We start from the raw sequence: 56,554 nt of genomic DNA on the forward strand, positions 1-56,554 counted from the left end.
GCAGCTGGACTGCGGCTGCCACTCGTTTTACGATGACGGTAAGGGGAAATATTTACACATTTACGTTGACCCCGACCCCACAGCCCCCATTGACCATCGGGAGTATCACCGCAGGGACCGGAACCTTTAGCACTTGGTAACGCCATAAGGACTGGGGTTTGGTAAATCGGTCCTCGTTTTTTAAAGGTAGAATCGACCCAACTGATTTCGTGGCTGGTCTGCTCCTTTTGGCCACGGCGATTCTTTTTTTTTGTGATCTGCTGGTTGAGAGATCCCTCCTCACGGAAAGGGATCTGGCTGCCTATTTTATTCCTCCCAGGTTTTTCTGGGTGGAAAGTCTGAAACGATTCGATTTCCCTCTCTGGAATCCTCATCAATTTACCGGCCACCCTTTCCTGGCCAATCCCCAACACGGCTTGTTATATCCCCTGAATATCCTCCTTTTGATCCTCCCTTTCGACATAGGCTTCAACACCGTCATCGTCCTTCATTTCTTTTTAGCCGGGTGGTTCACCTACTTCCTCATGAAGGAATGGGGGGGGAGTTTCACCGCCTCTCTGATATCAGGGTTCACGTTCATGCTCGGGGGCTATCTCCTCTCTGTCCATAGCCTTCTCAATATTCTTCTTTCCGTGACCTGGACGCCTTTGATCCTCCTTTTCTTTAGAAGAACGATGAGGAGTTTCGGGTTCAAGAACGTCCTCTTCACCGCCGCCCTCATGACCGTTTCCTTTCTGGGCGGAGGCCTGGAGGTGGTGTACGGGAATTTTTTCGTTCTCTTCCTGGTGATGATCCTGCTTCCTCCGGTTTCTTCCCATCCCTTTGGAAAAAAGGGGAAAGCCCTTTTTTCCCTTTATCTCCATCGCCTCAAATTTTTTTCGGCCCTGACCTTGGCCTTCCTCTTCTTTTCCGCGATTCAGCTCATTCCTTTTCTGGAGCTCTGGATGCACTCCATCAGGGGGCAGGGGATCACCTATCAAGAGGCGACAATCTGGAGTTTTGCACCGAAGGACATCCTTCTCTTCTTCCTGCCCGACGCCTATGGTTATTTCCTGGACATGCAGAAGTACTGGTCGGTCCAATGCTGGCTCAAGACGATGTATACCGGAGGGCTCCCTTTTATCCTGACCGGTCTCTTCTTTGTTTTCGGCTCTCAACGCAAGCTCTTCCTTGCCCTGATGATCTTCTCCCTTTTTCTGGCCCTCGGCCAATTCAATCCCCTATACCCTTGGGTCTATGGATACCTTCCGTTCTTCAACGGGATCCGTTATCCAGTAAAGTTCCTTTACATCTTTATCCTTTGTCTTTCCCTCACGACAGGTCTGGGTTTCGATAGGATCCGGCAGTTCTCCCCAGTGGGGGGCCATCCGGTGCTGAAACATCTTCTGATCGCCTTCTCTCTTGTTTCCGGTCTGGGACTTCTGGGCCTTGTGGTGGGTCACGAGGAGGTCGAGGCTTTTCTCAGGGCCAAAGGGGTGGACCTTCCTGAGTTCAATCATCTTTCCATCAATCTTCACCATGCCAAGCGATTCCTCTTCTACCTGACCCTTTTCTTCCTCCTGCTGAGGGTGGGTTACGAAACGGGTTGGAAAGGGTGGGTCCAAGGGCTGCTCCTCCTGTTTCTGGTCGGCGACCTCTTCGGGAACATGGGCTTTTATGGGAAGGAGAAGACGTCGGACTATTTCAAAACAACGAAGGTCACCGAAATCATCGCCTCGGATTCTCCCTCCTTAAGGGTCTTCTCCACGGCCAAGACCACCCAGATGGAGACGCCCGTGCTCTTCGTCAGCGAGACTCCCTTCGATGTTATTAAGGAGACGAACCTTCCTTCGTTCAGTCTCCTTTATCGGTTTCACGATATCTGGGGTACCGATGTCATTCGATTGAAAAGGAACGACGATCTCTACAGAGCGTTCATTGGGCTTCCTTCCATCTCGGCCAGCAACCTGCCGCTCCTTTATGGGATCCGATATATCGTCTCGGTGACTTTTATTGAGGATCCCGATTATGAACTTGTCTATGCGAGGCTCGAAGGTCTGGAGGGGAGGCGGGAAGACCTCCTGAAACAAAATACCATCAAGCTTTACCGCTACAAGCCCCCGGTCCAGAGGGCCTGGTTCGTCAAGGAGTTCGAGGTGATGGACCCCCAAGGTCTTCTGGCGACCTTGTTGACAAAAGAATTTTCTCCCCTCCGAAAGGTTCTGCTCGAAGACCCTCTCCTTTGGGAGAAGGTTCCGCCTGGCCCCGGGGCAGGGGGAGGGAAGGTCGAGATCCTCCAAGAGACCAATAACCGGCTGTCCCTGAGGGCTGAGACGAAAGAAGAGGTTTTTTTGGTTTTAAGTGACACCTATTTTCCGGGTTGGAAGGTCTATGTAAATGGACGAGAGGAAAGGATCCTTCGGGCTAACTACCACTTTCGAGCGGTTCCTCTCACCAAAGGGACCCACCGAATCGATTTTCTATACGATCCCCTCAGCTTCAAGCTGGGCATCACCCTCACTTTCTTGGGAATCATGGGGGCTTTAAACCTGGCCTTTTATTTCAAGCAGAGAAGATGTCCTCAGGAAGGGGGAGGAAGGGATGAAACTCTCGATCATCATCCCGGTATATAACGAGGCGAGGACCATCCTCGAAGTCCTACGAAGGGTGAGGGAATCTCCTCTCGAAAAAGAGATCATCGTCGTTGACGACGGTTCTACGGACGGGACAGCCACGCTCCTCTTGGAACAGGGCAGGGGGCTCAAGGTCCTTCACCACGAAAAGAACCGCGGGAAAGGGGCGGCCATCCGCACAGCACTGCCTCACGTCACCGGAGACATCGTGATCATCCAGGATGCGGACCTGGAATATCATCCCTCCGAATACCCAAAGCTCATCGGGCCGATTTTAGAGGGGATGGCCGATGTGGTCTATGGCTCCCGTTTTCTGGGAGGACCCCACCGGGTTCTCTATTTTTGGCATTACGTAGGGAATAAGGTGGTCACCACCTTCTCCAACATGCTTACCGATCTCAATCTCTCGGATATGGAAACAGGTTATAAAGTCTTTCGTTCCGAAGTGTTAAAGAAGATCAAGATTGAAAGTAATCGGTTCGGGTTTGAACCTGAAATCACAGCCAAGATCGCGAAGATGGGATGTCGGGTTTACGAGGTCCCCATCTCCTACTGGGGAAGGGACTATTCCGAGGGAAAGAAGATCAACTGGAAGGACGGGCTCGCCGCCCTTTACTGGATCGTCAAGTTTAATCTTTTCCGCTAATACGCCACTCGATCCACTTCCTCCCGAGTGGTGATTCCCTTGACCACTTTTAACAATCCGTCCTCTCGAAGCGATTTCAACCCGGCCGTCTCACGGGCCTTTAAGCGAATGAGCTCGGCGGAGGCCCTTTCCGAGATGAGGCGCTTAATCCTTTCGTCCACCGAAAGAAGTTCATAGATTCCTGTCCGGCCTAAGTAACCGGACTGCTTGCACTGCTTGCACCCTTTGCCCCGGTACAAAGAAAGGGAGCCCTCTGGTTTGGGGATGACCCCTCTTAGTTCCTTAAGGGTCGCCTCGTCGGGAGGATAGGAGGTTTTACACTGGGAGCAGATGGTCCGGACCAGCCGCTGGGCCAGGACCCCGATCACCGAGGAGGAGATGAGGTAAGGCTCGACGCCGATATCGAGAAGGCGGGTGATGGCCTCCGGGGCATCGTTGGTATGGAGGGTGCTGAGGACCAGATGCCCGGTGAGAGCGGCCTGAATGGCAATCTGAGCGGTTTCGAGATCTCGGATCTCTCCCACCATGATCACATCCGGATCCTGCCGGAGGATGGAACGGAGGCCGGTGGCAAAGGTGATCCCGGCCTTCGGGTTGATCTGGGTCTGACGAATTAAAGGAAGGCGATATTCGACCGGATCTTCGACGGTGATGATGTTTTTGTCCACGGAGTTGATCAGGTTGAGGGAGGCGTAAAGGGTGGTCGTCTTCCCGCTTCCCGTAGGCCCTGTCACCAGAATCATGCCCGCCGTCCTTCTGAGGAGCCGTTTAAATTGACCCAACATCTCTTCCGAGAACCCCAGCTCCTCGAGGGTGAGAAGGGGGCTGGTTTGGTCGAGGAGACGGAGGACCACATTCTCTCCATAAATGGTGGGAAAGGTGGAGACCCTGATTTCGAACCCCCTCTGGTCCATTCGGACGTTGAAGTTCCCATCTTGGGGAAGCCGGGTCTCCGCGATGTCCATCTCGGCCAGGATTTTGATGCGTGCCGTGATCGAAGGATGGACCGCTTTGGGCAGGGTCATGGTTTCATAGAGGAGGCCATCGATCCGGAAACGAATCCGCAAGGACTTCTCGTCCGGCTCGATGTGGATGTCGCTGGCCCGGTCTGAAATGGCCTGCATCATCACGAGATCTAAAATCCTGGCTGCGGGCGCACCCTCCACCGGCCCCGCGATCGGTTCCTTTCCTTGGAGGTCGTAGGTTTTCCGATATTCCGCAGGCTCCCTTACGGGCTCGGTGAGGGGTTGCGAAAGACTTTGCCGGACGGTGCTATCCAACGAGGTTCCCCTCATTCCATAATATTGTTCAATCGCTTTCTTGATCTTTTTCTCCGTGCTGATCGCGATTTCGACGTCGGTCTTGATCCGATTTCGCAGCTCGTCCAGGGCGGCGATGTTGAGAGGATTGTCGATGGCCACCGTGAGGGTCGTCCCTATTTTAAAAAGGGGGATGAGGGTGTGTCGCCTGGCCAGCTCCTCCGGTATGCTCTGCACGATTCCCTCGTCAATTAAATAGGTGTCGAGGTCCACGTAGGGGAGATCGAAATAGTCCGCAAGGCATTGGTAGAGAGGTTCCTCCTTCACATAGCCTTTTCGGATGAGGGTCTGTTCGAGTCTTTCGCCTCCCTGTCTCTGTTCCTGGATCGCTTTTTTTAACTGGTCTGCCGTGATTACCCCACAATCCACCAGAAATTCCCCAAAACTCTTCTTCTGAGCCATAACTCCTCCGGATCCTCACCCCAAAACAACCTCAGCCCATCTCCGAGCCTCTCCCTCATCTTTTTGGTTTGATCTGTTGAAGATGTCCTCTCACCCTCGAGGCCAGTTCGGGATAGGTGCCCGAGGCAAGGAGAATAAATTGTTCATAGTGATGGGCGGCTTGATCCCGGTTTCCCATCTGTTCGTAAAGGAGCGCCAAATTGTAATGGGTTTCCCCATGGCGGGGATTGAGGGAGAGGGCTTTCTGATAAGATTCGAGGGCTTTCTCCAAGAACCCTTTCTTTTTATAGAGGGTTCCGAGATTGATCAGGCTTTCGATGTGCTTTGGATTGAGGGCAAGGACCTTTTGGAAGGCCTCGATCGCCTGATCCGTTTCACCCCGAAGATGGAGAAGGATTCCGACGTTGTTGAAGGCTTTATCGTATTTTGGATTGATTTCGATCGCTTTCTGGTAATTCTGAAGGGCCTTTTCAAAATCCCCGATTTCCTGGTAGAGGATCCCAAGATTATTATAGGCCTCCACGAAGGAGGGATCGAGTTCAAGGGCCCTCTGGTAGGCCAGGATGGCCTCGGTCATCTCCCTCTGTTTATGAGAGGTGACCCCCATATTGAATAATCGGATCACCTCGAGGGAGAGAGGGTTCTCCTTGCCCGAGATTTCCACAACCGACAGGGGTTTGGAAGGGGGTTCGGGTTTGGGAATAGGGGGAGGGGGAGGAATCATATCCCAACCTTCTTTTAACCCCATACCCGCCTCTTCTCCCTTTTTAGCCAGTTGAGTTTTTTCTTTCACCGGAAGGGAGGTTACCGAAACGCCCTCCCTCCCCCCCTGATTCTGAATTGCCATCATTTCGTATAGAGAGAGCCTGAAAGAGGGTGGGACCTCAGAGGGAAGGGATTTCGGTTCCTCTATGGCCGTGGGTTTCTCGGCATCTCGGTGACTCTCTGGAGTCATCGGAAAAGATCGGACCAGAACGGATTCTTTCCCTTCAGACCCTCCGGTTTGAGAAGGAGGGGATGGGGAAGAGGGAAAGAAAAGCCACCCGAGGGCCAGTAAAAGGATCCCGAGACTTACGCCTGCCCCCGCCATGAGGAACCCTCGCCTTTTTTTTTCCTTCCGCTTCGACCCCTTTTTAAAGAAAGGCCCTCCTGCGACCTCCTGGCTTCGTTGTTGCTGGACCTTCTTGAGGGCCTCCATGATCAAGCTCATCTTAATTCCTCCGAGAAAGCCCAAATCGTTTCCCTTTGGGCGTCCCCATGAGGGGTCGAAGGATTGAAGAGGGAGGGTTTTTCTTCTGCCCCTTTCCTGTAGAGTTTTCCGAACCGATCATGGATGAACTCTTGGGCCTCCCGAAGAGAGGAAGGCGGTCCAAAGTTCAGAATCAACATCCCTGTCAGGAGGAGACAGAGGATCGTGAGGAGAACGATGCGGAGGGGCGGGAAAAACCTTTTCCAGGTCGAAGGGGAGGAGAATCGGGAGTCTTTGCCATTGCCCCCGAGATCTTCGATCGCCCTCTTCACCAGGCGGCGATCGAAATGGAAGACCTCCTCCACGAACCCTCCGAGGAGGATGCGATCGCAGAGAAGATTGATCAACCTCGGGATCCCCTTCGAATAACGGTAGATCTGGTCCAGAGCAGCCTTGGAGAAGGTGATCCCTCCATGCGAGCCGGCGACCGCAAGGCGTTGATAGATATAGGCCTCGGTCTCCTTCCGGTCGAGGGGGAGGAGGTGTTGCCGGAGGGCGATCCTCTGGTTCAGTTGTTTCAATTTGGGAGACCGGAGTTTCTGGTCGAGTTCGAGCTGCCCGAACAGGATGACCTGGAGCAATTTCTCCTTGGTCGTTTCAAGATTGGAAAGCATCCGGATCTGTTCCAGAACCGGGACGGAGAGATTCTGGGCTTCGTCGATGATGAGAAGGACCTGGTGGCCTTGGGAGAGCTGATCGAGGAGATAGCGGTTAAGGGCATCGATCCTTTCGGCCTTCGTCCTCCCGATGGCCTTGAATCCAAGGTCCTGGAGGATCGCCCGTAACAACTCTCCCTCCGTGAGAAAGGAGTTGAAGATCACGGCCGTTTTGACCCTGCCATCCAGTTTTTCGATGAGGGCCCGACAGAGGGTCGTTTTTCCCGTCCCGACATCGCCGGTCACGACCATAAAGCCTTCCCTCTGCCGGATGCCGTAAAGCAGGGATTCGATGGCCGTCCGGTGGTTTTCGCTCAAATAGAGAAACTGGGGGTCGGGCGTAAGGGAGAAGGGCTTCTCTTTCAAACCATAAAAGTCAAGGTACATCGCTTCCCCATCCGATTCGAAAGTCCGAATGCGAAATCCGTGACGAATTCAACCTCTCATCTTTTTGGAATCTCTTCGATCTTCTTACCTACCTGAAGGGTAGGGGTGATCATGATGACCAGCTCGGCCGTTTTCTTTTTCTCCGTTTTGTGGCGGAACAACCCGCCTAGGATCGGAATCGATTGCAGGACGGGAACGCCCACATAGGCCTCCTCCTTCTTCTCCTGCATCAGGCCGGCGATGATGATGGTCTGTCCATCCTTGACCCTTACCGTGGTATCGGTCTCCCTGATGCTCAAGAGGGGAAAGGTAGTTTTCCCGTCCGGCGTCACCTTCTCCCCGGTCTTTTCGGTGATGCTGGGATGGATGTTCATGATGATCGTCCCATCCTCGGCGATCTGGGGGGTGACATCCAGAATGATGCCCACATCGATCGTCACGGGATGATAGGTCTGGATCACCGTATCCCCACCTGCCGCCACCACTCCGGAGATGAAGAAGACGTCCTGGTTTCCCACCCGGATGATGGCCTTCTGGTTGTTCAGGGTGGAGATGGTGGGGCTGGAGAGGACTTTGACATCTCCTTGCTCGGCGATGGCCGACATGATATCGGAGAGGGCTACGTCCGTTCCGATGGCAAGGGTCCCACCAAAAGGTCTGATCTTGAAAGTTCCTGGGGTATCGATGGTGGTGCCGCTGGTGGTATCGCCGAGGGTAAATCCCCCTACGATCCCTGGAAATCCAGTGGTCCCCGCCTTGTTGACCAACCCCCAGGAGAGGTTCGAGATCCGCGGAAGCCCCTCGATCACCTTCCAGTTGATGCCTTCTTTGTTTTCATCCGAAAGGATGACTTCGAAAATCTTGGCCTGAATGGTGACCTGCCTCTGAGAACTTCCTTCGACCGTTTCGAGATAGGAGGCGATCTTATTGAGGTTGATCGGATAATCCGTCACTAGGATGAGGCCGGTCGATTTATTGATGATCAGTTTTTTGCCCGTCTTGTCGGCCCGCGTCCAAGAGGTTTTTTCGGGTTCCGAAGGGGATCGCTCTTCCGCCGAGCCGAAGACGATTGTCTCCAGCCCCCTCTGGATCTCTTTCCAGAGGTCCATCTCATCCACGCTCACGAGATCGCTGAAACCCGTCCTCCCCCCCGGTGAAAGGGGCATGATTCCGGCCCCTGGTTGCGATCCGGGGAGAACGATGTTTTGCTGTCCTCCACCCGTGCTGGCATAGATCTCCCTTTTCCCGCTCCGTCGGGTAGCGAGGTAGTTGAGCGTAAAGAGGCGGGTTTCCATCTGGGGCCTCAGGATCCGGATAAATTTGTCTTCTATTCGATAGGTCCAACCTAAGGGGGTGAGGAGGGCATCCAGAGCCTCTGTCAAGGTGACCCGTTTAAGATCGATGGTGATCTTGCCCGTCAATTCCGGATCGATGACAATATTGAAGTCGCTTTCTTTGGAGAAGGCCAAGAGGATCTCCTGAATATTGGCATCCCGGGCGAAGAAAGAATAGAGCTTTTCTGGAGCCTTCCGGGCCTCTTCTTTTTGGGGAATCATCAATTCCTTCAATTTCGTCTCAGAGGGAGGCTGGGGTTTGGCGAGTTCCAACTTTTGAGAGGGCAGGGGGGTCCGCTCCTTTTTGGGAGGGGAAGCGCAACTTGCCATTCCTATCTGAATTATCAGGCAGATTAAAAAAATCTTCGTTCTCATGCCTTTCTCCTTTCAGGGCGTTACCTGTCCTCCACCTTGATTTGGATCGGACTCTGGTCCAGATAGAGGGTCCTCTTTTTCCCTTCCTTTTCAAGAATCACCCGGTCGGGTCGAATCTCCACCACTTTCTCGCCTTCCACCGTGTCCCCGATGGTGACGAGAGAGCGTCCAATAGAGGCAAGGCGCACATGGTCTCGGATCAGAATGGCTTTCAGTTTGAAAGTGGGCTCCGGGGACTGGGTTTCGGCCGGTTTTATCTCCGCGGGAGGTTGGGAGGGGCTCCCCACCGGGATGGAAGGGGTCTCCTGGGAGTGATGACGGATGCCCGGAGGGAGGGCAAAAGGATCCCTTCGCGGTGGCCCAGGGTCTCTCTTCTTGGGCTGGGTAAAACCGACCTCTTGGGTTAAAAGGGCGATCCATCCCGCCATCATCACCCCTGCTAACATAGCAATCGATAGGACTCTTATACGTTTCATGTCGGCCTCTGTCCTTGTATATACATCTTCAGAGCCAGGGTCACTTTTAGGAGAGGTTGGACCTCTTCAGCCCTTTCGATCTGGAGCCTCTCTACATGAACGGGGAAAGGAAGCTCTTCCACCCCTTTTAAATAAGATTCGATCTTGGAAAAAGTGGCGTGAAGAACCAATTGGACGGTCACCTTCCGTAATCTCGAGGAGGAGGGGGTTTCCTTTTTTTCTTCGGGGAGGGCGATTTTCTCTTCGAAAGGAGTGATCGAAATCACCTTCATCTGAAAAGGGTCGCTCTCCCGGGCAAGGTGTTTCAGGAACGTTCTGAACTCTTCCCCCCTGTGTGTCCGTGCTGAAAGCCTCTCCAGTTCCTCTTCCCGTTTGAGGAGTTCCGCCTCTGCCGTTTCGGCTTCTTTGGCCAGAAGGGCAAGTTCGCTCAATTTGGCCTCCGCCGATTGAATTTCCCCCCTCAGGGCCGAAATCTTCCGGTTCGCAGGGGTATCGAAAATCCGGTCGAAGAGGAAGATCGCCACCGCGATCGACAAACCCAGCAACAAGATCTTTTCTCGCCTTTTCAACGCCATGATTTACGGTTTCTCCTGTGAGATTTGAGTATCCTCGATTTCACAAAGGATTTCGAATTCAACCGCTGAATGGTTAAATACCCTATTCTCATTGGTCGAGTTCAGTTTCACGTGGTGGAAGAAAGGGGACCTTTCAAGTCCTTCGATGATTTGAGCAATGGCCGTGAGGCCGTGTTGGACAGGACCGAAGGCAAGGGCCTTAAGGTGGAGAATCCTCTTTCCAGGAACGGTCTCCTGGATTTTTGGGTCTTGGCCCGTCTTGGTCAAAGGGGGTGAGGTCGTTTGTACTTCCAGGCTCGTTAAGGTCACGTTTTCCGGGATGAGGCTGGTGATTTCTCGGAGCAATCTCCTGTAGGGAAAGGGGGGGGCGATGGCAGAAGGGTAAAGGGAAAGGTCCTGGGCGATTTTGGCCTCTTTTTCCTTTAAAAGGGCGAGCTTGGTTCTGAGGGCCTCCAGCTTCTCCACCTTGGCCATTTTTTCATCTCGCTCTCTCTGAAGCATGGCCACTTGATCGGTTTTGTATAGGTGGGTCCCCAAAAAGATAAGGCCTGTCAGGATAGGGACGGCCACATAGAGGCTTTTTTCATTGGCCACTTTTAACCAGAGCGGTTCTTTCTCCGGTAGAAACTCGATTTGTTTCGGCCCCGAGAGGGCTACTCCGGCCGCAGAGGCAAACATTGAACCCCTCTGCTCCACACCTCCTGGATCGATGGATTTGGCCTCGAAAGGCATCCCCTTGAGGGGATTAAAAATCTCAACCGGAAGCCCCAGTTCTCCTTCGAGGTAGGGGGAGAGGTTTTTCAGATGGGCCCCGCCGCCGGTCAGAAGGACCCGATCGATCCGCTCTCCATAGAACTGAGTTTGGTAAAAGTCAAAGGAACGGCCGATCTCTGAAACCCATCTCTCCAGAACGGGTCGCATCAGAAAAGCGATCTTTGAGAGATCGATCTCCTCTCGCTCAGGAGTTCCCGCCCCCTGGACTTCGGATGGGATCCCCACTTCCTCTTTGATCTTCTCCGCTTTTTCAAAGAGAAAGGCGAGGTCTCTTTCGAAGGGGATTCCGTCGGTGATCGCCCGGGTGAGGTCGGCTCCGGCAGGGGTGATCTCGCGGCTGAACTGGAGGGTCAAGTCCTTAAAAAGATAGAGGCTGATTTTCTCGGAGCCGAGGTCAATTAAAGCGGTCGTCTCCCCGATTTTTAACCGGTCTCCCAACAACAACAGGTTCCAAAGAGCAAAGGCATTCACATCGAGATGGGATACCCGCAACCCCGCGCCGGTAGCGATGGAAAGGGTTCGGTCGATCAAGGAATTCGGGCAAGCCACGACGAGCAGGTCAAGCCTTTTCGTCCCTTCCTCGACGAATTCTCCGAGGAGGTGTGATCGAATCTGGGCGGTTTCAGGGGGATAGGGGAGATGGCTTTTCATCTCCCAGGGGAGGGCCTTGGCGAGTTCCCTTTTGGGCATGGCAGGCAGGGTCAAACGTCGAATCTGGATTCCTGAACCGGAGACCGTCAGTCTGACCTTCTTCGTTTGGAGGCCTGTTTCCTCCATAAGATCTCTGAGGAGGATGGCCAGAGCCTGGGTGTCCTCCCTATCGATCCCCTGGGGGATCCTCTTCAACCCCAGGCAGGAAAGAAAGGGCCCCCTTGAGGTCTTCTTTAACCCCACTAATTTAATGGAATGAGAACCAATGTCTAATCCGATCGTTTCTGGCATATTTACCACCTAAATTTTAAAAGGGCGCTGAACTCTAAAATCATATTACTACCGCCCTAAAAGCAATGATCAAATAAACTCCAGGATCTCCTCCAAGTGTCGCCTGATTTTTGCTGACGCTGCCGGTAGCGCCTGGGGGCGCCATGACCCTAAAAGCATGGGATTGAGATAGATCTGCGCCCGAAGTGGTCCGGTATTGAGCCAAGCCCGGAGTAGTCCACCCGGCTGTCAGTGATCCCCAGGTATTGTTATCCGAGGAGGCCCATGTTGCAAAGACAAGAGCTCCGTCCGTGACTGTGGTAATCCCTGGGATTGTGACGGTAAACGGTGAAGAGGGAGCCGAATAGTTACCGGAGGCCTGCAACACATCTCGTTGCCACACCATATTGGTGCTGGGGGGACGGAAGACGTGCATGACGACTATATGAGGATTGTTGTTACCGAAAGAGACGCTTGGATTGGCAGTCCATGTGCCATTAAAGGTACACCAAAATAACCTTATCCGGCAGTTGGCAGTAGGATGGTTTACCTGATCCTCCGATGTCCAGCTTTGGCCTCCCAAGTTAGACATGGCGATTGATGCCGAAGTGTCGCGAGATGCACCGATCATCAGGACAAGATCGCCTGCCCGCATATTTCCGGGAGGAGTAACCTCAGTTGGATTGCTGGTATTTGGACCATTATCGGGGGGATTAGAGGCTGAACCAAAATAAGTGATCAAGAAACTGGTAAAATTAGAGACAACAATTCGCCTTTTTTCAGTACCGATAGGGACTTCTCCTATAGAAGTTAGGATATCAGGAGTGTAGGAGATGGTGAACCGTCCAGCCCCCAAGTTTCTCTGCCTGTTTGCCGCGGCATTCAGATTAGCGTTGAGATCAGTAGCTGTCAACCAATTTTGAACCGTTGCCATACGAATAGCGTACTCCACTCCAGATTGTGCCAGGAAATAGGCTTGCGTTGATTGTATAGAAAAGATCACGGATTTCTGCTTTGTAGGGATCAAATAAGAAAAGACATAACCGATGGTCACCATCAAAAACATGGCAATGACTAGAAAGAGAACAGAGAGGCCTTTAGAATTAAATAAAATCCATCCCTGCCTCCCCTTGTTTCCCAATTTTGTCATTCCCGTGAAGACGGGAATCCAGTTTTGTTTTCTATAAAAAGATATGGATTCCTGCTTTCGCAGGAATGACAACCTATCTGAAAAAATACTTCCTTTATTTTTAAAATCACTTCTCAACTGCTTGGTACCTCACGCCAGTTTTGTTTAAAATTTTTATTTGTTAAACTGGTTGGGAGATTCTTCGGATAAACCCTGGTCTGTAAAATGACTTCTTCACCGCTTGTCCTTTGTAGTTTTAATCGAAGTTGTATCTCGTTTGCCGTATTTGTCACAGCAAATTCAGTGACATTATTGGCCATTGTGGCGGTGGTTGCAGGAGAAGTCTTAACCTTTTGCAGAATGGTGTTATTCATGGGGTCCAGCCTAAAAATGATGGTTTCATCTGCACTGTCCTGAGCTGTTGGATTGGTTCTTACAAAAGTGATCGAACTGGCTGTGACCGACGTGATGCTCCTTGCATCCCTGATGTCTCTCACCATTCTCTCCAATGCCAGTTTTCCTTCATCGTAGAGCATTTTCTGATTGACGGTCATTGTATAGATTTTCAGGCTGTCAATCAAGAACTTTATGGTGATTGCCGAGACGACGGATAGGATGACGATTACCACAATGATTTCGATGAGGGTGAACCCCTTATCGAATGTGGAATGCAGATTGCGGATTGCAGAATTTCGAATCCGAAATCCGAAATCTGAAATCCGAAATAGGGGGGACGTATTCTGCCCCTGTTTACGGAAACCTTGTGACCACCGAATAGATTTCATAAATGTCATTCTGAGGGTCTCTCACCTGAACCCGGATTCTCTTGTACCCCCTGTCATTGCCGGGCTGGATCCCGTCCCCGACCACTTGGAAGTCGCTATTCACATATAAGATTTCCCATCGCCATTGGTATGAGGGGAAATTGATTGGATCGATATCCGAGAAGGACGGAGGAAGGGAAGCGGGGTTGAGAGCAGCATTGGTATAATGAAATTTCATCAACTCTTCCATTTTCTGATGGGCAAGATAGATGGCCGTCGTCGCCATTTCCGGCTTTTGGCTTCCCTTAATGCCTGTGGCAAAAGGAACGACAATAACCGGTAAAAGAATCGCCGCCATCACAATCAGGATGATGATTTCGATGAGAGTAAACCCCCTGTTCTTGACGGGGAAGGGTAGGGTCGAGATGATAGAGGTCAAGGTTTTCATGCTCAATTTACGCTCACCTTCCCGGTATATTGGGCCACACTGATCGTTTTGCTTCCTCCGCTTCCGGAGACGATCACTGAGGCCCCTCCTCCTGCGATCGGTTCCCCGAGAGAATTGAAGGTGAAGGTGATGGTCGTCCCCACCGTCACTCCCGAAGGTAATCGGCCCGAAGGATCGAGGGAGTGGGAGGGGGTGAAGGTATAGAGGGCCGAGCCCGAAGTGAAATTGACGCTTTTCGAAACCCGATGGGCCATCGCAAATTCTTGGGCGTATCGGATATCGGAGGCCACCATTTGGGCTGCGCCTTCCAAGGAAGTCCTCGAAGGGGAATCGAAACCGAGGCGAGGGATGGCCACAGCGGCAAGGATGGCCAGGAGGAAAATGACGGCCACGGTCTCGATCAATGTCATTCCTCTTAAACCCATTAGGTTTACCCTCTGAACAACGAAGCCATGTTCCACCATGGAAGGAAAACAGCCAAAGCAAGAAAGAGGACCACCCCTCCCAAAACCAATGTAAGTAAAGGTTCGATATAGGTCGGAAGTTTTTTGAGGGCGTGGTCGACCTCCAGGTCATAATAATCGGTGACCCGCCCCAACATCTCATCCAGGGTTCCTGAAGATTCCCCTACGTTGACCATCTGAATCACCAGGGGGGTGAATTGTTTGGTCTCCTTTAAGGCTTCGGTAAGACTGCTTCCTTCGGTCACGCTTTGCTGAATTCGGTGGATCGATTGGGAAAGGATGACGTTATCCACCGTGGTCGCAGTGATTTCGAGGGCCTGCAGGATGGGGATGCCTGTCCGGTTTAACATGCCGAAGGTGTTTGTGAATCGGGAAAGACCGATCTTCAGAAAGATAGGGCCCAAGATGGGAATCCTGAGCTTTATTTTGTCCCAGAGGTATCGTCCCCGTTCGGTTCCGAGGGCGCGCTTCAACACCAGAAGGCCACCAAGGAGGACGCCTAATATGAGGTACCAGAAGGACTGGAAGAGATCGTTGACCCTTATCATGATCCGGGTGGGGAGGGGCAAGGGCATGTTAAACTGGGCGAAGGTAGCGGCGAACCGTGGAATGACAAAGGCGATCAAGATGGCGAAGGCGATCAAGACCGCAAGGATGACAATTTTGGGGTACCTCGTTGCTTCCTTGAGCCGGCGGCGGGTGTCCAGCTCCCGGTTGGCCAGTATGACAAAACGGTCCAGGGATTCTCCCAGACGCCCCGAAGTCTCGCCCGCCCGAATCATATTGACATAGATTTCTGAAAAGACACCCGGATGTTTGGCCATGGAGGCGAAGAGGGGATTTCCACTCTCCACATCTTTACAAACCTGGTCGAGGACGGCCCGGAGTTTCTTGTTTTCCGTCTGCTCTTTCAAGCTGGCAAGCCCGGTGAGAAGGGGTAATCCGGCTTTATAGAGGGTGGAAAGTTGCTGACTGAAGAGGACGAGGTCTTCCAAGCCCACTTTTTTAAACCGTTCGGTCAGGGCCGAAACCAAAGGGGGAGAGGAGTTTTTGACTTCGTCGATCGAAATCGGGAGATAGCCGAGGCCGTGGAGCTGTTCTCCAGCCGCCAAAAGGGTCGGGGCTTCCAGCCTTCCTTCCACCGCCTTGCCGTTGCGGTCCCGAACTTTATATTGAAAGATGGGCATCGACTCAATACCCTCCGAAGCCTGAACCGGTCTACCTCAGATAGCCTTTCACTTTTTTTATCAATTCGTCCATGTCGAAGGGTTTGGTGATGTATTCGTTGGCCCCTGTCTCCAGGCCCATCGCTTTGTCCTTTTCCTGGGTCTTGGCGGTCAACATGAGGATGGGGATGTGTTTGTAGCGTTCGTCAAATTTCAACAGCCGGCAGACTTTATAACCGTCGAGCTTGGGCAGCATGAGGTCGAGGAGGATCAAATCGGGGTTCTCTTTCCGAGCCAGGTTTAACCCGTCCTCCCCATTGTGTGCCACGAGCACCTCAAACCCTTCGAGTTCGAGAGAAAACCGCAACGTCTCCACCAGGTCCAATTCGTCGTCGACCACCAGAATCTTCTTTTGGCTCATGCGTCCCTCCTCAATCGTTCTCTGGCTTTTCTGAACAATTCATGTTTCGTGGAGGCCTCTTCGGGGAAGCTCGCCCATCCAAATTTGACCCTCAAAGGTCCATCCGGGCCCGAGAGGGGGTTTTTTCGCAGGTCTTCCTCCATCCGTTGCCGGATCGATTGAACCCCCTTCGAATCGGCTTCACACAGGGCGACCAAGGTGGCCTCTCCTTCCCTTCTCATGAGCATATCCGATTTTCGGCAGAGCGATTGTCTGATTCTATGTTCCAGCTCGACCAGGATGGCCTCCCCACCTTTTGGGCGCCGGTCGACAAATTCGATCAGCAAGAGGGAAAGGGGAAGATTCTTTTTTTGGGCGCGCCGGATTTCGGCCTCCAGAACGAACCGAAAATGGGGCTCCCGCCGGACTTCCTCGTAGATGGGCAGGGTAAAGGTGAAGGTGCTGCCCTTACCCACCTCGCTCTCCACCCAGATTTTTCCGCGATGGGCCTCCACCAACCCTTTGGTGATGGCCAGCCCCAAACCGGTCCCTCCGGATGAGCGGTGGAGGGACCCTTCCACCTGAAAGAACTTCTCAAACACGGCATGGAGATGTTCTGCGGGAATTCCGATCCCTGTGTCTCTGACGGAGATGGCAATTTTGGGAGTTCCCCGGCAATCTTTTTCTTCGGAGAACCATTTCGCGATGACCGAAATCTTTCCTCCTTCGGGGGTGAATTTAATGGCATTGCCGATCAGGTTGACCAGGATCTGTTCGATCTTTTCTCTGTCTCCGTAGACAGGGGGGAGGCCTTCGGAGACCTCCGTCTCCAGGCGAAGCGATTTCCCATCGGCCTGCGGTTTGATGGACAGGAGGGTGTGGTCTATCAGGGGCTTTAAATCGGTCCGTTCCAGTTTTAGCTCGATTTTCCCGGATTCGATCTTGGAGAGATTCAAAAGGTCGTTCAAGATGTTGGTAAGCCGGGTGATGTTTCGATCGGCCATCGAAAGAAACCTTGTCTGGTGTTCGTTGATCGGTCCTGTTTTTCCGGAGAGGATGAGCTGGATGGCATTCTTGATCGCGGCCAGGGGAGTCCTGAGTTCGTGGGAGGCGATCGAGACAAACTCCGATTTCATGGCGTCGATCTTTCTCAGTTCCTGATTGGCTTTTTCGAGCTGTTCGACATAATCCCTCATCCTCACAAAACGTTGCCTCTCCTCCAGGGCCTTTCTTAACCGGAGTAGCATTTCGTCTAAATTGAGGGGCTTGGTGAGGTAATCGCTGGCCCCCTGTTTCATCGCCTCGATTGCCGAGTCGATCGTGCCGTGGCCGGTCATCAGCACCGTGAGGGTCTCCGGCCTTAATCGGGAGATTTCGGTGATGAGCTGAAGGCCGTCGAGGACGGGCATTTTCAGGTCGGTCAACACGAGATCGAACTTCTCCTGGGCGATCTTTTTCAACGCTTCCTCTCCATTCTCTGCCAAGGAGACCCGAAAGCCTCCGAGTCGGGTGAGAGCTTTGAAGAGGAAGTCGCGGATCTCTTTCTCGTCGTCGACGACCAGAATCTTATCTTCCATTATTTCTTGTCCTCCCGGAAAAGCGTTTCTCTCCCGGAGAGCCACTCGTCCAGCGCCTGCTTTTGAAACCGCCAGCTACCCCCCACCTTCCGGCCAGGGATCTCTCCGTTTTTGGCAAGTCGATAGAGGGTCCGGACATGGACGCTTAAATATTCGGCCGCTTCTTTTGGGGTCAACACTTCTTTCGTTCGGGGTTCCGAAGATCGATTCATTTTGGGTCTCCCACTTCTCTGTCCAGTATCTCTCTCACTCTCTTTACCAGGGTTTCAGGGGAAAAGGGCTTCTGAAGGAGATCGACCCCCTCCCTCAGCACCCCGTGGCGGAGGATCGAATCCTCCGTGTAGCCGCTCATATAGAGCACTTTCAGGTTGGGCATGGAGGATTTGAGCACGTCGGCGATCTCCCGGCCGCTCATCCCGGGCATGACCACATCGGTGAGGAGGAGATCAAAGGTCATCTGGGGTTGATTTCGAATCACAGCCAAAGCCTCATTTCCATCCTTGGCGACCTCCACCCGATACCCCCGCTCCCGGAGGACCCGGGCGGCCAGCTCTCGGACCGCAGGCTCGTCCTCCACAAGAAGAACGGCCTCGGTTCCCCCTTTTACCCCGTTCGACCTCTCTTTTCGCCAGAGAGGGTCCTCCTCCTCTTCGACTCTGGGGAGGTAGATCTTAAACGTCGTGCCAAGGCCCAATTCACTGAAGACGGCGATGTGGCCACCGCTCTGCTTTACGATTCCATAGACTGTAGACAACCCCAACCCCGTGCCCTTCCCTTTCTCTTTGGTTGTGAAGAAGGGTTCGAAGATCCTTTCCTTGACCTCGGGCGACATCCCGACTCCATTGTCGCTGACGGTAAGTCTCACATAGGGGCCAGGCTTCATCTCGAGGCGGTTGCGGACCTCCTCTTCCGTTAGGTCCACATTGGAGGTTTCGATGATGAGCCTTCCCCCGTTCGGCATGGCATCCCTGGCGTTGACCGCCAGATTGAGGAGGACCTGCTCCATCTGCCCGGGATCGGTCTTGATCTTACCGAGATCCTCGGAAAGGTGATAATCCAGTTCAATGTCTTCTCCGAGAATTCGGTGGAGCATCTTGTTAAGGTCCTTGAGAAGGGTATTGAGATTGATCACCTTGAATTCGAGCATCTGGCGACGGCTGAAGGCCAGAAGCTGACGCGTCAGGGTGGAGGCACGCTCCGAAGCTTTCAGGATCTCCTCGAGGTTTCCATAGAGGAGATTGTCCCTGTCCAGATGCAAGCAGGAAAGCTCCGCATATCCTTTGATGACGGTGAGGAGATTGTTGAAGTCGTGCGCAATCCCGCCTGCCAGACGTCCAATGGCCTCCATCTTCTGTGCATGTCGGAGCTGTTCTTCGGTCTGGCGCAAAGCTTCCTCCGCCCGTTTCAGCTCGGTGATGTCCTCACAGGTCATAAGATGTTCGCCAGTATCCAAACGGACGATCATGAAGTTGACGATCTTTTGGGTCCCGTCTTGGCATTTAACGGAAAAGATGCGGGACCTTTTCTCTCCCGAGGCCAACCAACGCGAATCCTCCAGCCAGGTGGAGATAACCTGGCGTCGATAGTCAGGATCGGGATGGGCCTTTCTGAACCAGGTTCTTCCATCGGGAATATCCTGAGAATCGTATCCGAAAAGCTCCACGAATTTCGAATTGATATACCGGAATGTCCCTTCCTGACCGATCAGAACCATCCCGAAGGGAGCATTTTCCAAAAGGGATTTGAATCGTTCTCGTTCGGTCCTGAGGATCTCTTCGGCTCTTTTGCGGAGGGTAATGTCCTCGATAAAACCTTCCAGGAAAAGCATGGCCCCATCCTTTCCGAAGACAGCCCGGGCGCTATCCCGGATCCAGATCTTTGTCCCATCCTTTCGAAGGGCTTCATATTCGAGGCCAAGGACTTTTCCGGCCCCCTCTTTCAAGGCCTGGATGAAGATCTTCCGTTGATAGGGTTCGGCATAGAACTGTGCAGCGATGTCCTTAATCTCTTCGATCATCTCCTCAGGCGATTCATATCCGAAGATGCGGGCCATGGCGGGGTTGACCTCCAAGAAGCGCCCTTCGATCGAACTCCTGTAGATGCCCTCCACAGCATTTTCGAATAGGCTCCGATATCTCTTTTCGCTTTCTCTCAAAACCTCTTCTGCCCTTTTTCGCTCATCGATGTCCCTGGCCCAGACCTGAATTCCTGGCTCTTCCAAGTAACTGATCACTTTGGCGTTGATCTCTCCCCAAAAGGAGGTGCCATCTTTACGAAGGAATTTCACCTCGTAGGTGGAAGGGGGAGATTCCCCTCGCAATCGGGCCATCGCCCTTTCCCGGGTGAGACTCTGGTAGTCGGGATGATAAACCCTCCAGTGGTCGAGGCCGATCAACTCGCCTTCTTCATATCCCAGCATCTCGTAGAGCCGACGGTTTGCAAAGATAATCTTCATCCCCTTCTGGATCCAGATTCCATCGAAACTCTCCTCGACCAGAGTCCGGTAGCGCTCCTCGCTGGCCTTCAAGGCCTCTTCGGCCCGTCTGTGGCGAATCGCTGCCCCAAAAATCTCGGCCGCGTAGCGAAGGGCTTCTACCTCGGCCTTGGTCCAGGTCCGTTCCCTGCGACACTCGTCGAATCCGATGAACCCCCACCATCGCTCTCCTACAAATACCGGGACGACCAGGATGGATTGAATATCCTGGAGACCTAAAAACTCTCTCTCTTTTTCTGGAAATTCTTTCACATGGCCCTGAATCACCTCGCCTCGACCCAAGAGCTCTACCCAGCGTGAAAAGCCCATTTTCAGGAAGGAGAAGTTTTGAAGTTGGGGATTGTCGATCTGGGGTTCTATCCCCTCATCGACCCATTCATACCTTTGGCTCGTCAAGAGGTCACCCTCCGGCCCAAGATGATTCTCGAAAATATAGACCCGACTCACCTCGGAGGCCTTCCCCAGTCTCCTCAATACCTCCTCGATGCTCTGAAGCCATCCGGTCCCTCCTAAAAACGATTTTGAAGCAAAGCCCAAGGCCTCCAGGATGGCATCCTTCCGGCGGAGGGATACTTCATCTTCGATGGAAGAGGTGATATCACGGATATATTCGATCACCCCCCTGATCTGGTTCGTCGCAGGGTCGAGTAAAGGGAAGGTGTGGAGCTCCAGCCATGCCGTTATTTCGGCATTTTCCCCCACCTTTGGCACCACTGCGGTGGCTTTCTGGCCTGTTTGGAGGGTTTGGTGGGCGGGGCAGATCTCACACCGTTCGGCCCTTTTACAATAGACTTCGTAGCATTTTTTACCCACAAGGGGCATGGCATGGGCATACCAGCGTTCCACGGTGGGATTGACGCGAATGATCGTCAACTCCCGATCGAGGATGCTCAGACCATCCTGGATGGAGGCGAATATGTCCGAAAGGAGATGTTCTGTCTCAGGCTGGGGGAAACGTTCTTCTTTTTTGACCTTTTTGTTCCGAGACATCTTCTCGATTTTAGGAAAATGCAATTTCTATTCCTTTTTGGCCTAATTTTTCCTAAAAAGGGTGTAAGAAGACCTAACTATTCAAAATTAAGGCAATTTTTGAGGTTTTTTTCAAGGGGACTCTGGGGCAAGTCGGAATGGAAGATAATGGAAAAAGTGGATAAATTGTGATAGAATTGCCTAAGAAATGACAAATTTGGACATCAATGTCCTTTATCCTTCAGGGCCTTTAAAATCTTTTCAGGGGTAATTGGGAGATCCTTGATCCTGACGCCAATGGCGTCAAAAATGGCATTCGCAATGGCAGGCGCTGTGGGGACGAGCCCTGGTTCTCCAATCCCTTTCGCCCCAAAAGGGCCGGTGGGGTCGTCCGTTTCGATGACGACCGTTTCGATAGGAGGCATGTCAGCCGCCGTAAGTATCTTATAATCCCGGAAGTCGGGATTGAGGACTTTTCCTTCCTTTAGGACAAGTTGTTCCATGAGGGCGTATCCGATTCCCATGGCCGCCCCTCCATAGACCTGTCCCTCCAGTAACATTGGATTGATTGCCCTCCCGACGTCGTGGGCGGCGATATATTTGAGGATTTTCACCTGGCCGGTCTTTCGATCCACCTCCACCTCGACGCCATGGGTCCCGTAGGCATAGGTGACCGAAAGATTCCCCTTAAATTCTTTGTCCAGGTTTTCGTTGGGCGGATCGTAAAAATGTTCAGCCATCACCATCCTTCCAGCCGTGCTGTAGTGAGAGGCCCTGAGGATCTTCCCAAGAGGAGACTTTTTTTCGGGATCGACTTTGGAGTAGATCACCCGATCCCGGATATCGAGGTGTTCTGGGTTTTCTCCGAGGACCCGGGAGGCCACCTCGAGGATCTGCTCCTTCACTTTTTTTGCAGCGATCCGGGCGGAGTTGCCCGCCACATAAGTCGTCCGGCTGGCATGGGCCCCTACATCCCAAGGACAGATGTCCGTATCCGTATGGGTGATCACGACATCCTCGACTCGCACGCCCAGCTCTTCGGCAACGATCTGGGCGATCACCGTATCGGCCCCCTGTCCCATATCGGTGGCGCCGGTGATGACATTGACCGTTCCAAAGTCATCGACCTTGATGATCGTCCCGCAGCCGTCCGATTTATACACCCGGGCTCCGCCGCCAACGTGGATGAGGGAGGCCATCCCGACGCCCCTTCCGTTCCTCCTCCCCCTTTTCTGCCGCCAATCCAGTTTCTGTGCCACCGCATCGATACACTCGCCCAACCCACAGGTCAGGATGTGAAACCGCTGCGGAGTGACCTCGCCGGCCGTATTCGCATTTCTCATCCTGAAGTCGAGCGGGTCGATTCCCGCCATCTCCGCAAGGATGTCCATTTGAGACTCGATGGCAAAAGTCGCCTGGGGGTTTCCATATCCCCGGAAGGCCTGGCAATAGGTGTTGTTGGTATAGACGCATTTGGCCACATATCGAACATTGGGGACTTTGTAGAGGGAAGAGGTGGGCATCATCATGACCGAAGGGGTGGTGGCGCCCCAGGAGGTGTAGGCCCCGTTGTCAAGCACCATTCGGACATCCCTGAAGGTCAGCAAGCCCTCCTTGGTACAGCCCTGGGCGATGTCGATGATGGCGGGCTGTCTCGGAGAGGTGGCGAAGAACTCTTCTTCACGGGTGAAGACGATTTTGACGGGCTTTCGGGTCTTGTGGGCCAGGAGGATGGCGATATATTCATAGGCATAGGTGTCCAATTTGCTTCCGAAGGCCCCTCCTATTTTGGTCTTGATCACCCTTGCCCTTTTGCCTTCGAGCCCCATGGCGGCAAGGGCCTCGGTAAAGTCTCTCTGAGCTAAGGAGGGGATCTGCGTATTGCTGTAAAGGGTGAGGTTGTCCCTCGGATCGAAAAGGGCGATGCATCCACTTGTCCCCATACAGCAGTGGTTGACCCAGGTGAGTCTAAACCGATCCTCTGCAATGTATGCCGAATTCTTTCGCGCCTCCTCCACATCTCCGGCCACCAGTCTCCAGGGGAGGTTGAGGACGTTGGTCGGTTTCTTTTCCTTTCCGCCCAGGTGGTCTTCGTGGATCAGGGGAGCCCCTTCCTTCATCGCCTCTTCTGGATCGAAAACCGCCGGAAGAAGTTCATACTCGACCTTGATCCGTTCGATGGCCTCCGCAGCGATGTCGGGATCGGTGGCCGCCACTGCCGCCACTTCGTCGCGGCAGGAGCGAACCTTGTCCCGTTTGAGGGGCATATTGTCTTTATAAAACCCGAACTTGATCAAGGGGGTGTTATATCCGGTGAGGACCGCCTTGACCCCAGGCAGCCGCTCTGCCGCCGAGGTGTCGATGTGAAGGATCCTCGCATGAGGGTAGGGGCTGTAAAGGATTTTTCCCCAGAGCATGCCCGGGATTTTCAGGTCCTGAATATAGACGGCCTTTCCGGTGACCTTCTCTTCGGCATCGATCTTGGGAATTCGCTTTCCGACGGCAAAAAATTCCGACATGTAACCTCCTGTTATCCCAGCCGAAACTGGAAGCTCGAAATCGGAAACAAATTCAAATTTCGGACGACTAACTTTTCGAACCGTTTTCGAACTTTCTTAAAATAGATCCGAGGATAACCGTCGACCCCGAAGCTTCCCTTTCCAATTCCTTGCGTTCTTTTTTCGGACCCATCTCGTCACTAGTCCCCATAATTTTCAACTCATTCAACCGCTTTATCCTTTTTGACTGGCCGCCTGGATTGCCTGGATGATCTGGATGTATCCGGTGCACCGGCAGAGGTTACCCGATATGGCTAGGCGGATCTCCTCCTCAGTGGGATGGGGGATTTCGTCGAGGAGGGCCTTCGCCGATAGGATCATCCCTGGCGTGCAGAACCCACACTGAACCGCCCCGTTCTCTATGAAGGCCTTCTGAAGGGGATGGAGTTTTCCATCTACCTCCGCCAGCCCTTCGATGGTCATGATCCTGGTCCCCTCTGCCTCAAGGATCGGAAAGAGGCAGGAGTTGACCGCCTTTCCATTGACCAAAACCGTGCAGGCCCCACATTCTCCCATGCCGCATCCTTCCTTGGTACCGGTCAGGCCCAGATCGTCTCTGAGAACCTCCAGAAGGGTGCGGTGGGGCTCCACCTCAATCCCAACGGAATCTCCGTTCAATACAAAATGGACAGTCTGTTTCATGGTGGACCCGTCCTTTCTCATTCCAGAAATGGACGATTTCGTGGGGGAGTCGTGGCTCGACCTTTTGACATTTATGACCCTTCGATCGATTGGCGGATGGCTTTTTCGACGAGGACGCCGACCATCGCTTTTCGGTACTCTGCCGACCCCCGGATATCGGTTATGGGATGGCACTCCTGCCTCGCCTCTTCCGCTGCTCGTTCGATGAGGCGATCCTCCAAAGGGTTTCCCTCGAGGACCTTTTCGGCCTTCTTCGCCCGGATGGGAGTGGGGGCGACCGCCCCGAGGGCGATGCGAGCCCGTTCACAGATTCGGGTGGAGGGGTTGAGCGTCAATAGGACCGCCACATTGACGACGGCGAGATCGACGCTCCTTCTCCGCCCCAGTTTCAAATAGACCCCCCTGCTATGGGTTGGAGGGTAGGGGAGAAGGACCTCCTTGAGGACCTCCTTTTTGCCCAGTGCGGTTTCGCCAGGGCCAAGGAAGAAGGTTTCGAGGGGGAGGCATCTCTCCCCCTTTTCGCTGACCAGATGAACCTGAGCTTCATAGACGAGCAAGGCAGGGGCCGTCTCCGCAGAGGGCGAGGCGGTGCAGAGATTTCCTCCGAGGGTTCCGACATTGCGGACCTGAACAGAGCCGAGCTGACCCGAGGCCAAAGAGAGGATAGGGAAATACCTTCGGATCTCCTCGGACTGCTCGATCCTCCGGTGGGTGACCAGGGCGCCTATTTTAAATTCTCCGTTGGACTCCACATGATCGAGTCCAGGGATCCCCCTTAAAGAGATGAGGACATCGGGAGAGAGTTTCTTCTGGCGGATCATCACCAGGAGGTCTGTGGCCCCGGCGATCAATCTGGCCCGATCCCCGTATTGATCGAGCAGCCGGAAGACCTCCTCCAGGGTTCGGGGTTTGAGGTAGTCGAATCGGTTCATAACGCTCTCCTCGGGAATCTCTCTACTTGACCAACCCCGGCAGAAAGAGGGCAATTTGAGGAAAGAAGATCATCAAGGCCATGGTGACGACATAAGCAGGGATGAACCAAAATACGCCTCGGAAGACCGTCGAGAGGGGGATGTCCGGGGCCATGCCCGAAACCACATAGGCGCAGATCCCCACGGGTGGGGTGACCGCCCCCAGCGTGGTGACCACCGTCAGGATACAGCCGAACCAGACGGGATCGTATCCCAACTTCACCGCCATGGGGAAGAAGATCGGGATCGAGATCAGGAGGAAACCGAGGGCATCCATCACCATCCCCGCAATGGCATAAATGAGGAGGATGCAGGTCAAGATCATGTAGGGAGGAACCTGAAGGGTTGAAACGAAATCGACCGCCTGGAAGGGAAGTCGGCTGATGGTCAAGAATCGGCCGAAGATCACCGCTCCCCAGACGATGACGATGACCATGCAAGTGACCCTCAAGGCATCGGTCAGGGCAGAGAGGAATCCCCTCCAGGTCAGCTTCCTCCGGATGGTCCATGCGATCAACAGGGCGAAGAAGGTTCCCGCTGCCCCGGCTTCGGTCGGCGTATAGGCGCCTGAATAGAGTCCTCCCATCACCAAACCGAAGAGGATGACCATCTCGGCCATTCCGGGCGTGGCCTTGATCTTATCGAGGAGATTGACCTTCGGCCCTCCAGGTCCCCATTCCGGATGTCTCAGACAGATGAGGTAGACGGTCAGCACGAAGAGAAACGCCAAGAGAAGGCCCGGGAGCGTCGATCCCCAGAAGAGCTTTCCGATCGACTGGCCGGTCTGGATCCCGTAAACGATCAGCACCACGCTCGGAGGAATGACGACCCCAAGGGTCGAGCCGCAGGCGATGGCTCCCGAAGAGAGGGCCTTATGATATCGATACTTCTCCATCTCCGGCAGGGCCACAGTCGACATGGTGGCCGCCGTCGCATTGTTGGAACCGCAGATGGCCGAGAACCCTGCGCAGGCCATGATCGTGGCCATCGCCACCCCTCCCCGGGTGCGGCCGAACCACTTGTAGGCCGCCTCGTAGAGGTTCTTGTTGACCCCGGAATAGAAGCAGATCGTGCCCATCAGGATGAAAAGGGGGATGACGGTCAGGCCATAGGAGGAGAAGATCGACCAGGTCTCCGTCCCGAGGATGGAGAGGGCAGAATCGATCCCGGTCACATACCAGAGGCCGAGAAAACCGACCAGCGCCATGGCAAAGCCCACGGGCATCTGGAGGAGGATCATCAATCCGAGGAGGACGAGGATGCCGATCAGACCGACCATCTATCGATCTCCTTTTTGGGACCGAAGGGCGTTAAACACATCGGTCAGGAGGATAAAAGCCAGGACGAGGCAACAGAGGCCCACCACATAGACGAAAGGGAAATAGATGATTCTCAAGGTTTCAGAGGTCTCACCCCTTTTCCAGATGGCGGTCCCATAGGCCCCGGTCTGCCAGGCCACCAGGACGAAGAGGACAGAGCAGACGAGGGAGTTGAAAGCGTTCACCCATCGGAGGGTTTTTCTGGAATACCGCCGCGTCAGGATGTCCACGGCAATGTGGGCCCGGTTGATCTGGGCGTATCCGAGGGGCAGGGCGACCACAAGGGCTCCGAAGAACCCGACGAGCTCATAAGCCCCTTTGAAGGGGGAACCCACGATCCGCATGAACATGTTGAGGCAGGCGATCGCGGTCAGAAGGATGAGGGCGATGGCACCGAACAGGTTGAACCACCTGCTGAGATCTTCGCGGAATCTGTTCACTTCGATCCTCATGCTTTGCCCCGGTCATGGCGTGAATGGAGATCTTTGAGGAGGGCCCCTCGGAGAGAAGCCCTCCTGAGATCTCAATCCGGGAACTGTTTGCTATACTTCTCTTTCAGTTTCATCATGTCGTCATAGATGGCCTTGGCGGGAAGGCCCTTGGCCTCCACATCCTTGAGATGTTTATCAATCATGGGCCGCAGCATCGCCTCCCATCTCGAAATCTCTTTGGGCGACAGCCGGTACACCTGAACATTGTGGGTTTGTTCGGACCATTTCATCGCTTCCTTCACGTGGTTATCCACATACCGGCCGGTCCAGATCGCCTGATCCAGGCGGAGGTCGTCCATCACCTTCTTCACATCGGGCGGAAGGGCCTCCCATTTCTTCTGGTTCATCACCACGGCGAAGGAGACGACGAAGAGGTTGAGATTGGCCGTGACGTGTTTGCAATATTCGGCATATTTGAAATCCTTCAAGACCTCGAGGGAGGAGACGTTGCCTTTGATCACGCCCTTCTGGATCGCCTCAGGGACGTCGGATTGGGGCATGCCCACGGCGGAGGCCCCGAGGAGTTCGAGGATCTTGGCGCCCGTCCCAGAGGCCCTCAGCGGATAGCCCTTCAGGTCTTCCAGGCTGAGGATGGGCTTCATCGACATGATGTTGGCAGGTGGGCATGTGAACATGGTGAGGACTTTGAATTTCTCCAGCTCTTTCGGTTTATATTTCTCTGTCAGATCCCAGAGGGCAGCGCTGGCCACGGTGGCGTTGGGCCATCCGACAGGAAGGTCGACGAATTCAATCACGGGAAACATCCCGGGAAAGTAAGAGGTCGCCGTGTTGCCGATATCCGCGGTTCCAGCGGCCACCCCGTCGAACATGTTCTTGGCTCCCAAGAGGGTGCCGCCCGGGTAGGTATCGATCTTTACCTTTCCGGCCGTCCTCTTCTCCACCTCGGTCTTCCACCTCTCCATCTGGACGCAGGGGAAGGTCGGAGCGGGTGGAAAGTTAGCATAGCTGAGCTTGATCTGGGCATGGGCGGGCGCGATCCCTGCCCCTCCTCCCGAGACATAGGCCATCAGCATGGCAATCAGGACCCATAGAAAAATCCTTCTCATCTCCTCTTACCTCCTTTCTGAAGCGTACCATTTCTTAAACGTACCATTCGTTTGATCGGAAATTTCCCCTGTCTCCAACATCGATCAAAAAGGCTTCCACCACCCCCTTTCCCCTCACGGGCTTTCCGTTCATTGGTCCCGATGGTCAAAGACCCGTTTGCTCTTTCGTTCGGAACGGGGGAGGGATCCATAGTCGACCACCTCCACCTTTCCACTGACCAAGATCTGTTTTTTGATCTCTTCCTCGATGGTCCGCGCCAGATCGGGATCGCGATCTGGGCTTTCCCCTTGCCCCCTTTCGACCTTGATGGTCATGTAATCCTTCCCGTCCTCTTTCCGTTCGAGATGGATCTGATATTCGCTCCCCACCCCCTGGGTGTGGGAAAGGATATGGTCGATTTGTCCAGGATAGATGTTGACGGCCCTGAAGATGAACATGTCGTCGGATCGCCCCAAGAGTCGGTCGTGGAGGGGAAGGATGGAACCGCAGCTGCACCGTTTTGGAATCAACCGGGTGAGATCCCGGGTGCGGTATCGGATGAGGGGAGCCGCCTCTTTACGTAGGGTGGTGACGACCATCTCGCCGGTCTCGCCCGGGGCGACAGGCTGGAGGGTTTCTGGGTGGAGCAACTCCAGGAGGTAGTAATCGGCCCAGTAGTGGATCCCCTCGTGGCGCTCGCAGTCGATCCCGGTGCCCGGACCGTAGAGCTCGGTCAATCCGGTGATGTCGAAGACATGGTCCACGCCGAGGAGTTCCTTCATCCTCTGTCGCATGGCATCGCTGGAGCGTTCAGACCCCATGATGACCTTCTTCAGACCGATCTTTTCCCTGAGGCCTCTCTTCGCCACCTCCTCCCCCATGAGAAGGGCCATCGAAGCGGTGGCACAAAGGACGGTGGATTGAAAATCCTCGAGAAACTGACACTGCATATCGAGATTGCCAGGCCCGACGGGAATGGCCAAGGCGCCAAATCGCTCGCACCCGATCTGGAATCCCACCCCTGCAGTCCATACCCCATAGCCGACCGCAATCTGGACCCGATCTTTCGATGTCAGGCCCGCCATTTCGTAACACCTGGCAAACATGTTGGCCCAGTCCTGGATATCTTTCTGGGTATAACAGAGGACTTTCCTTTTGCCGGTGGTCCCGGAGGAGGCGTGAATCCTCACAATCTTTTCGAACGGGACGGACCTCAACGGGAAGGGGTATCCTTCCTGGAGGTCGTTGGCGGTCGTGAAGGGGAGCTTTGAAATGTCCTTTAGGGATTTGATATGCCGGGGCTTCACTCCTGCCTCGTCGAAACGCTTCCGATAAAATTCGGAGTGCTCATAGGCATGGTTGACCGTCCATTGAAGCCCTTCCAGCTGGAGTTTTTTTAGCTCCCTCTCGGTCCTGATCTGTGGCATGAAGCTCTTTCCCATCTCGCCCTCCGGATGTGGGGTTGTGCGTCCCTTCGCAAGGTTCCTTCAGAAGGGTTTTAAACCGCCTTCCTTTTTCAAACTCTCTCTCAATTTTTGGGTCTTCTCTTCATCGACCCTCAGGGAGTCAGGGTCGAGGACGACACCGTAGTCCTCCCTTGCCTTTTCTGGACTTACATATCCTTCGAGGACGTCCCTGGCCACGGCCTCAGGATCGCGTTCCAGGGGAGACCCAAATCCTCCGCCGCCAGCCGAATCAATGGTGACCACATCCCCCAGATGGAGCTGGGTTAGGCCGTAAGGATTCCCTGGGACGCCATTGATCAGAAACTGGGCTTTGGATCCCGGTTTCCCTCCGAAGAGGCCCAAGGGAGGATAGACGTGTCTCCCTGCCTGGATTCCGAGGTTGACCGGGGGTTGAGGCCCATGCTCATCCTCCGGTATTATAAAGACTTCCCGTTGGCCGAGCCCCCCTTTCATCTTTCCTGGCCCACCGGAATCGGTCAAAAGCTCCCGTCGTTCAACGATGAGGGGGGTGTCGCTCTCGATGATCTCGATCGGTGTGTTGGCCCCGTTGGCAGGAAAGATGAAGACATAATTTCCATCGGCAATGGCGCTGGCGCCCATTCCACCTCCCCGGATGATCACCGAATGCCAAGGCCTGCCATCCTTCCTCTTCCCGTAAAAGACGTTCATCTGGGCCGGGGTTCCTCCGCTGGCCGCAATGACCCGGTCAGGGGCGACCTCCGCAAGGGCCCGATAGATGATCTCGGTAAGAAAGTGGCCGATGACGAGGCGGGCGGCCACGGCCGCTGGGAATTTGCAGTTGACCACCGTCCCTTCCGGGGCGACCAGGGTGATCGGGCTGGCACAGCCATCGTTGTTGGGGATGTCCGGGCCGAACATGCTCTTAATGGCCATGAAGACATAAGCATAGGTGAAGTTGTAGACGACATTTCCACCCCAGTTCACCTGAGGGGAAGATCCGTTCAGGTCCACGAGGATGTCACTCCCCCTGACCTCCACGGCAGCCCGGATCACCACATCTTGCTCGCCCTTCATCTGCTCGATCCTCCCTTCGGCCCGATAGAGGCCGTCCGGGATCTTCGCAATCTCCTCTCTCATGCTCTTTTCGGTGCGGCTGATGATCTGGTCGGCGAGGTCGTCGAGACTGTCCAGATCATTCTCCCTGAGCATCTGGCAAATCTTCTCCGAACAGACATGGTTGGCCGCAATCTGAGAACGGATGTCGCCGATCACCTCCTCCGGCGTCCGGACGTTCCATCGGATCATTTCGAGCACAGAGGAGTTGAGGACGCCTCCCTCATAGAGTTTCACGAAGGGGATGAAGAGGCCCTCCTCGAAGACGTCATGATTGTCCGAGGAGACCCTTCCCCCGATGTCGGAATGGTGGAAGACACAGGCGGTGAAGGCGACCAGTCGATCTTTGTAAAAGACCGGGCTCATGACACAGACGTCGTTCAAGTGGCCTGCCAGGGCCCAGGGGTCGTTGGTGATGAAGATGTCCCCGGGTTTATAGTATTCGGGAGGATACTTTTTAACGAGGCCCTTGATGCCCAAGGCCATGGCGCCGGACTGTCCAGGGGTGGCAAAGGTCCCCTGGGCCAGCTCCCGACCCTTCGGGTCGGTGAACATGCAGGTATAATCGTGGGCATCCCTGAGGAGGCTGGAGAAGGCGGTGCGGGCAACGGCGCTGTCGGCTTCGTCCACGATGGAGATCAGTCTCCTCCAGAGGATCTCGAGGGTGATGGGGTCGAAGGTCTGTCCCATACGTTCTCCTTAGAAAAGAGGAATAACACGATACCTCCCAAATGTCACGAAGAAACGTCATCCGCCCGATCCACTCCTTAGATCAATCCATAAAAAACCGAACTCGTCCACCCTCACGGTGGCGTCTTCTCCGACGACCACGGTGGATTCCTTCTCCTCGATGATGGCTGGCCCGCGGAAGGTGGCCTTCGGAAAGAGCTGGTAGCGATCGTAGACCGTAAAGGGGATGAACGTCCTGGCCAGCTGGGAGTAAGCCAGGCGACTGCCCTTCGTCGCCTTTTCAAGGGATTTTCCTTCCGGGTTAAGCCTCTGGAATTGAATCAGTCGCTCGGGGAGGCTCGCCCTCACCTTGAAGTTGATGAACTCCACCTCCGAATCGGGGTAGGTCCTTCCGTAAAGTTTCTCGTAGACCTCGTCGAACCGGCGCCGGATCTCTTCTTTGGTCATGTTCGTGAAGGGTTCGTTTGGAATCGGGACAGGGGTCTCAGAACCCTGGCCCACAAAACGCATGTCGAGAGAGCGTTCACATCGGATCTCCGATTTGGAGGCCTGCTTCTGAAGGACCCTCATGGCCTCCTCTTCGAGCTGTCGGAAGATCCCCTCAATCTCCTTGAAATCGGCGGCCCCTAAGGCCACCTTATGACTTCTCAGCACATCATAGGCCCTGGGGGCAGTGAAAAACCCGAGGGCCGATCCCACCCCGGCATTGGGCGGAACGATGAGGCGGGGGGCCCCCAACTTTTTGGCGAGGCCATAGGCATGGACCGGCCCGGCTCCGCCAAAGGCTACGATGGTGACCAGACCTGGGTTCCCTCCCTTTTCGGCGATATGGGTCTTTGCCGCGGCCGCCATCGTCTCATTGATGAGGTCGTGGATGCCCCATACCGCTTGGATGTACGGGACCCCGAGGGGCCGGGCGACCTTCTCCTCGACCCCGATGCGGGCCGCCTCCTTGTCGAGTCTCATCTTGCCTCCGAGGAAGTAATTCTCGTCAAGGTATCCCAAGAGAAGGTCGGCATCCGTGACACAGGGTTCCGTGCCCCCGAGGCCATAGCAGATCGGCCCAGGATCGGCCCCTGAGCTTTCCGGACCCACCTGGAGCGTTCCCATCCGGCTCACCCTCGCGATGCTTCCCCCTCCGGCCCCGATCTCCATGAGATCGACCACAGGCACCTGGATGGTGAGGCCGCTTCCCTTCATGAACCTCTGGACCCGACCCACTTCGAAGGTGGGGACGATGCCCGCTTCTCCCTTCTGGATGAGGCAGGATTTTGCCGTGGTCCCGCCCATGTCGAAGCAGAACATCTCTTGGATATGGAACAGCTTTCCGTAATATTGTCCAGCGATGACCGCCGCGGTCGGGCCGGACTCGATGATCCGCACGGGGAATTCCGAGGCCGTTTCGACGGAGGTGACCCCTCCGCTGGAGAGCATGATGAAGAGTTTGCCTCGGAATCCGAGACCCTCCAGCCTTCCCGAGAGCTTGGAGAGGTATCTTCCAGTGAGGGGCTTGACGTAGGCATTGGTCACCGTGGTGCTCGTCCTCTCGAACTCCTTGATCTGGGGGAGGACCTTGAAGGAGATGGAGACCGAGACCTCCGGCGCTTCCTCCAGGATGATCTCCTCGAGCATCTTTTCGTGGACGGGATTTTCAAAGGAGTTGATCAGACAGACCGCGATCGACTCGACCTTTAACTTCAGAATCTTCCGAACGACCTCCCTGGCCTCCTGCGGATCCAAGGGCTTCAACACGCTGCCATCGCTGCGGATCCTCTCATCGACTTCGAAGCGAAGGTGGCGGGGGATGAGGGGCTTGGGAAACTCGGCAAAGATATCGTAGGGGGCATATCGTAATCCCCTCCCGATTTCGAGGACGTCGCGGAACCCTTTGGTGGTGATCAAGGCCGTCTTGGCCCCTTTTCTCTCGATGATTGCATTGATGACCAGGGTCGTGCCGTGGATGACCTCGTCGAGCCTTTCCACGAAGCGGGGAAGGTCTTTCTCAAGGCCCCGGATTCCCTCCTCCACGGCGTCGGAGGGGTCCTTAGGGGTGGTGAGGCATTTGTAGGTCCTGACCTCGCCGGTCTGGTCGTTCAGAAGAACGAAGTCTGTGAAGGTCCCCCCGATATCGCAGCCCAACCGGTAAATTTGGTCCGACATGAAATCCTCCGGCTATTCCACTTCGCCTCGTCGATCCCTCCTTCGAGAAAAGGATCGAACCCTCGACGACGGAGACGGATGAGGTTCATCGATGGACAAAGTTCGCATTGACCTTCGGCCCATTCTTGAGGAAGTTCTCGATCCCGATGGCCCTATCCTCGGTGTAGAAGCATTCGCCGAAGATCTTGGCCTCGATTTTGAGGCCTTCGCTTAACGTCGTCTTGGCACCTTCCAGGATCGCCTTTTGTAAAAGCTCGTCGATCTTCCGACTCAGGTGGCCGATATCGACTTCCGGAAGGGTCGGGGGGATCGGGATAGGCCCTTTCGGCATCGTGGGAGGGGTAACCTTTTTCGATAGAAGGTCGTTCACCCATCGAATTCCGGCCTCGATCAGGTCGCCATCGACTTCCTCCTGAATCAGGCCGATCTCCTTGGCCTGGGCTGACGAGATCGGATTGGCACTCCGGAGGATGGGCCAGGCCTTCTCCAGGCCGATCAGCCTTGGGAGCCTCTGGGTCCCTCCGGCTCCCGGAATGAAGCCGAGCCTCGGCTCAGGCTGGGCCACGAAGACCTTCTGCCCTTTTTTGGCAATCCGGACGGTGCAGGCCATGGCGATCTCGTTTCCACCGCCAAAGGCCAGCCCGTTCATGGCACAGACCACGGGCTTGCCGAGGTTCTCGATGAGGTCGAGGATGGCGTAATTCTTGAGACACGCCGCCTCCGCCTCCTCGGCCGTCTTTTGGGCGGCGAGCATGCCGATGTCGGCGCCGGAGACAAAGGCCCTCGTTCCAAAACCGGTGAGGATGGCCCCTTTGACGGCGGGATCTTTCTGAATCTCCTCGAACGTCTCCTTGAGCTGTTGGAAGACCGCCTCGTTGAGGGCATTGAGAACTTTTGGCCTCCGAATCTTAACGATGGCGACCCCCTCCTTGTCTTCTCTCAAAACGACGGGGATCTTCCAGGGCCCTCCTGTGGCGGCCTGTCGTTTCAGGATCTCATCGATCTTGAACCCGGGATTCTCTTTGGCATAGGCCTCCACCAATTGGAGGGACTTTTGGATCCCCAACTGGTTCATCAGGGTGAAGGGCGGGGTCATCACCAGACCCATCTCCACCCCGAGCTCGAGATCGCTGATGTTGGTGATGCCGCTTCCTACAATTTCGCAGGCCATCCCGATGTAGGCGCCGGTGACCCGGTCCACCACCGCCTGATAGGTCTCGGGAGAGTAGTCGACCTTCTCCCCTTTGGCAGCCACCTCCCAGGGTTTTCCGGACTTCACCTGGTCATCGAGGATCTTGGGGGATCGATACCAGGGCATGATCGTCGAGGTCATGCCATTGAGGCCATGTTGGGTGAGGGGATTTCCTCCGGCCAAATTGTGGGCGGTGAAGGGGCCAACCCCCATGCCCAGGGCCTGTTGGACGATGGCGTCGGCCTGTTTGACCGTCGCAAGGCCTTTTTCAACCGTGAGGGCGGCGGCGAGAAAGACCCCTTCGAAGATCGGGTTCAGGGCGAAGCCGTAACGGGGCTTCACATGGATGGGGGCCTTTCCGATGAACTCGTAAAACTTCATCAGAAACTCCACCAGGCCGGGGTCGGTCTCTTTGGCCGGGATGATTTCGAGGGCGATGTTCCGATCGGCGGGGAAGAAGTAGTGGATCGCCAGACACCGGGCTCTGTCCTTCACCTTGGAGAAGATATCGTCAGGGACGATATGGGAGGTGTTGGTGGCGAGGATGGCAGTCTTTGGGCAGACCTCCTCGCAGCGGCTGAAGATCTTCTCTTTGACCTCGATGCTCTCGAAGGCGGCCTCGATGACGAGGTCGGCATCGCCAAGCATCGAATAGTCGGTGGTGAAGATCAGGTTCTTGAAAATGGACTCCGCTACCTCCTTCTTATAAATCCCCTTCTCGGCGGCCTTGGCCATCTTCGACTCGGCCTTCTTTGACCCCGATTCCAGGGCAGAGGAAACGATATCGACGACGACCACCGGCACCCCGTAGGAATAGAGGTTTTGGCTGAAGTGGAGCGCGATGTCGGGGCCAATGTTTCCCGATCCGATCACCCCCACTTTACGAATCGTTCGACCAAACATCGTCCATGGCATAACGTCCCTCCTTAGATTCGAAAATCGAGCGTGAGATTCAGGACTTCCTTCTCAAAAGATGCTCGGCTCTTTGAACTCTCCGTAGACCTCTTTAAAGACCCTTGTCATCTCTCCCACGGTCGCATAGGCCTTGCAACACTCGAGGAGATAGGGCATGACGTTTCTCTCCGCCCTGGCGGCGCTTTCGAGGTCTTTCAAAAGTTGGGCGACCTTTCGATTGTCTCTCTCGCGCCTCACCGCCTGGGTTCGTCGGATCTGCTCTTCGGCCGACTCCCATCGATATTCATGGAGCTCGACCTCCATCTCCTCCCCTTCGGTATATTTGTTCACCCCGACCAGGATCAATTCCCCTCTCTGGATGCCCTTTTCGTATTCATAGGCCTGTCGGGCCACCTCCCGTTGCACATAACCCGTCTCGACCGCCTGGATCATCCCGCCGATCTCCTCCACCCGTCTCATCTCTTCAAGGATCTTCTCCTCCATCTGCTTGGTGAGGGTCTCGATGAAATAGGAGCCGGCAAGGGGGTCGACGGTATCGCGAAGTCCTGTCTCCTCCATCAAGATCTGGAAGGTCCTGAGGGAGAGGAGGGCTGCCCTCGGGGTCGGGATGGTATAGGCCTCGTCGAAGGAGCAGAGGGCCGTGGTCTGGGCCCCTCCCAGGGCAGCGGCCAGGGCATAATACGCCCCCCGGATGATGTTATTCTCCGGCTGAGCCTTTGTCATCCCATAGCCGCCTCCGCCGAAGAGCCCACGGAGATAGAGCGAACGAGGATCTTTGGCCCCGTAGCGCTCTTTCAGGTTTTTGGCCCAGAGCTTGCGGGCGGCCCTGAATTTGGCCACCTGTTCCCAGAGGTTTCCAAAGACGTTGAAATTGAAGGTGAAACCCCGAACGAAATCGTCCACCTGGTAACCCCTTCGGAGGACCTCGTCGATGTAGGTGTTGGCGATTTCGAAGGCGTAGGCGATTTCCTGGGCCGGGGTGCACCCGGATTCCCGGATATGGTAACCACAGACGCTGACCGGGTTCGTCCGGGGGAGTTCCTTCATGGAATATTCGATCGTGTCACCGATGAGCCTCACCGCAGGCCTGACCGGGAAGATCCACGCCCCCCGTCCGATCATCTCCTTTAGGATGTCGTTTTGAGGGGTGGCGCTCACCCGGTCTTTCTTGAATCCATACCTCTCTGCTGTGGCCTGAAACATGGCCAGCATGATACTGGCCACGGCGTTGATGGTCAGGCCGACCCCGATCCGGTCGAGGGGGATGTCTTTAAAGGCGATCTCGAAGTCTCTCAAGGTATCAACCGCCATGCCCACCCGTCCCACCTCCCCTTCTGCCAGGGGATCGTCGGAGTCGAGCCCCATCTGCGTGGGAAGGTCGAAGGCGACATTGAGGCCGGTCTGTCCGTGGGAAATTAAAAATTTGAAGCGTTCATTCGTCTCCTCGGGGGTGCCGAAGCCCGTATATTGCCGGGTGGTCCATTCCCTGCTCCGGTATCCCTGCGGATGGATCCCCCTGGTGAAGGGATAGACGCCGGGAAGGGCGAGATCTTTTTCGGGGTCGAACCCGACCTCCTCGAGGTCCTTCTGGGTGTAAACCGGCTTCACATGAATCCCGGATTGGAGGATCACATCGAGGATCTCGTCCTTTTCGTTCTTGATATATCTGGCCACGCCCATGTTATGCCCCCATGTGACTCAAGGTCTCGGTTTGACGTTCTCGTTGATCCAGCGAATCGCCTCTTCGAAAGGGGTCCCCCCAGGGAAGATCCCTTTGATGCCCATCTTTTGAAGGAGAGGGATATCCCTTTTGGGAATGACCCCTCCGACCACAACGGTTTTGTCCTCCAGACCTTTCTCTTTCATCTTTTTCATCAGCTTTTCACAGATGGGCAGATGTGCCCCGGACATGATCGACAGGCCGACCACGTCCACGTCCTCCTGCAAGGCGGTCTGAACGATCTGGTCGATCGTTTGGTGAAGGCCGGTGTAAATGACCTCCATGCCGGCATCCCGGAGGGCCTGGGCAACCACCTTGGCTCCCCGATCATGTCCGTCCAATCCTGGTTTGGCGACCAAAATGCGAAGCTTTCTCTCCATCTCTCTCCTCGATGATCAGGAAGGTGGGCTTAAGGGATAAGCCTCCCTTCCCGGATCTCCTTCAGGATAATCTCCCTCCCTCGTTCCAGATGGGCCCGGACAAGGCTCTCCACGAGGCGAGGCTCTTTCTTTTTCATGGCGTCGAGCATCTGCCGATGGTCCGAAACCGAACTCTTGAACCCATTGCGGGTATGGAGCAGGGCCGATCGATAACGGAAGAAATAGTCTCGATACCCATGGATCATCTCGATCAATTTCCTGCTTTTGCAGGACCGATAGAGGAGGTCGTGAAATTCGGTGAAGAGACGAACCGCCTTCTTATCGTCCCCCTCCTTAAAGGCCGTCTCCGATTCGGTTATCTTTTTTTCGAGGGCGGAGAGGTCATCGGGGGTCATGTGTATCGTGGCGAGGTAGGCGGCATAGCTCTCCAGGGCGATGCGGATGCCGAAGATCTCCTCGACGTCCTCCTTTGTGAACTCGCGGACGGCGAATCCTCCTCTGGGAAGGCGCCTGATCAGATCGTCCTGCTCCAGCTTATGGAAGGCCTCCCGGACGGGCGTGCGGCTGATCCCCATTTGCCTGGCCAGGGCCTCCTCGACAAGCCTCTGGTTGCCCTTCAATTTCCCGTGGAGGATCGACCTTTTTAAGGCCTCGTAGACGACTTCACGAAGGGGTTTCCGCTTTTGGAGGTTGAGGCCGCCGAGCAAATTTTCCAAAGGGAAGACCTCCGGGCTACCTACCTGTATACTGTATCCAATTCTGCCCCCCTTTATACGTCAATGGGGGAAGGTTGTCAAGGTTGAATTGGCGAGCAGTGGACTTTCCACCACCGGTAGGTCAGGGAGGGTGGTTTTAGGCGGCGTTTCAGGATATGGCCGGCCAGGTCGATCGCCCGACTGGCCAGGTTGAGGATGGCCGTGTCGCTCGTGGCCACTACCCCCGGAAAGGCGTTCAGGATGTTCTCTGGAACCTTCACGGCGTGGGCCTCACCCGAGATTCCCTCCCGTTTCAAACGGGCTTCGATCCTCCGAGCCAGCTCGCCGCTCTTCGAGATGGGCGCATCGAACAGGAAGAGGGTGTTTCCGGGTTCGGCCTTTTTCAGAAGGTCGAAGATCAGGGAGAGGGCCTCGTCGGTCTGGGTTGACGCCTTGTAGTTTTTGGAAAGGCCCGAGATGTCCCGGACGAAACCATCATCGCCGAGGACGAGGGGACGCCCGCGGAGCCCCGCTTCGAGGGTGATGAGGACATTATGGCCATCTATGGCCAGATCCTTCCCCCGGAGATATGAGAGAGAGACCTGTTTGGCCCTTCTCCATTTCGATTCACTCTTCGAAAAGATCGCCCGGTGAAGGAGATGGCGTTGAGCGAAGGTGAGTTGGTAGCGGTTTCCTACCAGTTCTAGAGACGGTTTTCTCGGAAACCCCCGGTTGAGGAGGTAACGAAAGTCTCTGGCGGCCTCCAAGAGAGACTCGATGTCGTGTGGAAGGAGGTTCCTCTTTCTCATTTCCCCCTGTTTGGGTTTACTTGGTTGAGGGGAGGGGTATGTGTTAATAATAGACCCTTCGAGAAGGAGAAGCAATGGGGATCGCAAAAAAATTATTGGATCGATTCGGTCCCGAGAGGTTTATCTGCGACCCCTTGAGATTGGAGCCCTATTCGAGGGATTTTAGCCTTTCGCCTCCTCAAAGGCCGGAAGGGGTGGTCAAGGTGAAGACCGCCGAAGAGGTTCGATTTGTCCTCGGGGTTGCACGAGACTATTCGGTTCCGATCGTTCCCTCCAGCTCGAGGGTCCATTTTTATGGCCTCACGATACCACAAAAGGGGGGGCTTGTCCTCGACCTATCGGAGATGGACAGGATTCTGGAGATCGACGAGTCGAACCGAAGGGTCAGGATCGAAGCGGGTGTATCGTGGGGGAAACTCTGTCCGGCTTTGAGGGAGAAGGGATTAAGGGTGATGATGCCACTCTTCCCCCATCCCTTAAGGTCGGTGATCACCGACCTCTTGGAAAGGGAGCCGCTTGTGAACACGGTCTACGAGTACGGGGAGCCCCTTCAAGGGATGGAGGTGGTCTGGCCCAACGGCGAGATCTTCCGGACAGGTTCGGCCAGCACGCCAGGGTATCCTGATTCGATCGCAGGAGGGGTCAACCCGACCGGCCCCGGAATAGATTTCTACCGGCTTTTACAGGGCGCCCAGGGAACCCTGGCCGTGGTGACCTGGGCCAGTCTCAAGATCGAAACCCTTCCGAAGATCGATAAACTTTTCTTCGTACCCCTTTCGAACCTCTCACAAGGGTTGGCCTTTCTCTCAACAATCCTGAGGCTTCGGGTGGGGCAGGAGTGTTTTCTGCTCAACCGGAGAGTCCTCTCTTTAATCCTCAACAGGGGGGGAGGAGGGGCCGACGGGGAACTGCCGACCCATGCCATCTTCATCGTCCTCAGCGGCCTTCAACGACGTCCTGAATTGAAGATCGCCTACGAGGAGGCCCTCTTGAGAGAGGCCCTCAAAAATTGGTTTCCCGAAGAGAGGGTCCTTGAGGAGATTCCTCATGGCCCTCCACCCGGGGAGTTTGTGAAAGGCCTCCGAAGCCCTTGGCCCGATCCGGAAACGTATTGGAAGCACCGGTGGAAGAAAGGCTGTCAAAGCCTCTTCTTCCTCACCAAGCCCTCCCGGGTCGAACGGTTCGCGGAGATCGTCAAGGATATGGCGAACTCCTTTGGATACGAGGGGGAAGACATCGGCCTCTACCTTCAGCCCATCGAACACAACCGGGCCTGCCATCTGGAGTTCCATTTCTACTACGATCCTGAGGACGGATCCGAAAGGGAACGAATCCAAATACTCTTCCGGGAAGGGGTACGACGTTGTTTGGCAGAGGGGGCTTTCTTCACCCGGCCGTATGGAGAGGCCTCAACGCTCGTCTTCGAAAGGGCGTCGGCATATGCGAGGGCGCTCAAAAAGGTAAAGGCCGTCTTCGACCCACTTCAACTGATGAATCCTGGTAGGCTCTGTTTTTAGAGGATAAAGTGGCTGAAAGGATCGAACTCGACATCAACCGGATCGAAAATTTCCTCTACGAACTGAAGGGATGCGTCCGGTGCAAGGGGTGCCTCTGGGTCGATCATATCTATATGCCAGGGGTCCGGTTCTCCACGAGGTGTCCCAGCGCCGCCCACTTCCTCTACGACGCCTTTGGCGCTTATGGAAAGATGAGGATAGGGCTGGGTTATGTAGAAAGGCGACTCCCTCCCTCCGAGACGCTTCGCCATCTCTTCTACGCCTGTCCCCTCTGTGGCGCCTGCGATGTGGGATGCAAAAGGAACCTCGACCTCGAGATCGGTCTCGCCCTGGAGGCGATTCGGGTGAAGCTGGTCAAGGATGGCCTGGGTCCCATGCCGGTCCATCGGGAGATCGCCCATCAGATCGAAAAACAGGGGAATCTCTTCGGGCTTCCTTACGAAGGGAGAAAGGGATGGCTCTCCCGTGCCATCCGTCTGACCGAAGGAGCGAAGGTCCTCTATTTTGTCGGGTGTTATGGTTCCTATTATCATTCTGAAATCCCGCAGGCCACGGTGAAGATCTTGGAGGCCTCCGGGGTCCCTTTTCAGCTCATGGAAGATGAGAGGTGCTGCGGAAATCTCCTCTTCTCGGTCGGGATGATTGAAGAGGCCAAAAGAGAAGCCGAGCTTAACCTCCAGAGCATCAGAAAGTCCGGAGCCACCACGCTTTTGACAACCTGCGCCGAGTGTTACCGGATGTGGAAGGTCGACTACCCCAAAATCTTCGGCCTCTCCACCCATGAACTGGGTTTCGAAGTGAAACATCTGGCCGAGTTTGTTTACGAGGGGATAATAGAGGGGAGGATAAGTTTCAGCCATCGTTTGGAGAAGAGGGTTGCTTATCACGACTCGTGCAGCCTTAGCCGGCTGAGCGAACCCTGGACGAGATGGTCGGGAGAACGGAGGCGATGGGGTGTGCTCGATCCCCCATTGGTTAGGAGGCGCGGGACTTTCGGGGTCTATCATCCCCCCAGGGAAATTTTGGATCGGATTCCGGGAATACACTTGATGGAGTTCCACAGGAATAGAGAGAATAGTTTCTGTTGCGGGGCAGGCAGGGGGACCTTGGAGGCCTTTCCCGATTTTGCCCTTTGGTCTGCGGGCCAGAGAATAGAAGAGGCCTTCGACCTTGGGGCCGAAGCCATCGTTTCGGCCTGCCCTCGCTGCAAGAGAAATTTTCTAAACGCGGCGAAGGAGAAAAAGGGAGAATTACAGCTCCTCGACCTTTCGGAGGTCATTTCCTCAGCGATGGGAGGAGGACCCATGGGGGTTCGAGCCGCGAGGTGTCGAAAGATGATACCGAAAGAGGCTTCAAAGGAATTGGAATCGATCGTGGGGAGGGAATATTTTACGATGGATCCGGTGCTCTGCGAGGGATACCGGGCAGGCCCCCGGGGATATGAATGCGGGCTTGGCTATGAGAAGGTGATGGCCCGGGTTCCAGCGGCGGTCGTCCTTCCGGCGGAGACCCCCGAGGTCCAGGCAATCGTCCAGACGTGTTATCGATTTCAGATCCCCTATGTCCCTTACAGCACCGGTTTCTATGGTGCCAAATCGGCACCCCACGTGGAGGGAGCCCTCCTTATCGATCTCAAGAGGATGGCCCATTTCGAGATCGACGAGGACCACCTTATGGCCGTGGTAGGGCCCGGGATCGTCTATTCCCAGCTTCAGGCCGAGGCCCTCAGGAGGGGGATGTACGTCCTGGTAGGAGGTGGAGGGGGGCAGGTTTCGGTCATCGCCAACATGATCAATGACGGGACCTCTCCCCATAGCTACCGCTTTGGCCTTGCCCAGCGAAGGATCCTCGGGACGGAGCTCGTCCTTCCCGATGGAGAGGTCCTCCGCTTAGGGTCTCTGAGCACGGAGGAGGACCCCTTTTGGGGAGAGGGTCCGGGCCCCGATCTTCGCGGGCTGTTGAGGGGAGGGACGGGCTGGAGAGGGTCCTTCGGAATCGTCACGAAGATGGCCCTGAAGCTGATGCCCTTCCAACCCGAACCCCTTCGACCCGAAGGGATTTCGCCCCACACCGCCTTGAGGCTTCCGCAGGAGAGGGTGAAATGGGTCAATATCCGGATGCCAGACCGGGAGTCGCTGGTAAAGGCCGTCTACGAGATCGGAAAGGCCGAGATCGGGGCGGCCGTGATGAGGGTTCCGCTTTTCTGGAGGACCGTGGCGAGGTCAGAAAGCAAGGAGGAGTTCTGGAAACGGTGGTCCGAGGAGAGCGAGGAAAGCATCGAGAAGTTCCATCTCCTGAGGGTTCTCCTCATCGGATATGGATCTGAAGAGCAGATGGCCTATGAAGAAAAGGTGCTTTACGATATTGTTAACGAGCTCGGAGGGGAAATCCGGAGGACGAAACCCACCGACGAGTCATGGTTCAAGAATGCGGACTCGGCCGGGATGTGGCTCATGTGCGGAGGGTACCTTTCGGTCGAATATAGTTCCGATACTCTAAACCATGCGATCTTACAGGGAGAGGCCATGGCCGATTTGAAACAGGGCTACACGCCTCCCCTGATGCCCGACTACGGGGAGAGGGGATGGTTTCAAAGCATCGAGATGGGGCATCTGGGTTATTCGGAGTATCTGATCTATTGGGACCCCGAGGAGGTTTTGGAGGCGGCAGACCGGTTTTTCTTGAAGAGCCTTGAGGAAAACATTCGAAATCGATTCTATACCGCGATGCTCGGTCCCAATCAGCCCCTCTCTCTCACCGGCCCGGCGTATGGTCCCAACTATCATCGTTGGCTCCTTGCCATCAAGAGCCAGTTCGATCCTCAATGGCTCTGTCATCCGCCCCACCCCCTGGCCCACGATCGATTCCTTGAAAGAAGGGGGTGGGCGAGGCCGAAAGAAAGTTCAGAGGGTTCCCCGACCGGTGAAGAAAGGGGGCGGGAGGGCGAGGTCGACCAGAGGTTGACAGGGAAGAGCGAAAGGGGATAAATTGGAAGTAAAGTTTCCGAGGAGGGTTCCTATGGCCGCCGAAGAGATCAAAGTCTATACGACGCCCACCTGACCCTATTGCAAGATGGCGAAGGAGTTCCTTTCGCAGAAGGGCTATGCCTTTACCGAGTACGACGTGACCAAAGATCGGGCCGCCCTCGATGAGATGGTGAGGATCTCGGGGGCCCGGAGCGTCCCGGTCATCGCCGCCTGCAACGAAGTGATGATCGGCTTTGATAAGGCCCGCCTCGAGCAGATGCTGAGCTGCCTGAAACAGAGGACAGAGATTTAAAATCTTGGGGCAAGAAATTCGGATTCCGAAGCTTTATTGAAATCCGGACCTCGAGGGAAGCCCTCTTTCTCAAAAAGGGAGGGAGGAGGTTCGGAAGGGCCCATCGGTTCGGATTTCGAACTGCCGATTTCGGATTTATGAATTTTGAAGCCTCCGTCTCAAAAACTGCCCGGTGTAAGATCGAGGCGAGGCCATGATCGCCTGAAGGTCTCCCTCGGCGACGATCCGGCCGCCTTCCTCCCCGCCTTCGGGTCCGAGGTCGATGATGTAATCGGCCCGGCGAATCAGGTCGAGGTTATGTTCGATGATCAGGAGGCTGTGGCCCTGGTCGAGAAGCTCCTCTGCGGCGTTCAGGAAGACCTCGATATCGGCCAGGTGGAGGCCGGTGGTGGGTTCGTCGAAGATGAAGAGGTTCCTCCCTTTCGCACCCTCCCCGAGATGGAGGGCCAGCTTGAGCCGCTGAGATTCTCCTCCGCTCAGGGTATTGGTCGGCTGTCCCAGGGTGAGATAGCCCAGGCCGACCTTCTTTAAGAATTCCAGTTTTGAGACGATTTTAGGGTGATTCTGGAAGAAGGAGAGGGCCTCCTCCACGGTCAGGTCCAGGACCTCGGAGATGTTCTTGTCTTGGTACCGGACCTCCAGGATCTCGGCGCGAAATCTCTTTCCCTCGCAGGCCTCGCAGGTGATGATCACGTCCTCAAGGAATTGCATCTCCAAAACCTGGATGCCCGCGCCTTGGCAGGCTTCGCATCTCCCTCCGGCCGTATTGAACGAGAAGTGGCGGGGCAGAAAACCGTACCGCTTCGCCTCCCGGGTTCTGGCAAAGAGGTCCCGGATGTCGCTGAAGACCTTGATATAAGTGGCTGCATTCGACCGGAGGCTTTTCCCGATGGGGGATTGATCCACCAGGATGAGGTCATCGATCTTCTCCAAGCCCTCGATCGAATCGAAGGAACCCCTCTCGAGGCCCGCCTCTCCATTCCGTTTCCATTTGAACCCCGCATAGAGGATGTGGTGAACCAGGGTCGTTTTTCCGGCGCCCGAGACGCCGGTGACGCAGGCCATGACATTGAGGGGGATCCGGACGTCCACCCCTTTGAGATTATGGTGCCGGGCGTTTCGGATCAGAATCCAACCCGATGGGTTCCGGTGGGGCTTGAACATTCCCGAGCAGAGCCCATCTCTCAGGTATCGGGCAGTGAGGGAATCCTCTCTATTCAGAAGGGCTGAGACCTCCCCCTCGAAGACGACGTTTCCGCCATCCTTCCCTGCACCGGGGCCGAGATCGATGATGTGATCGGCAGACCGGATGACCTCGGGATCATGCTCGACCACGACGATCGTATTCCCCCTCGCCTTGAGATGGCCCAGGGCCTTGAGCAGACGGTGGGTATCCCTCGCATGGAGACCGATGCTCGGCTCGTCAAGGACGTAGAGCGTATCGGTGAGGCCCGATCCCAAGGCCCTCGCCAGGGTGATCCGTTGATACTCGCCGTTCGAAAGGGTTCGGGTCTGCCGGGAAAGGGTGAGATAATCCAGTCCCACATCGAGCATGAACCGGATCCGGTCCCGAATCTCCTTGAGGAGCCTTCCGGCGATCTTCCTCTGAAATTCCCCCAGGGAGAGGCCCTCGAAAAACGCGTAAAGGTCGGAGACGGGCATGTCCGAAAGCTGGGCGATGTTCTTTCCGGCCACCCGGACATAGAGGGCCTCTTCTTTGAGACGGGTGTTTTGGCAGGTGGGACAGGGCGTATAATCTCGATATCTGCTGAGAAAGACGCGGTAATGGACCTTGTAGCGTTTGCCCTCCATCCATTCGAAGAACCCCTTGAGGCCGATGAATTCTTCTTTCCCCTGGAGGAGGACCTCCTTCTGTTCGGGGGAGAGCTCCTGGAAGGGCCTATCGAGGGGGATTCGAAAACGACGGCAGGCCTTGAAAAGGTAGTCATAAAGGTCTTCGTAAGCAGGCGTGTTCCAGGGGGCGAAGGGCCTCTCCTTGAGGCTCTTTTTAGGATCGGGGATCACCTTCTGCCAGTCGATCCCGATCACCCTGCCGAATCCCTGACAGGTGGGGCAGGCTCCCAGGGGGCTGTTAAAGGAGAAGAGGAGGGGTTCGGGTTCGGCAAATTCTCTCCCACAGAGATTGCAGGAAAAGCTACGGTTGAATCCCATTTTCCGGCCGTCTTCGGTGATCACCTCAATCCTTCCCCCTCCCAAAGCGAAGCCGCTCTGGACGGCCTCGTTGAGCCTGGAACGGTTCTTCTCTTCGGTGGAGATCCTGTCGATGATCAGATGAAGGGTCTGACCTTTCTTGAAATGGGAGGGGGGGAGATCGGTCAGGTTGAGGATTTCTCCCTCTTGGTAGATCCGGTAATATCCATTCTGGATCAGTTCGTTGAGCTTTGTTTCGGCCTTCTCTTTTGGCAACGGGACAGGAGAGGTGAGGATCACCTTCTGGCCTGGATAACGGGTTAAGATCGTCTCCGTCGCACTTTCCACGGTATCTCCCGAGACCTTGACCTCACAGGCTGGGCAGAAGACCTCGCCGATTTTGGCGAAGAGGAGCCGAAGATAGTCGTAGATTTCAGAGGCGGTGCCCACGGTAGAGCGGGCGTTCTTTACCGTGTTCTTCTGTTCGATGGCGATCGCAGGAGGGATGCCTCGTATGGCCTCCACATCGGGCCGGTCCATCTTCTCGAGGAACTGTCGGGCGTAGGTCGAGAGGGACTCGATGTAACGCCTCTGCCCCTCGGCAAAGAGGGTATCGAAGGCGAGGGTGGACTTGCCTGAGCCTGAAACCCCCGTGATGACGGTCGTCTTCCCCCTCGGAATCCGACAGGAGATATTCTTCAGGTTGTGGGATTTGGCACCGATGATTTCGATGAATTTCTCCATCGATCCAATTATAAAATATCCCGACCGGGCTTGAAACTTCCTCTCCTCCACGGTCCCTTGTTTCGCATCCCTCCATGTTTTAGAAATATCCATCCGAGGAGAGAATCGCCCTTGGACGGAAGATGAACCTGGCCATCGAAGCCAAAGGAATCACCAAATCCTTTCGCGTGGGTTGGTGGAAGAGGAGAGAGAAAGAGGTCCTCAAAGGGATCGATCTCGAGGTCCATCCGGGAGAGATCTTCGGAATCTTGGGGCCCAACGGAGCAGGGAAGACGACCCTCCTTTCGATCCTCTCGGCCCTCCTGCTGCCCGACCAAGGGGAGGTCCGCCTCTTCGGGATCGACCTTCTCCAGAACGGAGATCGGGTCCGGGGGATGATCAATCTCTCCAGCGGAAATGCCAATTTTGTCTGGAGCCTCTCGGTGGAAGAAAACCTCCGGTTTTATGGGATGCTCTACGGTCTTTCGAGGAGGGAGAGGGAGGAGAAGATCGACCAGTTGATCGACCTCTTCGATCTTCAGGAACACCGCAGGGTTCCCTTCGATCGCCTCTCCACGGGCATGAAGCAGAGGCTCTCCCTTGCCAAATCCCTGCTCAACAATCCTTCCCTGCTCTTCCTTGATGAACCCACGGTCGGTCTGGACCCCAGTGTCTCGGGCAGGATTCGGGATCAGATCCGGAACATTCAGAAGGGGAATGGGATGACCATCCTCCTGACCACCCACAACATGAGAGAGGCGGAATTCCTCTGCCACCGGATTGCCTTTCTGAAAGAGGGGAAGATTCTCGCGATTGGAACCCCCCAGGAATTGAAGCGGGCCATCCGGGTGGGCGACGTGATCCGGATCGAGTTTGAAGGCCCCCTTCCGGAAGATGAGCTCCTTCGATTCGAAGGGGTCATCACCTATTCGATCACCAGCGGAATCTGCGAGGTTCTCGTGGATGAGGCCGAACAGAGGGCAGGCCCCTTGATCGCCCACCTCTCGGAGGGCGGGACACGGATCAAAAGGATCGGCCTGCGGCAGACGGATCTCGAGGATGTCTTTATCGAATTTTCAAAAGAGATGGATCCAGATCAAGGCCTTCTCCTATAAGAACTGGATCATCACCCGAAGGAACGTCTTCAGCCTTTCGGAGATCCTCTTCTGGCCCCTCATCGCCCTCTTCTCCGTTGGCCTGCTGACCGTCTTTCTTGGCCTGGATGAAGCGATGAGGGGGTTCATCCTGATCGGGGTCATGTCGATGAGCCTCATCCAGGTCTGTCAGATCGACGTGGCCTATGCCCTTCTCTATGACCTTTGGGCCAAGGCGATGAAACACACCTTCATCGCTCCCATCCACCCCTATCAGCTCATCGCTGGGGCCTGGTTGATCGGCATGGCGCGCTCCTTACTCGTCTTTTTCCTCCTCGCCCTATTTAGCGGCCTCGCCTTTGGGTTCAATTTCTTCCATGGGGGCGTTCTTCCTCTCGTCACCCTTCTTTTGGGCCTCTTTCTCGTCTCCGTCTCGATCGGGATCGCGGTCTGTCTGCTCGTCCTGCTCTTCGGCTACAAAGCCGAGGTGGCGGCCTGGTCCATCACCAGCCTGACGGCCTTGATCTGCGGGATCTACTATCCGGTCTCCATCCTGCCCTCCCCGCTGCCAGAGATCGCCCGGGCCATTCCTCTGACCTATTTTCTCGAGGCCTTTCGATCCTTCTACGGCTTCCAAGGGGAGGGGGGCGTCCTGATGGGTTGGGGATTCGGTTTGACCGGATTCTACTTGGCCCTTGAGGCCTTCCTTATGAGATGGGCGATCCGTCATGCCAGAAGGAACGGCACCTTTATCAAACTCTCCGAGTAGGGAGGGGAATTTTCTGGGGCCGAGAGGGGCTCAATATCCCTTTCGGCGATCAGGGCGGATCGACCAGGGATCCTCTCTAAAGGGCCTCCCACATCCTCTGAATCTTCTCCTTGCTGATCCGAAGGTAATCCCTGTCCCTCGAAAAGACCTCAAGCGTCAGGGTCTCATCGTAGGGGGTCTGCTTCAGGGCCTTGAGGATCTTCTCAAAGTCGATGAGGCCGGCCCCGATGGGAAGGTGATTATCTTCCTTGCCGAAATTGTCATTGGCATGGACATGGCCGAGTCGGTGTCCGTATCGTTGGACAAATTCGAGGGAGGCGTTCCGGTTCCCTCCGAGGTTGGCATGTCCGATATCGAGGGCAAGACGGAGTTCGGGAAAGGCATCGAAGAGTTCCTTGAATTCCTTGGGGTCGGTGAGGAAGTGGGCCTGGGGGAACATGTTCTCGATACAGAGCGTGATGTCGAGTCCGTTGGCCTTTTTCAAGAGGATCTCGATCGATTTCAATCCATGGGCCTTCGCCTTATCGATGATGAACTTTCCCATCCCCGTGATATAACCAGGATGGAGGACGACTTTCTTGATTCCGAGCTCCGCTGAGGCTTCGATGGCCTTCAGATTTTCCTGAAGGGAGGCCTCCCGGAGGCTATCATACAGGTCGGCGGTCCAGACGAAGGTGGGAAGATGCCCGAGGATTCCAAGGTGGTATCGGTCGAGGAGTTCGAGGAGGGACCGCCGCTGACTTAATACCTTCTGGGGGGTCGCCTCGGGGGGATCGAAGGTCAGCTCGACATAATCGAAGCCCAACCTTCCGATTTCTTCAACTTCTTGAAGGATCGGTTTAACCGGGAAGTTCATCGCACCATATCTCATCTCTAACCCCGAAACCGGCAAGCCCGTTAATGAAGAGAAGAGCCCTAGGGGAGGTTTTTCCTCGCCTCTTTGATCCAAATCTTCAGCTTCGCCTTGCTGGGGATGGGTTGGCCTGGGAAATGGGTTTTTAACCTATCATAGAGGCGATCCGCCTCCTCCGAGGCCAGGGAGGCGATGGAGCGAATCCCGATCTCTTCGAGGAGGCGGAGATTCTTCACTCCCAATCCCTTTAACAGGACGAGGGCCGACATCTCCCTCCAATGGTTCAATTCTTCCTTCGAAAGGAGGATCCTTAAGGCAAGCTCCTCCCTCTCTTCTTTGGTGCGGGTCTTCTTCAAAAGGTCCTCCAGCCTCGCAATCCCGACCCTTGGAAAATCCTCCCGCCATCTAAGATCGATCCAGTAGGCATCTTGGAGCCGGGTTTCAAACGAATCGACCGTCTTTCGGTCGATGGCGTCGAAGATAAGAAGTGAAAAGGAGGCGATGAGAAGGGAGGCGAGGGCAACGGTGAGGGGCCTCGTCTTCCTCTCGGGATTGAGGCAGTAGGTGGCCTCTTCCCAGCCTCTTCCGAAGCGGAAGAGGGAGATCGTATTATACATCCCATAGACCTGAACCGCGAAGGGTGGGAAGCCCAAAAAACCGAGGAGGGGCATCTCGAAACCCTTCAGATCCTCAAAATAGGGGACCGTGTAAACCCATTTCGCGTGGGCCCAGAAGTTCCAGAACTCCCAGAGGAGGCCGCAGATCAGGCCGGCCCAGAGAAGGAGGTAGATTTTCCTTGGATTTCCCCCTTCGATCTCCCTTAACAGAGACCTTCCCCCGAATCGGTAGAGGAGCGGCTCCAATAGAAAGATGAATCCCACCCAGATGAGGGGAAAACCGTATCGGGGAAAAACGATCGAGAAGACAAGGCAGAGGGCACCAAGGCCGATCATGAAATTGAGCCTTTTCGGGGAAAAGGAAATCTTTTTCATGGAGGCGTGTTTGAACAGTCCCAGCGTCTCCAAAAGCTCGGTCGTTTCAAAGATTCCGGGAAGGACCGTTCCGTAGGCGACAAAATACCCGAGCCACCTTTCCATCCTCGAATGCGGGAGGTTGATGTAATACCAGTTTTCGAGGGAGAGGTTGGCCGCCTCGAAGATGAGCCACAGGAAGACCGACCAGGGGATCATGAGGAAAAATTCTTGTCTTCGGCTCATCAAGAGGGAGTTGCCCTTCAAACGGTAGATGAGGCCGTCGATGAAGAGGATGTAGGACCACCAGGCAAAACAGTAAAACCAACGATAAAAAGGCTCGACCTTCCTGAAATGGAGGACCTCGGAGACAACCAGTAGAAAAAATCCAAGGATGCCATGGATAGGGATCGTCTTTTTCATCCAAGGGAAATTTAGCACATTCTCCTTCCGGGGACAATTGACCCAAATCCTGATTTAAAAGGGTTTCATTGTCATTTTCATAGGCGAAAAGGGAATGCCTGGTCTGGGGAATCCTGCCTCGGAAGAGGCCTCGAGGCTTTGGTCGATTTCGGGAGGCATCTCCTGGCCAAAGGTTAGGGAACCGGCCTGTCCGAATTTAAGGAAATCGTCCTAAGTCTTGGCGATCTCGACGGGTTGTCCCAGGAGGAGGCAGGCATTTTAGGAGTTCTGGCGGGGTTGCGGAATCGGCCGATCCCTTTCTCTCATAAATGTTTTCTCCTTGTTGGGAGGGAGCTCCGTGAGCCCCGATCCTACCTGCCGAGATAGAGGTGTTTGACCTCTTCATTATTGAGAAGGCCTTCTCCCGTATCCTCTAACCGGTTCACGCCAAGATCGAGAACATAAGCTCGATGTGCCAAGCGAAGGGCCTTTCGAGCATTCTGTTCCACGATGAGGAGGGTGACTCCCTCCTGGTTGGTGACATAGATGTGATGATACATCTCGTCGATGACCTTGGGAGCCAGACCGATGGAGGGTTCATCCAAAAGGATCAGTTTGGGTTGGGTAAGGGAGGCACGGGCCATGGCGAGGACTTGTTTCTCGCCTCCGGAAAGGGACCCGGCTTTTATCTTCCTTCTCTTCTCCAGGACGGGGTAACGTTCCCAGATCTCCTGAACGGCCTTCCTGAGTAAAAACGAATCTTTTAAGAGAATCCCCCCCATCTCGAGATTTTCCATTACGGTCAGGGAAGGAAAGATGTTTTTCCCCTGAGGGATATAGGCCATGCCCAACTTTACTTTTTCTTCGGGTCCTTTACGGGAGATTTCAGATCCGCAAAATTGGATGGAGCCTCGGGTCGGTTGGATGAGACCAAAGATGGTTTTAAGAAGGGTGGATTTTCCCGATCCATTTGGTCCAATAATACAGACGATCTCCTTGGAGGCCACGGAGAGGGAGACCCCGTGGAGGACTTCGATCCTCCCATATCCAGAATAAACCTCCCGGACTTCTAAAAAAGACTCTGCCATGGTCTCTCTATTCGGGATCAGGGATGAAAGGGTCCTGACCTTCCACAGAAGCAATCGGTTTTCCCTTAACCCCCGAGTGCTGGATACCTTTAATCCTCGTCATTCACACGCCCAGATAGGCTTCGATCACCCTGGGGTTTTGTTGAATTTCTTTGGGTTTTCCTTCCGCAATCTTTCTGCCGTTATCCAGAACAAAAACCCATTCACAGAGCTCGATGACCACATCCATATTGTGCTCAATGATAAAGAAGGCCACCCCCCATTCCTTCATCTTGAGGATCAACTCCAGGATCGTCCGGATCATCATCGGGTTGATCCCAGCAGTGGGTTCGTCAAGAAGGATCATCTTGGGGTTGGCCATCAAGGCCCTCGCCAGCTCCAATAGTTTTTGTTGTCCGTAGGAAAGATTTCCAGCCCATTGATCTTTCAGATGGGAAAGCCCCACCCACTCGATCAACTCTAAGGCCCTTTTGCGATGGGCCTTCTCTTCTTCCTGGATGGCCTTCGATTTGAGAAAGAGGGAGCGAAGGGTTTCCCCCGTCTGTCGGGGGCAGGCGATGAGCATATTGTCCAGAACCGTCATTTTGGCCAGGACACGGGTCATCTGGAACGTTCGGACCATTCCCGCCGAGGCGACCTCGTGAGGGAGACGACCGTCGATCCGTTTCCCCTTAAAATAGATCTCCCCGGAATCCGGCAGAAGAAATCCCGTGATAAGATTGAATAGGGTCGTTTTTCCGGACCCGTTGGGACCGATGAGACCCGTGATGGCATGTCCGTTCAGGGAGAAGGTACAATCCGACACCGCTTGGACCCCTCCAAACGACTTGCTCAGACCTTTGGTCTCGATCATCTTCCCCCTCCCTTTTCTCGGATCAGGCCTTCGGGACGATAGACCATTAAAAAGATGAGAAGGGCCCCGAAGATCATCTGTTGCAGAGGAGCCAGATAACGCCCCCATTCGGCAGGGAGTTTAAGAAATCTCAAGGATTCTTGGAAGAAAATTAAGACAAAGGCTCCCACCAAAGGTCCCCATTCCGTTCCTTTCCCTCCCAGAACCACGATGAGCAGAACGAGGATGGTTTCAGAAAGCGTAAAGTCACCCGGACTGATGAAGGTGGTATAGTGGGCCCAAAGGACTCCTGCCAGCCCTGCGAAGACCGACCCGATCAGGACCGATTTGATCTTGAAATGGAACGTATTCTTCCCCAGAGCCATCAGGGCGATCTCATCTTCTCGTATTCCCCTGAAGGTGCGCCCCAGGGGACTCCGGATGACCCTTCTGAGGATGAGAAAGGTGAGGAGGGTTAGCCCGAAGGTCAATAAAAGATACTGGGGGAGCGTCCCAAACCGGTAGGAGAAAAGGACAGGTTTGGGAATGCCCGGGAGCCCCATCGGCCCTTTGGTCAACCAGACTTCGTTTTGAGAGACCATTCGAATGATCTCACCAAAGCCCAGGGTGGCGATTCCAAAATAATCGCCACGAAGCCTGAGGCTGGGAATGCTGAGGAGAAAACCGCAAAGGCCCGAAGCCGCTAACGCCACCCAAAAGGCCAGAGCAAAAGGAAAGTGATGGAGGGTGAGCAGGGCAGACGTATAAGCTCCGATCCCGAAGAAAGCGATGTGACCAAAATTAAAGAGACCGGTATAACCCATCTGGAGGTTGAGGCTCATGGCAAAGATAGAATAGATGAAAATCATGATCCAGAGATGGAGGAGGAGGTCCATCGCTTCCTTATTCCTGGTCCACCCCAAGGGTAGACGGTTTTAAAAGGAGGAGGAGCACCATGATCCCAAAAGCGATCGAATCTTTGTATCCCGTCGAGATAAACAGTACCCCAAGATTCTCCGCCAACCCAATGAAAATCCCCCCCCAGAGAGCTCCCCATACCTTCCCGACCCCTCCAAGAAGGATGGCCGCAAAGGCTTTGACCAGGTTGATCATCCCCATTCCCGGCTGGAGGTTCGTGTCGAGGGCCAGCAGAATGCCCCCCACGCAAGCGAGGGCCGAAGAAATGATCCAGGTGAATTGGATGGTCTTTTTCACGTCGATTCCCGTCACCCGGGCTAATTCGAGATTGTCCGAGACGGCCCGCATCGATTTTCCGATTTTCGACCGATAAAGCAGGAGATAGACCATCAGGATGCAAGCCAAGGTGGTGAGGATGATCGCCATTTGGTTCGCGGTGATGCGGATGTGAAAGATCTTCCACCCTCGTTGGATTTCGAACCCGTAGGTCCGGAGTTCGGCTCCCCAAAAGAGTTGAGCCCCGTTCCGGAGAAAAAACGAGAGGCCCAGGGCCGCGATGAGGAGGGTGAGGCGATTGGCCTGGCGGAGGGGTTGAAACGCAACCCGGTCCATCCCCAAACCGAGCAACATCGTGGAGCCAAGCGCAGGGAGGAGAGCCACATACAGGGGAAAGTAAAAGGGGCTGCCCATGAATAAGTAAAGGAAATAGGCGCCCCACATGATCAATTCTCCATGGGCGAAGTTGACAAAGTTCAGAACCCGATACACCATGGTGAGTCCCATGGCAAACAGGGCATAGATACAACCCGCCAATAAGCCGTTAAAGAGGGATTGGAAAAGATAGGACATTTCAAAAAATTAGGTTCTGAAGAAGAGATCTCTTCAGAACCTAACTCCCTTCAATTCCGAGGGGAATCCCCTTATTTTTTATAATCGATAATCTGCCCGTCCTTAATGGTCCAGACGCCATATTCACTGCCAACGCCTCGGTCTTGATCGAAGGTTTTGTCCCCTGTGACTCCTCGATATCCCCTGGCCACCTCAAAGAGGGCCTTTCGGATCCCATCAGAGGTATACCCTCCTCTTTCGATGGCTTTGGCGATGAGATGGACCATATCGTAGTTATATTCCGCGAAGATGGGAATCTTAGCGTCTCCATATTTCTTTGTCCAGAGAGACCGGAAAGCTTGATACTCCTTGGTCTCCTGAGAAAACACAGGATAAGTGCCGATAATCCCTTCCACCGCTTTCCCCGCCAATTCCACTAATTTTGGGGCTTTTGCCGCCGAGCCGACGATCCATTGGGTTTGTATGCCCATTTCGTAGGCCTGTTTGAACATGACCGACCCTTCGACGATATAGGTGAGATTGACGACCGCCTTCGGATTTCCCTTGGTCGCCCGGAGCAGTTCGGTCCGGTAATCGGTTTTCTTCTCTTCGTAAGGAATTTCGTCTAACACCTTTCCACCCGCCTTTTTGAAGTTTTCTACAAAAACATTCTTGAGGCCAAGTCCCCAATCGTTGTTCACATACATGATAGGGACTTCCATAAATTTCAACTGGAGGCAAAGGTCCGAAATTCCTTTCCCCTGCAAGACATCGGAGGGGAAGACCCTGAAGATATACTCTCCGGCTTTAGTCAGGCCGGGGGCGGCTCCCTGGGCCGAGATCATGACGACCTTACTTTCTTGGGCGACGGGCGCAGCGGCCATGAAATTGGAGCTTGCAGCCGGCCCGATGATCACGGGCACTTTATCGACGGTGATCAGCTTTCGAACGGCATTGACACAATCCTTGGGAGTGCTTTTGTTATCTTCATAGATGATTTCGAGTTTCTTTCCTTTAATTCCGCCTTTGCCATTGATTTCCTCGGTGGCCAGATCGATCGCTTTTTTGAATCCTTCTCCATAAACGGCGATGCTTCCTGAAAGGGCAATGGCTGCCCCGACTTTGTAGGTCTCCTGGGAATTTACGACGGGGGCAAAAATGAGTGAGAAGCCAGAGAAGATGAAAAATAAGTAACGGATTTTCCTCATGGTCAGCCTCCTTCGATAGATTATAGGGTATTTTTTTAAGATGAGAGACGATGTGTCAATAGCCAGGGGTTGGGTTTTGACCCAGCCATTTTTTTCATTTATGATGGCTTTAATCCAGAAAGAGGAGGGCTGATCTTGCGTTTCACTTACACACAGAAGCGGGAATGGAAGAATTCGGCACAACGCTCTGTGGCAATGGGTACACAGGGGATGGTTGCGGCCAGTCAACCTCTGGCGACCCTTTCGGGGTATAAGATCCTGGCAAAAGGAGGCAACGCCATTGATGCGGCTGTTGCCATGGTCAGCACCCTGAGTGTGGTTGAGCCTTATAATGTGGGAATAGGAGGCGATGCCTTTGCCCTGATTTATCTGGCAAAAGAGAAGCGTTTAATCGGAATGAATGCGAGCGGTCGAGCTCCTTATGGAGCAAGGCTCGAGTGGTTTCATCAGCAAGGGATGAAGGAGATGCCCGAAAGAGGAATATTATCCGTCACTGTCCCAGGAGCGCTTCATGGATGGAATCAGGCTTTGGAACGATACGGAACCATGAGACTTTCAGACGTTCTGCAGGATGCGATTCAATATGCTGAATATGGATTTCCTGTTACAGAAGTGATTTCCGGGGAATGGAAGGAGGCAGAAGAAATTCTAAGAT

46 protein-coding genes are annotated in these 56,554 nt (G+C 54.8%); 8 read left to right on the forward strand and 38 right to left on the reverse strand.

Going from position 1 to position 56,554, the window contains the following annotated elements; genetic code table 11:
* The first annotated feature begins 209 nt into the window (after positions 1-209).
* Positions 210-2,612 carry a YfhO family protein gene (locus tag N3G78_11605; GenBank protein MCX8118565.1) on the forward strand — a complete coding sequence of 801 codons (2,403 nt, stop codon included), beginning with the start codon at positions 210-212 and terminating at the stop codon, positions 2,610-2,612.
* A complete protein-coding gene (locus N3G78_11610; GenBank protein MCX8118566.1) occupies positions 2,581-3,258 on the forward strand; it encodes a glycosyltransferase family 2 protein in 678 nt (225 codons plus the stop codon). The genes N3G78_11605 and N3G78_11610 overlap by 32 nt, the downstream gene beginning before the upstream one ends.
* Here the strand turns inward: N3G78_11610 and N3G78_11615 are convergent.
* From N3G78_11615 to N3G78_11760, 30 genes are all read right to left on the reverse strand, one after another.
* A complete protein-coding gene (locus N3G78_11615; GenBank protein MCX8118567.1) occupies positions 3,255-4,979 on the reverse strand; it encodes an ATPase, T2SS/T4P/T4SS family in 1,725 nt (574 codons plus the stop codon). The genes N3G78_11610 and N3G78_11615 overlap by 4 nt on opposite strands.
* Before the next feature lie 55 nt (positions 4,980-5,034).
* A complete protein-coding gene (locus N3G78_11620) occupies positions 5,035-5,727 on the reverse strand; it encodes a tetratricopeptide repeat protein (GenBank protein ID MCX8118568.1) in 693 nt (230 codons plus the stop codon).
* 458 nt (positions 5,728-6,185) lie between these two features.
* Complete coding sequence (locus N3G78_11625; GenBank protein ID MCX8118569.1) at positions 6,186-7,271, reverse strand: AAA family ATPase; 1,086 nt, start codon at positions 7,269-7,271, stop codon at positions 6,186-6,188.
* 56 nt (positions 7,272-7,327) lie between these two features.
* On the reverse strand, positions 7,328-8,935 hold the full coding sequence (locus N3G78_11630; protein ID MCX8118570.1) for a secretin and TonB N-terminal domain-containing protein: 1,608 nt from the start codon (positions 8,933-8,935) through the stop codon (positions 7,328-7,330).
* Between the two features lie 65 nt (positions 8,936-9,000).
* Positions 9,001-9,456, reverse strand: coding sequence for a hypothetical protein (locus tag N3G78_11635; GenBank protein ID MCX8118571.1), 456 nt, complete (start codon positions 9,454-9,456; stop codon positions 9,001-9,003).
* Positions 9,453-10,031 carry a hypothetical protein gene (locus N3G78_11640; protein ID MCX8118572.1) on the reverse strand — a complete coding sequence of 193 codons (579 nt, stop codon included), beginning with the start codon at positions 10,029-10,031 and terminating at the stop codon, positions 9,453-9,455. The genes N3G78_11635 and N3G78_11640 overlap by 4 nt, the downstream gene beginning before the upstream one ends.
* Before the next feature lie 3 nt (positions 10,032-10,034).
* Positions 10,035-11,747 (reverse strand): type IV pilus assembly protein PilM, encoded by a 1,713-nt coding sequence (pilM, locus tag N3G78_11645; protein ID MCX8118573.1) that lies wholly within the window; start codon positions 11,745-11,747, stop codon positions 10,035-10,037.
* A gap of 40 nt (positions 11,748-11,787) precedes the next feature.
* On the reverse strand, positions 11,788-12,993 hold the full coding sequence (locus N3G78_11650) for a hypothetical protein (GenBank protein MCX8118574.1): 1,206 nt from the start codon (positions 12,991-12,993) through the stop codon (positions 11,788-11,790).
* The gene (locus N3G78_11655) at positions 12,990-13,640 is read right to left on the reverse strand and encodes a prepilin-type N-terminal cleavage/methylation domain-containing protein (GenBank protein MCX8118575.1); all 651 of its coding nucleotides are present in this window, start codon (positions 13,638-13,640) and stop codon (positions 12,990-12,992) included. Before N3G78_11655 ends, N3G78_11650 begins: the two co-directional genes overlap by 4 nt.
* Positions 13,606-14,067 (reverse strand): type II secretion system GspH family protein, encoded by a 462-nt coding sequence (locus tag N3G78_11660; GenBank protein MCX8118576.1) that lies wholly within the window; start codon positions 14,065-14,067, stop codon positions 13,606-13,608. Before N3G78_11660 ends, N3G78_11655 begins: the two co-directional genes overlap by 35 nt.
* A gap of 2 nt (positions 14,068-14,069) precedes the next feature.
* Positions 14,070-14,477 carry a type II secretion system GspH family protein gene (locus N3G78_11665; protein ID MCX8118577.1) on the reverse strand — a complete coding sequence of 136 codons (408 nt, stop codon included), beginning with the start codon at positions 14,475-14,477 and terminating at the stop codon, positions 14,070-14,072.
* Positions 14,478-14,497: 20 nt separating this feature from the next.
* The gene (locus N3G78_11670; protein ID MCX8118578.1) at positions 14,498-15,718 is read right to left on the reverse strand and encodes a type II secretion system F family protein; all 1,221 of its coding nucleotides are present in this window, start codon (positions 15,716-15,718) and stop codon (positions 14,498-14,500) included.
* 31 nt (positions 15,719-15,749) lie between these two features.
* Positions 15,750-16,118: a response regulator gene (locus N3G78_11675; protein ID MCX8118579.1), complete on the reverse strand. Its 369-nt coding sequence runs from the start codon at positions 16,116-16,118 to the stop codon at positions 15,750-15,752.
* Complete coding sequence (locus tag N3G78_11680; GenBank protein MCX8118580.1) at positions 16,115-17,674, reverse strand: hybrid sensor histidine kinase/response regulator; 1,560 nt, start codon at positions 17,672-17,674, stop codon at positions 16,115-16,117. Before N3G78_11680 ends, N3G78_11675 begins: the two co-directional genes overlap by 4 nt.
* Positions 17,674-17,886 (reverse strand): helix-turn-helix domain-containing protein, encoded by a 213-nt coding sequence (locus N3G78_11685; protein ID MCX8118581.1) that lies wholly within the window; start codon positions 17,884-17,886, stop codon positions 17,674-17,676. The genes N3G78_11680 and N3G78_11685 overlap by 1 nt, the downstream gene beginning before the upstream one ends.
* Complete coding sequence (locus N3G78_11690; protein ID MCX8118582.1) at positions 17,883-21,158, reverse strand: PAS domain S-box protein; 3,276 nt, start codon at positions 21,156-21,158, stop codon at positions 17,883-17,885. Before N3G78_11690 ends, N3G78_11685 begins: the two co-directional genes overlap by 4 nt.
* Before the next feature lie 203 nt (positions 21,159-21,361).
* Positions 21,362-23,656, reverse strand: a complete 2,295-nt coding sequence (locus tag N3G78_11695) for a xanthine dehydrogenase family protein molybdopterin-binding subunit (protein ID MCX8118583.1) — start codon at positions 23,654-23,656, stop codon at positions 21,362-21,364.
* Between the two features lie 213 nt (positions 23,657-23,869).
* Positions 23,870-24,337 carry a (2Fe-2S)-binding protein gene (locus tag N3G78_11700; protein ID MCX8118584.1) on the reverse strand — a complete coding sequence of 156 codons (468 nt, stop codon included), beginning with the start codon at positions 24,335-24,337 and terminating at the stop codon, positions 23,870-23,872.
* A 71-nt stretch (positions 24,338-24,408) separates the two neighbouring features.
* The gene (locus tag N3G78_11705) at positions 24,409-25,269 is read right to left on the reverse strand and encodes a xanthine dehydrogenase family protein subunit M (GenBank protein MCX8118585.1); all 861 of its coding nucleotides are present in this window, start codon (positions 25,267-25,269) and stop codon (positions 24,409-24,411) included.
* Positions 25,270-25,291: 22 nt separating this feature from the next.
* Positions 25,292-26,587, reverse strand: a complete 1,296-nt coding sequence (locus N3G78_11710) for a TRAP transporter large permease (GenBank protein ID MCX8118586.1) — start codon at positions 26,585-26,587, stop codon at positions 25,292-25,294.
* Positions 26,588-27,067, reverse strand: coding sequence for a TRAP transporter small permease (locus N3G78_11715; GenBank protein ID MCX8118587.1), 480 nt, complete (start codon positions 27,065-27,067; stop codon positions 26,588-26,590). It lies immediately after the preceding gene.
* Positions 27,068-27,150: 83 nt separating this feature from the next.
* Complete coding sequence (locus N3G78_11720; protein ID MCX8118588.1) at positions 27,151-28,185, reverse strand: TRAP transporter substrate-binding protein; 1,035 nt, start codon at positions 28,183-28,185, stop codon at positions 27,151-27,153.
* Between the two features lie 129 nt (positions 28,186-28,314).
* The gene (locus N3G78_11725) at positions 28,315-29,607 is read right to left on the reverse strand and encodes a phenylacetate--CoA ligase (GenBank protein MCX8118589.1); all 1,293 of its coding nucleotides are present in this window, start codon (positions 29,605-29,607) and stop codon (positions 28,315-28,317) included.
* A gap of 45 nt (positions 29,608-29,652) precedes the next feature.
* Positions 29,653-31,395, reverse strand: coding sequence for a hydantoinase B/oxoprolinase family protein (locus N3G78_11730; protein ID MCX8118590.1), 1,743 nt, complete (start codon positions 31,393-31,395; stop codon positions 29,653-29,655).
* A gap of 57 nt (positions 31,396-31,452) precedes the next feature.
* Positions 31,453-33,555, reverse strand: a complete 2,103-nt coding sequence (locus tag N3G78_11735; protein MCX8118591.1) for a hydantoinase/oxoprolinase family protein — start codon at positions 33,553-33,555, stop codon at positions 31,453-31,455.
* 85 nt (positions 33,556-33,640) lie between these two features.
* On the reverse strand, positions 33,641-35,662 hold the full coding sequence (locus tag N3G78_11740) for a 3-hydroxyacyl-CoA dehydrogenase/enoyl-CoA hydratase family protein (GenBank protein MCX8118592.1): 2,022 nt from the start codon (positions 35,660-35,662) through the stop codon (positions 33,641-33,643).
* A gap of 51 nt (positions 35,663-35,713) precedes the next feature.
* The gene (locus N3G78_11745; GenBank protein MCX8118593.1) at positions 35,714-37,342 is read right to left on the reverse strand and encodes a methylmalonyl-CoA mutase family protein; all 1,629 of its coding nucleotides are present in this window, start codon (positions 37,340-37,342) and stop codon (positions 35,714-35,716) included.
* A gap of 18 nt (positions 37,343-37,360) precedes the next feature.
* Positions 37,361-37,762 (reverse strand): cobalamin B12-binding domain-containing protein, encoded by a 402-nt coding sequence (locus N3G78_11750; protein MCX8118594.1) that lies wholly within the window; start codon positions 37,760-37,762, stop codon positions 37,361-37,363.
* A gap of 29 nt (positions 37,763-37,791) precedes the next feature.
* Positions 37,792-38,478: a GntR family transcriptional regulator gene (locus N3G78_11755; protein MCX8118595.1), complete on the reverse strand. Its 687-nt coding sequence runs from the start codon at positions 38,476-38,478 to the stop codon at positions 37,792-37,794.
* Positions 38,479-38,555: 77 nt separating this feature from the next.
* Complete coding sequence (locus N3G78_11760; protein ID MCX8118596.1) at positions 38,556-39,266, reverse strand: DUF434 domain-containing protein; 711 nt, start codon at positions 39,264-39,266, stop codon at positions 38,556-38,558.
* 74 nt (positions 39,267-39,340) lie between these two features.
* On the opposite strand from N3G78_11760, the gene N3G78_11765 reads away from it, so the two are divergent.
* The 3 genes from N3G78_11765 to N3G78_11775 all read left to right on the forward strand — a co-directional run bounded on the left by N3G78_11765 (position 39,341) and on the right by N3G78_11775 (position 44,062).
* Complete coding sequence (locus tag N3G78_11765; protein ID MCX8118597.1) at positions 39,341-40,783, forward strand: FAD-binding oxidoreductase; 1,443 nt, start codon at positions 39,341-39,343, stop codon at positions 40,781-40,783.
* An 8-nt stretch (positions 40,784-40,791) separates the two neighbouring features.
* The gene (locus N3G78_11770) at positions 40,792-43,770 is read left to right on the forward strand and encodes a heterodisulfide reductase-related iron-sulfur binding cluster (protein MCX8118598.1); all 2,979 of its coding nucleotides are present in this window, start codon (positions 40,792-40,794) and stop codon (positions 43,768-43,770) included.
* A gap of 85 nt (positions 43,771-43,855) precedes the next feature.
* Positions 43,856-44,062, forward strand: a complete 207-nt coding sequence (locus N3G78_11775) for an NrdH-redoxin (protein ID MCX8118599.1) — start codon at positions 43,856-43,858, stop codon at positions 44,060-44,062.
* Between the two features lie 135 nt (positions 44,063-44,197).
* Here N3G78_11775 and uvrA read toward each other — a convergent pair whose 3' ends face one another.
* Positions 44,198-46,957 carry an excinuclease ABC subunit UvrA gene (uvrA, locus tag N3G78_11780; GenBank protein MCX8118600.1) on the reverse strand — a complete coding sequence of 920 codons (2,760 nt, stop codon included), beginning with the start codon at positions 46,955-46,957 and terminating at the stop codon, positions 44,198-44,200.
* A gap of 122 nt (positions 46,958-47,079) precedes the next feature.
* Here uvrA and N3G78_11785 point away from each other — a divergent pair, with 122 nt between their 5' ends.
* Together N3G78_11785 and N3G78_11790 are read left to right on the forward strand one after the other, a co-directional pair.
* A complete protein-coding gene (locus N3G78_11785) occupies positions 47,080-48,051 on the forward strand; it encodes an ABC transporter ATP-binding protein (protein ID MCX8118601.1) in 972 nt (323 codons plus the stop codon).
* Positions 47,996-48,799: an ABC transporter permease gene (locus tag N3G78_11790; GenBank protein ID MCX8118602.1), complete on the forward strand. Its 804-nt coding sequence runs from the start codon at positions 47,996-47,998 to the stop codon at positions 48,797-48,799. The genes N3G78_11785 and N3G78_11790 overlap by 56 nt, the downstream gene beginning before the upstream one ends.
* A gap of 76 nt (positions 48,800-48,875) precedes the next feature.
* Here N3G78_11790 and N3G78_11795 read toward each other — a convergent pair whose 3' ends face one another.
* The 7 genes from N3G78_11795 to N3G78_11825 form a co-directional block, all read right to left on the reverse strand.
* A complete protein-coding gene (locus N3G78_11795; GenBank protein ID MCX8118603.1) occupies positions 48,876-49,655 on the reverse strand; it encodes a sugar phosphate isomerase/epimerase in 780 nt (259 codons plus the stop codon).
* A gap of 59 nt (positions 49,656-49,714) precedes the next feature.
* Entirely contained in the window at positions 49,715-51,046 is a 1,332-nt protein-coding gene (locus N3G78_11800; GenBank protein MCX8118604.1) for a DUF4332 domain-containing protein, read from the reverse strand.
* 350 nt (positions 51,047-51,396) lie between these two features.
* Positions 51,397-52,113 carry an ABC transporter ATP-binding protein gene (locus N3G78_11805; GenBank protein MCX8118605.1) on the reverse strand — a complete coding sequence of 239 codons (717 nt, stop codon included), beginning with the start codon at positions 52,111-52,113 and terminating at the stop codon, positions 51,397-51,399.
* A 103-nt stretch (positions 52,114-52,216) separates the two neighbouring features.
* Positions 52,217-52,966 carry an ABC transporter ATP-binding protein gene (locus tag N3G78_11810; protein ID MCX8118606.1) on the reverse strand — a complete coding sequence of 250 codons (750 nt, stop codon included), beginning with the start codon at positions 52,964-52,966 and terminating at the stop codon, positions 52,217-52,219.
* Positions 52,963-53,841 carry a branched-chain amino acid ABC transporter permease gene (locus tag N3G78_11815; protein ID MCX8118607.1) on the reverse strand — a complete coding sequence of 293 codons (879 nt, stop codon included), beginning with the start codon at positions 53,839-53,841 and terminating at the stop codon, positions 52,963-52,965. Before N3G78_11815 ends, N3G78_11810 begins: the two co-directional genes overlap by 4 nt.
* A 7-nt stretch (positions 53,842-53,848) precedes the next feature.
* Positions 53,849-54,712, reverse strand: a complete 864-nt coding sequence (locus N3G78_11820) for a branched-chain amino acid ABC transporter permease (protein MCX8118608.1) — start codon at positions 54,710-54,712, stop codon at positions 53,849-53,851.
* A gap of 71 nt (positions 54,713-54,783) precedes the next feature.
* Positions 54,784-55,899 (reverse strand): ABC transporter substrate-binding protein, encoded by a 1,116-nt coding sequence (locus N3G78_11825; GenBank protein ID MCX8118609.1) that lies wholly within the window; start codon positions 55,897-55,899, stop codon positions 54,784-54,786.
* Positions 55,900-55,968: 69 nt separating this feature from the next.
* On the opposite strand from N3G78_11825, the gene N3G78_11830 reads away from it, so the two are divergent.
* Positions 55,969-56,554 (forward strand): gamma-glutamyltransferase (locus N3G78_11830; protein ID MCX8118610.1); only part of this gene is annotated, 586 nt, incomplete at its 3' end.

The sequence above is a fragment of the Thermodesulfobacteriota bacterium genome (assembly GCA_026415035.1).
Classification (GTDB): domain Bacteria; phylum Desulfobacterota; class BSN033; order BSN033; family UBA1163; genus RBG-16-49-23.

Excerpts from the sequence above, each read along its gene's own strand:
- N3G78_11615 (MCX8118567.1), bottom strand. The coding sequence starts at position 4,979 with ATGGCTCAGAAGAAGAGTTTTGGGGAATTTCTGGTGGATTGTGGGGTA.
- N3G78_11725 (MCX8118589.1), bottom strand. The coding sequence starts at position 29,607 with ATGGGAAAGAGCTTCATGCCACAGATCAGGACCGAGAGGGAGCTAAAA.
- N3G78_11675 (MCX8118579.1), bottom strand. The coding sequence starts at position 16,118 with ATGAGCCAAAAGAAGATTCTGGTGGTCGACGACGAATTGGACCTGGTG.
- N3G78_11665 (MCX8118577.1), bottom strand. The coding sequence starts at position 14,477 with ATGACATTGATCGAGACCGTGGCCGTCATTTTCCTCCTGGCCATCCTT.
- N3G78_11820 (MCX8118608.1), bottom strand. The coding sequence starts at position 54,712 with ATGTCCTATCTTTTCCAATCCCTCTTTAACGGCTTATTGGCGGGTTGT.
- N3G78_11805 (MCX8118605.1), bottom strand. The coding sequence starts at position 52,113 with ATGGCAGAGTCTTTTTTAGAAGTCCGGGAGGTTTATTCTGGATATGGG.
- N3G78_11635 (MCX8118571.1), bottom strand. The coding sequence starts at position 9,456 with ATGAAACGTATAAGAGTCCTATCGATTGCTATGTTAGCAGGGGTGATG.
- N3G78_11785 (MCX8118601.1), top strand. The coding sequence starts at position 47,080 with ATGAACCTGGCCATCGAAGCCAAAGGAATCACCAAATCCTTTCGCGTG.
- N3G78_11810 (MCX8118606.1), bottom strand. The coding sequence starts at position 52,966 with ATGATCGAGACCAAAGGTCTGAGCAAGTCGTTTGGAGGGGTCCAAGCG.
- N3G78_11610 (MCX8118566.1), top strand. The coding sequence starts at position 2,581 with ATGAAACTCTCGATCATCATCCCGGTATATAACGAGGCGAGGACCATC.
- N3G78_11800 (MCX8118604.1), bottom strand. The coding sequence starts at position 51,046 with ATGAAAAAGACGATCCCTATCCATGGCATCCTTGGATTTTTTCTACTG.
- N3G78_11735 (MCX8118591.1), bottom strand. The coding sequence starts at position 33,555 with ATGTCGGACCAAATTTACCGGTTGGGCTGCGATATCGGGGGGACCTTC.
- pilM (MCX8118573.1), bottom strand. The coding sequence starts at position 11,747 with ATGCCAGAAACGATCGGATTAGACATTGGTTCTCATTCCATTAAATTA.
- N3G78_11690 (MCX8118582.1), bottom strand. The coding sequence starts at position 21,158 with ATGTCTCGGAACAAAAAGGTCAAAAAAGAAGAACGTTTCCCCCAGCCT.
- N3G78_11670 (MCX8118578.1), bottom strand. The coding sequence starts at position 15,718 with ATGCCCATCTTTCAATATAAAGTTCGGGACCGCAACGGCAAGGCGGTG.
- N3G78_11620 (MCX8118568.1), bottom strand. The coding sequence starts at position 5,727 with ATGGGGTTAAAAGAAGGTTGGGATATGATTCCTCCCCCTCCCCCTATT.
- N3G78_11825 (MCX8118609.1), bottom strand. The coding sequence starts at position 55,899 with ATGAGGAAAATCCGTTACTTATTTTTCATCTTCTCTGGCTTCTCACTC.
- N3G78_11685 (MCX8118581.1), bottom strand. The coding sequence starts at position 17,886 with ATGAATCGATCTTCGGAACCCCGAACGAAAGAAGTGTTGACCCCAAAA.
- N3G78_11765 (MCX8118597.1), top strand. The coding sequence starts at position 39,341 with ATGGGGATCGCAAAAAAATTATTGGATCGATTCGGTCCCGAGAGGTTT.
- N3G78_11730 (MCX8118590.1), bottom strand. The coding sequence starts at position 31,395 with ATGGGACAGACCTTCGACCCCATCACCCTCGAGATCCTCTGGAGGAGA.
- N3G78_11795 (MCX8118603.1), bottom strand. The coding sequence starts at position 49,655 with ATGAACTTCCCGGTTAAACCGATCCTTCAAGAAGTTGAAGAAATCGGA.
- N3G78_11790 (MCX8118602.1), top strand. The coding sequence starts at position 47,996 with ATGTCTTTATCGAATTTTCAAAAGAGATGGATCCAGATCAAGGCCTTC.
- N3G78_11760 (MCX8118596.1), bottom strand. The coding sequence starts at position 39,266 with ATGAGAAAGAGGAACCTCCTTCCACACGACATCGAGTCTCTCTTGGAG.
- N3G78_11745 (MCX8118593.1), bottom strand. The coding sequence starts at position 37,342 with ATGGGCGTGGCCAGATATATCAAGAACGAAAAGGACGAGATCCTCGAT.
- N3G78_11695 (MCX8118583.1), bottom strand. The coding sequence starts at position 23,656 with ATGTCGGAATTTTTTGCCGTCGGAAAGCGAATTCCCAAGATCGATGCC.
- N3G78_11625 (MCX8118569.1), bottom strand. The coding sequence starts at position 7,271 with ATGTACCTTGACTTTTATGGTTTGAAAGAGAAGCCCTTCTCCCTTACG.
- N3G78_11660 (MCX8118576.1), bottom strand. The coding sequence starts at position 14,067 with ATGAAAACCTTGACCTCTATCATCTCGACCCTACCCTTCCCCGTCAAG.
- N3G78_11750 (MCX8118594.1), bottom strand. The coding sequence starts at position 37,762 with ATGGAGAGAAAGCTTCGCATTTTGGTCGCCAAACCAGGATTGGACGGA.
- N3G78_11710 (MCX8118586.1), bottom strand. The coding sequence starts at position 26,587 with ATGGTCGGTCTGATCGGCATCCTCGTCCTCCTCGGATTGATGATCCTC.
- N3G78_11640 (MCX8118572.1), bottom strand. The coding sequence starts at position 10,031 with ATGGCGTTGAAAAGGCGAGAAAAGATCTTGTTGCTGGGTTTGTCGATC.
- N3G78_11680 (MCX8118580.1), bottom strand. The coding sequence starts at position 17,674 with ATGGAAGATAAGATTCTGGTCGTCGACGACGAGAAAGAGATCCGCGAC.
- N3G78_11815 (MCX8118607.1), bottom strand. The coding sequence starts at position 53,841 with ATGGACCTCCTCCTCCATCTCTGGATCATGATTTTCATCTATTCTATC.
- N3G78_11740 (MCX8118592.1), bottom strand. The coding sequence starts at position 35,662 with ATGCCATGGACGATGTTTGGTCGAACGATTCGTAAAGTGGGGGTGATC.
- N3G78_11720 (MCX8118588.1), bottom strand. The coding sequence starts at position 28,185 with ATGAGAAGGATTTTTCTATGGGTCCTGATTGCCATGCTGATGGCCTAT.
- N3G78_11705 (MCX8118585.1), bottom strand. The coding sequence starts at position 25,269 with ATGAACCGATTCGACTACCTCAAACCCCGAACCCTGGAGGAGGTCTTC.
- N3G78_11700 (MCX8118584.1), bottom strand. The coding sequence starts at position 24,337 with ATGAAACAGACTGTCCATTTTGTATTGAACGGAGATTCCGTTGGGATT.
- uvrA (MCX8118600.1), bottom strand. The coding sequence starts at position 46,957 with ATGGAGAAATTCATCGAAATCATCGGTGCCAAATCCCACAACCTGAAG.
- N3G78_11630 (MCX8118570.1), bottom strand. The coding sequence starts at position 8,935 with ATGGCAAGTTGCGCTTCCCCTCCCAAAAAGGAGCGGACCCCCCTGCCC.
- N3G78_11655 (MCX8118575.1), bottom strand. The coding sequence starts at position 13,640 with ATGAAATCTATTCGGTGGTCACAAGGTTTCCGTAAACAGGGGCAGAAT.
- N3G78_11775 (MCX8118599.1), top strand. The coding sequence starts at position 43,856 with ATGGCGAAGGAGTTCCTTTCGCAGAAGGGCTATGCCTTTACCGAGTAC.